Source organism: Microbacterium sp. TS-1 (assembly GCF_000509385.1).
GTDB lineage: Bacteria > Actinomycetota > Actinomycetes > Actinomycetales > Microbacteriaceae > Microbacterium > Microbacterium arborescens.
Genome location: NZ_BASQ01000002.1, coordinates 279,765 through 337,435, shown reverse-complemented (window position 1 = coordinate 337,435; position 57,671 = coordinate 279,765). Strand labels below are relative to the sequence as shown.

Genomic DNA, 57,671 nt, shown 5'->3' with positions numbered 1-57,671 from the left:
CGAGGAGACCGCCGCCGCCGAGGCCGATGACGTGAACCAGGAGCAGATCGTCAAGGGCCGCCGCGGCTGACGCGGAGGACGACACACTTATGGGCGCACAACTCCGGGTCTACAAGCAGAAGATCAGTTCTGCTCAGACGACCAAGAAGATCACGAAGGCGATGGAGCTCATCGCGGCTTCGCGCATTCAGAAGGCGATGGGACGCGTCCGCGCGTCCTCTCCCTTCGCGCGGGCTGTGACGCGTGCCGTCTCCGCGGTGGCGACCCACTCCGACGTCGAGCACCCGCTGACGACCGAGCGCGAAACGATCCGTCGTTCCGCCGTCGTCATCTTCGCCTCCGACCGCGGCCTCGCCGGCGCGTTCAACTCGCAGATCCTCCGTGAGGGTCTCGAGCTGGCCGAGCTGCTGCGGTCGCAGGGCAAGGAAGTGGACTACTACCTCATCGGTCGCAAGGCCGTCGGGTACTTCCAGTTCCGCCGGATGCGGGCTGCGGGGGAGTGGACGGGTGACACCGATACGCCGCACTTCAGCACGGCCGAGCAGGTCGCCGGGGCTCTCCTCGACGCCTACGCTCAGGGCGGCGAAGACGGCGGCGTCGACGAGATCCACCTCGTGTACAACCGTTTCGTCAGCATGATGACGCAGACGCCGGAAGCGGTCCGTCTGCTGCCCCTCGAGGTCGTCGAGGCCGATGCCGCGACGGCGGACCAGGCTCCGGTCTATCCGCTGTACGAGTTCGAGCCCGACCCCGAGACGGTGCTCGACGCGCTGCTGCCGGTCTACGTCCAGAGCCGCGTGTTCAACGCGCTGCTCCAGTCGTCCGCCGCGAAGCACGCCGCGACGCAGAAGGCGATGAAGTCGGCGAGCGACAACGCCGACAAGCTCATCACCGACTACACCCGCCTGCGCAACAACGCTCGCCAGGCCGAGATCACTCAGCAGATCGCCGAGATCGTCGGCGGCGCCGACGCTCTGGCGTCGGGCAAGTAAGACCAACCGAAAGAGACAGACATGACCACCGTCACTGCCGAAGCCACGTCGGTCGTCGGCCGCGTTGCGCGCGTCACCGGCCCCGTCGTCGACATCGAGTTCCCGCACGACTCGATCCCCGACATCTACAACGCGCTCAAGACCACGATCACGATCGACGGCGCGTCGACCGAGATCACCCTCGAGGTCGCTCAGCACCTCGGCGACGACCTCGTCCGCGCGATCTCGCTGAAGCCGACCGACGGCATGGTCCGCGGCCAGGAGGTGCGCGACACCGGTGGCCCCATCACGGTCCCCGTCGGCGACGTCACCAAGGGCAAGGTCTTCAACGTCACGGGCGACGTTCTCAACGCCGCCGAGGGCGAGACCATCGAGGTCACCGAGCGCTGGGGCATCCACCGCCAGGCGCCGAGCTTCGACCAGCTCGAGTCGAAGACCCAGATGTTCGAGACCGGCATCAAGGTCATCGACCTCCTCACGCCCTACGTCCAGGGTGGAAAGATCGGCCTCTTCGGTGGTGCCGGCGTCGGCAAGACCGTCCTCATCCAGGAGATGATCCAGCGCGTCGCGCAGGACCACGGTGGTGTGTCGGTGTTCGCCGGTGTCGGTGAGCGCACGCGTGAGGGCAACGACCTCATCCACGAGATGGAGGAGGCGGGCGTCTTCGACAAGACCGCCCTCGTCTTCGGCCAGATGGACGAGCCGCCGGGGACGCGTCTGCGCGTCGCCCTGTCGGCCCTGACGATGGCGGAGTACTTCCGCGACGTGCAGAAGCAGGACGTGCTGCTCTTCATCGACAACATCTTCCGCTTCACGCAGGCCGGCTCCGAGGTCTCCACGCTGCTGGGCCGCATGCCCTCGGCCGTGGGCTACCAGCCCAACCTCGCCGACGAGATGGGTGTGCTCCAGGAGCGCATCACCTCGACGCGCGGTCACTCGATCACCTCGCTGCAGGCGATCTACGTCCCCGCTGACGACTACACCGACCCCGCCCCGGCGACGACCTTCGCTCACCTCGACGCGACGACCGAGCTCTCGCGCGAGATCGCGTCGAAGGGTCTCTACCCGGCCGTCGACCCGCTGAGCTCGACGAGCCGCATCCTCGACCCGCGCTACATCGGTGAGGACCACTACCGCGTGGCCACCGCCGTGAAGCAGATCCTGCAGAAGAACAAGGAACTGCAGGAGATCATCGCGATCCTCGGTGTCGACGAGCTCTCCGAAGAGGACAAGATCGTCGTGTCGCGTGCACGTCGCATCCAGCAGTTCCTCTCGCAGAACACCTACATGGCGAAGAAGTTCACCGGTGTCGAGGGCTCCACGGTCCCGATCAAGGAGACCATCGAGTCGTTCGACGCGATCGTCAAGGGCGACTTCGACCACGTGGCCGAGCAGGCCTTCTTCAACGTCGGCGGTATCGGCGACGTCGAAGAGAAGTGGGCGAAGATCCAGAAGGAGAACAGCTGACATGGCTCTGACGGTCACGCTCGTCTCCGCCGAGGCGGAGGTCTGGTCGGGTGAGGCATCCCTCGTCGTGGCCAAGACCGTCGAGGGCGAGATCGGCTTCATGGCGGGGCACGAGCCGGTGCTCGCCATCCTCGCCGAGGGCCAGGTGCGCATCACGCAGCCGGGCGGCGAGAAGATCGTCGCCAACGCGCAGGACGGCTTCCTGTCGATGGAGGGTGACGAGCTCACTATCGTGGCTGGCAACGCCGCGCTGGCCTGACCCGTACCGCGTCTACGAGAGACCGCACCCTCCGGGGTGCGGTCTCTCGCGTTGAAGGGAGACAACGGATGCTGGTGCTGCTGCCACCCTCCGAGACCAAGCGTGCCGGCGGCACCGGCGCGCCGCTCGACATCGACGCGCTCGCGTTGCCGCAGCTGGCCCCCGAGCGACGGGCCGCGGTCGCTGCCCTCGTCGCACTGTCGGCGGACCCGGATGCCGCAGCGCGGGTGCTGAAGCTCAGCGCCCGTCAGCGGGGCGAGGTCGCGGTCAACGCCGAGCTGACGACGTCTCCGACGATGCCGGCCGTCGACCGCTACACGGGTGTGCTGTTCGATGCGCTGGGCTCGACGAATCTCGATTCCGCCGCACGAGACTGGCTCGGGGAGCACGTGCTCATCCAGTCGGCGCCGTTCGGTCCCGTCGCCGCACTCGACCCGATCCCCGCGTACCGTCTCGCGGCCGGGGCATCACTCCCCGGCATCCCGCCGCTCCGGCGTCACTGGGCTGCCGCAGGCTCCGCCGCCCTGGGGCAGACGAATGCGCCTTTCGTCTTGGATCTGCGATCCGAGGCCTATGTGGCGCTCGCTCCGGTGCCTGCGGCGATGTCGTCGGCCTTCGTACGCGTCGTCTCCGCCGGCGCCGATGGGACGGTACGCGCGCTGAACCATTTCAACAAGCACGCGAAGGGCGAGCTGACCCGCGCGCTCGCGCTTTCGGCGCCGGCGGTGGCGTCGCGAGCCGATCTCGTCGCCTGGGCGGATGCGAACGGGTGGGTGCTGCGCGAGGCAGCGGTATCCGGCGAACTCGAGCTCGTCGTCTGAGTCAGCGGGGACCGGCCGTCACCGTCTCACGCGACAGCCCGTGGTTCGCTAGCATGAGCGGCGACCGACGACGCGAGCGCGTCGTCCAGGTCACGACTGAGGAGGTCGTTCATGTCGGGTTACTACGACGATGGTGCGGGGGCGGGCGCGGTTCTCGCCCTTCTCCTGCTGATCCTTCCCATCATCCTGATCCTCGCGCTCGCGGGCTACATCATCAGCTCGTTCTTCTACATGAAGATCTTCGAGAAGGCCGGTGTGCAGGGCAAGTGGCGAGCGTGGGTCCCGTTCTACCGCGAGATGGTGTTCGCCAAGCTCGGCGACATCTCCCCGTGGGTCATGCTGGGCGCGATCATCGCCACGGGCGTGCTGAGCAACATCCCGGGCATCGGCTTCATCTTCGGCTACCTCGCGATCATCGCTCTCGCTCTGGCGAGCGTTCGCGTGGGCCAGAAGCTCGGCAAGGACTGGCCGCTCGTGCTGCTCTACATTCTTCCGGGCATCGGCGGCTTGATCTGGCTGGGTATCGCAGCCTTCTCGAGCTCGCCGTGGAACCCCAACGTGCAGCCTTCGCCGTGGCGCACCTCGTTCCTTCGCGACACGACCGTCTGGCAGGGGATCCCCGTTCAGCCCGATGGCGGAGCAGCTCCTGCAGCCGGCGCCTACGGTGCCCCCGGCGCCGGATACGCTCCGCCCGCGGCCCCCAGCACCCCGCCGGCCGGCTCGTACCCGCCGCCCGCTGCTCCGCCGGCACCTCCGGCCGGTGCCTACCCGCCGCCGGCAGCACAGCCGCCCGTCACGCCGCCGACCACCGAGCCTCCCGCTCCGGACGCCCCGCGGCAGTGAACACCCGAGGAGCCCTCGTCGAAAGACGGGGGCTCCTCCTCGTCTCGGCCGTGCACACCGTGCCCCGGGTCTACGGTGGAAGGATGGACGACGCAGTGCAGACCCGGCGACTCGGAACCTCCGGCCTTCTCGTCTCGGCCGTCGGGCTGGGATGCAACAACTTCGGTCGGCGGGGGACGCCCACACAGACGCTGGACGGCACGGTCGCCGTGCTGGATGCCGCCTTCGACGCCGGCATCACCTTCTTCGACACCGCCGACATCTACGGCGGGGAGCCCGGCCTGTCCGAGACTCTGATGGGCGAAGCGCTGCGCGGGCGCCGTGACCGCGTCGTCGTGGCCACGAAGTTCGGCCACAGTGCGGTGGACCTCGGTCTGCCCGGCGCCAAGGGGTCGCGCGTCTACATCCGTCGAGCGGTTGAGGCGTCGCTCGAGCGTCTGCAGACGGACTGGATCGATCTCTATCAGCTGCACACGCCCGACCCCGAGACGCCCATCGAGGAGACGCTCGACGCGCTGTCGGAACTCGTTCGCGAAGGGAAGATCCGTTACATCGGCCATTCCAATTTCGCGGGGTGGCAGATCGCCGAGGCGGAGGCGGTCGCACGCGCCCGCGGGGATGTGCCGTTCGTCTCCGCGCAGAATCACTACAGCCTGCTCGCGCGCGCCGCCGAGCGAGAGGTGCTGCCGGCCGTCCGGCACTTCGGCCGTGGCTTCCTGCCGTACTTCCCGCTGCACAACGGCCTGCTGACCGGGAAGTTCACGCGGGATCACATTCCCGCCGACACGCGTGTCGCTCGGGAGCGGCGTCACCTGTGGGAGAACGCGCCGTGGGATGCCATCGAGGCCTACCGCTCGTTCTGCGATGAGCGGGGTATCACGATGGTGCAGGCGACCTTCGGCTGGCTCCTGGCGCAGCCCGCGCTGAGCAGCATGATCGCCGGCGCGACCTCTCCCGAGCAGGTGCGCTCGAACGCCGCGGCGGCCTCGGCGTGGCAGCCCAGCGCCGATGAGTTGGCGACGATCGACTCGCTCTTCCCGCTTCCGTCGGACCCCGCCGCGGGCTGACGGAATCCCGCACCACGGGTGCGTCCACTAGAGTGTGACACGCCCATCCGTCGACGAAAGAAGAGTGACAGCGTGCCCGACCCCACGACCCAATCCCGGATCGTGGACGTCCCGTCCGGTGCGATCGAACTCCGGTGGGCCGCCGCGACCGATACCGGACGTCGACGCGACAGCAACCAGGATGCCGTTCTCGCGCAGTATCCGCTGTTCATCGTCGCCGACGGCATGGGCGGACACATCGGCGGCGAGATCGCCAGCGCGAGTGCCGTCGATCGTCTCCGTGGTGTCGCCGATCGCGGCGTCGTCACTCCCGAAGACATCGAAGAGGCTCTCGAGCGGGCTGTCGGCGACATCGCCGATCACCCCGAGACGACCGACGACGGAACCGGCACCACCGTCACCGGCGTGTACCTCGACATCGTCGACGGCGAACCGCAGTGGACGACTTTGAACATCGGCGACTCGCGGGTCTACCTCCTGCGCGACCAGGCGATCGCTCAGGTCACGACCGACCATTCCGTCGTCCAGGAGCTCGTCGCCGCGGGGCGGCTCAGCCCCGAGGAGGCGGAGCAGCACCCGTACGGGAACGTCATCACGCGCGCCGTCGGGCCGAGCGACGGTGTCACTCCTGATTACGTGCGTCTGGATGTCGTCGACGGCGACCGGTTCGTCATCTGCAGCGACGGGCTCACGAAGGAGCTGACGGACTACGGAATCCTGCATTTCCTGCTCGAGAACCCCGATCCCGCTGCGGCGGTCTCGGCGATGATGACCGCCGCGCTCGAGAACGGCGGTCGCGACAACGTGACGATCATCGTGCTCGACGCGCACTTCCGCAGCGCCGACGACGCCTCCTCCCCGAACGCGGACTGAACCCGGCTCTCCACCTCCTGCGCCATCAGGATGGTGGCACCACGAGTGCGTTGCTTGACTCGGACGCGTGCATCCGACCGTCCCCTTCGACGACCCGATCCGGCTGCCGCCGCCGCGGCCTGAGACACGGCGTCCGCCGCTCCCGGTGTGGGCGCTGGCGGTCCCGGTGGCGGGTGCCGTCCTCCTCTGGCAGATGACGGGGTCGCCGACGGTGCTGTGGTTCGCGGCGCTCGGGCCCCTCGTCGCGGTCGCGTCGCTGCTCGACGGGATGCGCGTGGCGCGTCGAGAGCGGCGCAGCTCCGCGGGGAGCGCCGCTGCCGGCCTGCGGTCCGCTCACGCCGAGCTGGACGAGCGCCACGCACACGAGCGCGCCGACCGCTGGTGCACGACGCCGGATGTCGCCCGACTCCTCGCCGCCCCCGACGATCTGTGGCGTCCGAGGCCCGCCCGCGACCTGGTGGTCGTGGGATCGGGCGACGCGCCGTCGCGCACGCGTGTCGATGGTGACGCGCCGCCGGAGTTCCGGCAGGCCGCCGCCACCGTGCGCGACGCGCCGGTCACGGTCCCGCTCACGGCGGGGATCGCGGTCGTCGGGCCCGCAGCGCCCGCGGCGTCGATCGCGCGAGCTCTCGTGCTGCAGATCTGCCTCGTCCACGGGCCGGGCGAAGTCTCGCTCGTCGCCGCGGCCGAGGACTGGGCCCGAGAGCTCCCGCACGCGTCGGTGCTCGGAGGATTGCGGCTCTGGTGGGGGTCAGGGGCGCCACCCGCGGATGCCGACATCGCGATCGTGTGCGTCGACTCGGTTGCCCCGCCCCCGCAATGCGCCGCCGTCGTGCGAGTCTCCGGCGTCGACGAAGCGGTGCTGGGGTATGGCGGTTCCTCCTCGGTGCTGCGTCCGGAGACGATCGGCCGGGCTCAGGCGACGACGATCGTCGCGCTGCTCCGCGAACGGGCCACCGCGGTGGGCGGCGACGACGTGACGCCACTGTCGTTCGACGATCTTCCTCGCCCCGGCGGCGCGGGGCTCACCGCGGTTCTCGGAGCCGGCCGCGGCGGTCCTGTGATCGTCGATCTCGTCGACGACGGGCCGCACGCGGTCGTGGTGGGGGCTACCGGCAGCGGGAAGAGCGAGCTGCTCGTGACCTGGATCGCGTCGCTCGCGCGGGCCTCGCCGCCGTCGCGCGTGAACTTCCTGCTCATCGACTTCAAGGGCGGTCGGGCTTTCGACGCGTTGACGTCGTTGCCGCACGTGGCAGGCGTGGTGACGGATCTCGACGATCGGAACGCTGTGCGTGCGATCGAGAGCCTCGCCGCCGAGGTGCGGCGCCGGGAACGCGTCCTGGCCGAGCTCGGGGCACGTGACATCGCCGAGGCGTCCGATGCGCTGCCGCGGCTGGTGGTCGTCGTCGACGAATACGCCGCGCTCACGGCCGCTCACCCCGCGATGCACGACGTGTTCGCCGACATCGCCGCACGCGGCCGCGCGCTCGGGATGCATCTCGTGCTGGCGACGCAGCGTGCGGCGGGGTACCGCGAAGCGGTGCTCGCCAATGCGCCGCTACGGATCGCCCTGCGTGTGGCCGATGGCGCGGAGTCGCGCGCCGTGCTCGGGTCGGCGGAGGCTGCGGCACTGCCCGGTGGACGCGCGGACCGCGGTGCCGCGCTGGTGAAGCGTCCGGCGGACGCGCAGCCGCACCTGCTGCGGGTGAGTCTGTGTCCTCCCGAGGCCATTGCGGACATCGCTCGAGCCGCCGCGGGAGCGACTCCGGCCCGTCGCCCCTGGCTGCCGCCGCTGCCCGCTCACATCGCGCTGGCCGACGTGCGGCGGGAGGGCGCCCTCGTTCTGGGTGTGGCCGACGAGCCGGCAGAGCAGCGTCGGCGCGTCGTGGTCCTCGACGGACGTGCGCCAGGAGCAGGGGTGCTCGGACGCGCGGGGTCGGGGCGCACGACGCTCCTGCGAACCATCGCGGCACAGGTGCCCGCCGACCGGCTGTGCTGGGTACCCGGCGACCTCGAGGCGGCGTGGGACGTCGTCACCGCGCTCGACGACGTTCCAGAGGGCTGGGTGGTCGTCGTCGACGATCTCGACCGCCTGCTCGCGGCGTTGCCCGACGACTACAGCGCCGCCGCGGCGGCGATCCTGGAACGCGTCGCGCGCGACGCTCGAGCCCGCGGCATCCAGTTCATCTGCGCGGCGCAGCGGATAACGGGAGCCGTCGGGAGGATCATCGACCTTCTGCCCGATCGTGCGGTGCTCACAGCGGTCTCGCGGTCGGAGCACGTCTCGTTCGGCGGTGACCCATCGCACCACGACCCGTCGGCGCCGGCGGGGCGGGGGAGATGGGGTGGTGCGCTCGTCCAGTTCGCCGATCCCGGCGACGTTCCTCCGCCGCGCGGCGAGGCAGCGCTCCCCGGTGTGTTCGAGCCGAGCTTCGCCACAGCGTTCGTGGCACCGCCCACGGGCGCCACGCAGGCGGTGCTCGACCACTGGCGCAGTCGCGGCCTCGAGGTCACTTCTGTGGAGCAGACGACGTCCCTGCGCCCGGGGAGGGTCGTGTGGGGCACCCCGGAGGCATGGATCGGTCGCTGGCGCGGCGCGGCGGCAGGTGCGCAGACGCGGGTTCAGCTCGTGGTCGACGCCGCCTGCGGGTCCGAGCTGCGGCTCGTGACGGGCAGCCGGCGGTTGTCGCCCTACGCCGTGCCGGGCCGCGGGCGCGCGTGGGTCATCGACACGCGGACGGATCGTGTCCGCCGGGTCGTCCTGCCTCTCAGCCCAGCGCGTCGGCCAGCGAGCCTGCCGTGAGATCGTGCGCTGCTGCCACGCCCTCGTTCACGACCTGGCCCGCGGCGGTGTTGAGTCCGGCCGCGAGCGCCGGGTCGGAACTCAGCGCCCGGCGCCAGCCGTGGCGGGCGATCTGCCGCACGTAGGGGAGTGTCGCGTTCGTGAGAGCTGAGGTCGAGGTGTTCGGCACGGCGCCGGGCATGTTCGCGACGCAGTAGAACACCGTGTCGTGCACGCGGAAGGTGGGATCGGCGTGGGTCGTCGGCCGGGTGTCCTCGAAGCAGCCGCCCTGGTCGACGGCGATGTCGACCAGCACCGAACCCGGTCGCATGCGTGCGACGGTCTCGTTGCGCACGAGCTTGGGGGCTTTGGCGCCGGGGATCAGCACCGATCCGATCACGAGATCGGAAGCCACGACCGCGCGTTCGAGATCGAGCGGGTTGGAGGCGGCGGTCTTGACCCGCCCCTGGAAGTGGTCGTCGAGGAAGCGGAGGCGCTGGATGTTGGTGTCGAAGATCGTCACGTCCGCGCCGAGGCCGGCCGCGATGTATGCGGCGTTCGCGCCGGCCACTCCGCCTCCGATGACCGTGACCGCGGCGGGCCGGGTGCCGGGGACACCGGACATGAGCAGGCCGAGACCGCCGGCCGAGCGGAGCAGCGTGGAGGCGCCCACCATCGGGGCGAGGCGGCCGGCGACCTCGCTCATCGGTGCGAGGAGCGGCAGGCCCCCGCCGGGGAGCTGCACGGTCTCATAGGCGATGGCGGTGATGCCGCTCTCGACGAGCCGTTCGGTGAGCGGGCGGTCGGCCGCGAGGTGCAGGTAGGTGAACAGGACCAGGTCATCGCGGAAGCGGTGGTACTCGCTCGCGATCGGCTCCTTGACCTTCAGCAACAGCTCGGCGCGCGCCCAGACCTCGTCGGCGTCGTCGAGCAGCACTGCTCCGGCGTCGGCGTACTCCGAATCGGGCAGCGACGAGCCCTCGCCGGCACCGCGCTGGACGAACACGTCGTGGCCGTTGACGACGAGGTCGTGCACACCCGATGGTGTGAGCGCAACGCGGTACTCGTTGTTCTTGACCTCGCTGGGAACGCTGATGCGCATGGCAGTCCTTTCTGCGCTCCCTCGTGAGGAGCCGCTACACCGTCGGCCGGATGATGCCGACGTTCTGTCCGCCGCCGAGCACTGTCAGCGGAAGATGAGAGATCACGCGGGCCACGGGTGCGGCCTCGAGGGCGCCTGCCCGCACCAGCAGGGTGAGGGCGATCGCCGACGCGGCGCGGCCGTTGCCGTCGAGCACCTTGAGGGCCACCGTGGTCCCGTCGGGGGCCACCATGACGAGCACGCCCTCGGCGCCCGTCTTCGCGAAGACTCCGAGTCGCTCGATCGCGACGGTGTCGGGTCGCCCGGGACCATCGATCGTCCAGGGATTCTCGCGAACGGCCCGGACGAGGGCACCAGCCATGCGGTGCAGTGCGAACGGCGAACGCTCGCTCGCGGTGCCGATGCGCTGGATCGCGCGCCCGAGCGCGATGAGGCTCATCGCGTAGACGGGGGCGCCGCATCCGTCGATCGCCATCGCCGAGGCCTTCGTGCCGGTCAGTCGTTCGATGACCTCCCGCGTGTGCACCTGAAGCGGATGCTCAGGGTCGAGATACGTGGCGGTGTCCCAGCCGCTCGCGACGCACGCAGCCAGCATCGCGGCGTGCTTGCCCGAGCAGTTCATGCGGATGCGGGTGGGGGTGCCGAGTTCCCGCACGATCTCGTCGCGCGTGGCGGTGTCGCCGGGCCAGGCCGGTGGGCAGCCGAGATCGTCCTCGCCGAGGCCTGCGTCGTTCAGGATGCCGCGGACGACCGCGACGTGCCGATCGGTGCCGGAGTGGCTGGCGGTGGCCAGGCCGAGCCGTTCCCCCTCGAGCGAGGCTCCGGCGGTCATGCTGGCGAGTGCCTGCAGGGGCTTGAGGGTCGAGCGCGGCAGGATCGGTGCGTCTACGTCGCCGAGGGTGCGGATCGGGCTGCCGTCGGCTCCCAGGACGACCGCTGCGCCGGCGTGACGGGACTCGATGAAACCGCTGCGCTCGACGACCGCGAGCTCGACGGCGGCGGGAACGGCGAAGGTCTGCGGCACCCCGACAGCCTACCGTCGCGGGCCGCGCCGTGCCGCGTGTCAGACTGTCTGCATGTTGGGTGAGCACCGCTATTCCGTCCGGGCCGAGTGGACCGGGAATCGCGGCACCGGAACGAGCGGCTACCGAGACTACGACCGGGCCGTCACGCTGAGCATCGACGGAAAGCCGTCGCTCGCGGCGTCGAGCGACAAGCCGTTCCGCGGAGACCCGACCCGGTGGAACCCGGAGGATCTGCTGCTCTCGGCGCTCTCCGAATGCCACCTGCTGTCGTACCTTCACGCGTGCGTGACGGCGGGGGTCGTCGTCGTCTCGTACACCGATGACGCGACGGGAACGATGCGTGAGGACGGGCGGGGTGGCGGCGCGTTCGCGGAGGTCGTCCTGCGACCCCGGGTCGTCGTCGCGGAGGCCTCGATGCGAGAGGCGGCGCTCGAGGCGCACGCTCAGGCGAATGCCTGGTGCTTCATCGCGAACTCGGTGAACTTCCCGGTGCGCCACGAGCCGACGATCCTCGTCTCGGGCGAGGAGTGACCTGTCTGGTCAGCGGCGTTCGTGCGGCAGAGCCTGCTTGATCCGCTCGACGGTGTTCTGCGGCGGGGCTTCGTTGTAAGCGCCTGCCAGCTCCTGACCTGACAGGGCGTGGATGGCAGCCATGATCTCGTCGGTGGCGTTGCGGCGGGCTCGACCGGAGTCCGCCGAACCGTGGTGGCTGAGGTCGAGTGGCTCGCCGAAGCGGACGGTCACCCGCGGACGGAGCCGCGGGAACTTCGCCCCGACGGGCATGATGTCGCTCGTCCCGATGAGTCCGACGGGGATCACCGGTGCGCCGGTCTGCAGCGCGAGGAAGGCGACACCGGTGCGCCCCTTGTAGAGGCGGCCGTCGAGAGAGCGCGTGCCCTCGGGGTAGAGCGCCGTCGACCATCCGGCGTCGAGCATCTTCTTCTGCTGGTCCAGGGCATCGAGCGCGGCTTGGCCTGCTCCGCGGCGTACCGGGAACGCGCCTGCAGCGTAGAAGAACTCGCGCGACAGCCACCCGCGGAATCCGGTCCCGTCGAAGTAGCTCGACTTCGCGAGGAACCGCACCGGGCGTGGCGACGCCATGGGGATCACGAAGGAGTCGATGAAGGAGAGGTGGTTGCTCGCCAGGATGACGGCGCCCTTCCGGGGGAAGTGCTCGCGTCCTTCGATGCGCGGCCGGTAGATCATGCGAGCCAGCGGTGCGAGCACCCACCGGCCGATCACGTAGGTGAGACCGATTCCGGGGACTGCTTCGACGGCGGCTGCGGCTTCGTCGTGCTCGCCGGGCTCGCCGGACTGCGGCTCGGTTGCGTCAGCGTTCACCAGACGAGGCTACTGCGGAACGCATAACTACGCGGACATGTTGTGCGAGCGCACACGACCGACGTGGGCGGGCGAGGCCGTATCGAGTACGGATCGTCAGAACGGTGGAGCTCCCGGTCCGGGTGGACCCGCGGTCGTGAATGCCACCAATGGTGGTGGTGCGTCTTCGCGGTAGATCCGTCCGGTGGGTGAGGTCCAGACGAGCAGGCCGCCGGGGAGCTGTCGGACTCGCCAGCGGGTGTGGTGTTTGACGTCGTGGTGTCTCTTGCAGAGGTTGGCGAGGTTGCACACGTGCGTCGCACCGCCGTCGGAGGCAGCGATTGTGTGGTCGAGCTCGCAGCGGATCGCCGGTTGCCGGCATCCGGGGAATCGGCAGTGCCGGTCGCGTGCCCGCAGCAGTCGCGCCATGGCGGCGGTGGGCCGGTAGGTGTCGCATTCGAGCACGGTCCCGGTGACGGGGTGGGTGAGGAGCCGGTCCCACGAGGTGGCGTTGCCCGCCAGCTCCCGTGCGGTTGCGGCATCGATGGGGGAGCGGCCAGCGAGATCCGCGGGCCCGTCGTCTTGCCCCATGAGGGTGAGCGCGGAGACCGCGACCTGCACGTGCGCGCGGATCGCGCCGAGGGTTCCGTCGCCGTCACCGGTCGCGGTGGGGTCGAGGCCGGGCGTCCCGGCGAGGAGGAGGTCACTGAGCACGTCGGCGCGGACCTGATCGATGCTTCGCGCATCGTCGACGAACGACGACCCGTCGCAAATCGTCGCATCGGCATCGCGACCGCCACCATTGGCGTCGGCTCGCGCGCCACGCGCGTCGGCTCGAGCGCCAGCGCCACCGGACGCCGCGTCGGCTCGAGCGCCAAGCGCGTCGGCTCGAGCGTCAGCCCCGCTCGCGTCAACGCCCGCCGCGTCGGCCTGATGCCGCACGTTGATGATCTCCCGCGCCTGCCGCGTCAGCCGGTCGACAATCCCATCCGCGATCACCGTCGGCAGGGTCGCGATCAGGTCCGACATCCCATCCGCGCCGGCCTGCACCCGCACGCACCGCCCCGCCGCGGCCTCTTCATGCCGCTCCGTGAAACTCCGCGGGTGCATCCGCTCCGCGATCACCCGCAACGCGTCCCGCACCCGGTTCGGGGTCTCGCCCTCACACCGCTCGACCGCGACGCGTTCGAACTCCGCCCGCTCCTCCGCAGGCACCAGGCATCCCGTCTCCTGGATGACCCGCACATGCCCGCGGACTATCCGCCCCGCCTCCCACGCCGCCATCGTCACCGGATAGTTCTCCACCAGGTCCCGCGCCTCATCGATGCGGCGCTGCACGGTCCGGTCGGTCGCCACGAACACCCCAGCCAGCTCCGCGGCGATTCCACGCAGCGCCATCTCCCGCGCCTTGACCCTCTCCGACGCCCCAGCGGCCTGCTTCTCCGCGAGAACCCCAGCGGCGGCGAGCACCCGAACCTCACGCACCTGGCCAGCCCGAACCACGTCCGCCGCCCCCTCGGCATCCGCGACCAGCATCGCGAGCTCAGCGACATCAGCGTCGCTGCCCATCCCGCCGCTCATCCCGCCATTCGAATGCATGTTCTAATATTGCCACGGGCCTCCGACATCGCCCCGTCGCAATCCACAACGCTGACGGAGGGCGCCCCGGGTTCTCAGCGCGCACTGATGCTGGTGCGAGAGGATGACAGTTCCGTCTCCCCGATCGAAGAGGTTCTCCGTGCGTCTGCGCCCGTTCGCCGCTCTGTCCGTCGTCGCCGTCTCGGCGCTTGCGCTCGCCGGTTGCGCGGGCGGTGACACGGCTACCGAGTCGCCCAGCCCCAACGCTTCCGGCGGGTCGGAGCAGTGCCTCGTCGACGCCCAGCCGGGGGAGTCCTCCGACAGCATCGAGGTGTCGGGCGCGGCGCCCGAGCTGACGGCGACGGTCGACCCGGGCCTCGAGCCCGCCGAGATCGAGCGGACGCTCACGACCCGCGGCGACGGCGAGGACCTCCACTCGGGCGACCTGGTGTCGGGGTCCTACGCGATCTACGACGGCGCGACGGGCGAACTGCTCGAGCAGTCGCGCGACACCTCGCCCGACGACTCCGGGCTGGTTCCGGTCCTGCTCGACACCCAGCAGTACTCGGTGTTCGTCGCGGCGCTCGAGTGCGCCCCGCTCGGCTCGACGGCGGCTCTGGCGATTCCCGGGTCGGCGTTCGGCGAGGGCCGGACGGCCGTGGTGGTCGTCGCGGAGGGCGTCGAGAAGCTCCCGACTCGGGCGACCGGCGCCGACCAGGCGCCCGTCGACGGCATGCCGACGGTCGAGCTCGCCGACGACGGCGCCCCCACCATCACCCTCCCCGGCACCGACGCGCCGACCGAGGTGAAGCTGGCGAACCTGAAGACCGGCGACGGCGCCACGATCCAGCCCGGCGACACCGCATTCGTGCAGTACACCGGCGTGAAGTGGTCGGACGGCTCGGTGTTCGACTCGAGCTGGGACCGCGGCCAGCCTGCGGCGTTCCCGACGAACGGGGTCGTCGCCGGCTTCCAGCAGGCCCTGGAGGGACAGCAGGTCGGCTCGCAGGTGCTCGTCGTCATCCCGCCGGCCGCGGGTTACGGCGCGCAGGAGGGCAGCGAGCTCCAGAACGAGACGCTCGTCTTCGTCGTCGACATCCTCGGCGTCCAGCGCACGCCCGCGCCGGCCGCAGGCTGAGGTCGCCCGCCGCCGCGCCAATCAACCCGGCACCCCCGCAGCACCTAGGCTGACGGGATGCGTCGCGTCGTCATCCTCGGCTCCACCGGTTCGATCGGGACGCAGGCGCTCGACGTCATCGACTCCCGGCGCGACCGGTTCGAGGTCGTCGGGCTTGCCGCCGGGTCGAACGCGCGGATGCTGGAAGAGCAGGCAGCTCGCTTCGGGGTGACCCGCACCGCACTCGGCGCGGCTGATGCGGAACGTCTCGTCCGTGATGTCGACGCCGACGTGGTGCTCAACGGCATCACCGGGTCGGTCGGGCTGGGGCCCACTCTCGCCGCGCTCGAGTCGGGTCGAACACTGGCGCTCGCGAACAAGGAGTCGCTGATCGTCGGCGGCGAGCTCGTCACCTCTCTCGCCGCGCCCGGTCAGATCGTCCCGGTCGACTCCGAGCATTCCGCCATCGCGCAGGCCCTGCGGTCGGGCGAATCCGACGAGGTGCGCCGGCTCGTGCTCACGGCATCCGGCGGGCCGTTCCGCGGCCGCCGGCGCGACGAGCTGGCCACCGTGACCCCCGCGCAGGCGCTCGCTCACCCCACCTGGGATATGGGACGCGTCGTGACGACCAACTCCGCGACGCTCGTCAACAAGGGGCTCGAGGTCATCGAGGCCCACCTGCTGTTCGGCGTGGACTACGACCGCATCGACGTCGTCGTGCATCCCCAGTCGGTGGTGCACTCGATGGTCGAGTTCATCGACGGCTCCACCATCGCCCAAGCCTCGCCGCCCGACATGCGCCTGCCGATCTCGCTCGGCCTCGACTGGCCGCGCCGAGTCGCGGGCGTCGGCGCTCCGCTCGACTGGACACGTGCGGGCGAGTGGACCTTCGAGCCGCTCGACGACGCAGCGTTCCCGGCTGTCGCCCTCGCCAAGCGCGTGGGCGCAGAGGGGGGAACCTACCCGGCGGTGTTCAACGCCGCGAACGAGCAGGCCGTCGAGGCGTTCCACGCCGGGGCGCTGAGCTTCCTCGGGATCGTCGAGACCGTCGAGCGCGTCGTCGACGCGCACCGTCCGCCGAGCGAGCTCACACGGGAGTCGCTCGCGGAGGCCGAGTCGTGGGCGCGGAACGCCGCTGACCGCGCGATCGGTGCGACGCGATGACGGCCGCCGTCAGTAGACGGTGAGGCCTCGCGCCGCGAACTGACCGCGGACCCGCGCGAGCAGCTCGGCATCCGGCGTCGGTCGCCCGGCGAGCGGGTAGGGGATGCCGAGTCGCTCCCACTTCGACGTACCCATCTGATGGAACGGCAGGACCTCGACGCGGTGCACGTTCTGCCATCGGGCGACGATGTCGGCGACGGCGTCGACGTTCTCCACGGCATCCGTGAGTCCGGGCACGAGCACGAACCTGATCCACACGGGCGTGCCACGAGCGGCCAGGCGGTCGCCGAAGTCGATCGTCGGCTGCAGGTCGCGCCCGGTGACCTCGCGATAGGTGTCGGGCAGGCCCGACTTCACGTCGAGCAGGACGAGCGAGACGTCGTCGAGCAGCGCATCGGATGCCGCGCGGCCGAGGTTCCCCGAGGTGTCGATGGCGACGTGGACGCCGAGCTCGGCGGCGGCCCGGGCCAGGCGCGTGACGAAGGCCGCCTGCTGCAGCGGCTCACCGCCGGAGATCGTCAGTCCTCCTCCCGTCGCCCGGAAGACCGGCAGGTACCGGCGCAGACGGGCGACGATGTCATCGAGCTCGGTGAGCTCGCCGTCACGCTGACGCCACGTGTCGGGGTTGTGGCAGTACTGGCAGCGCAGCGGGCATCCCGCGAGGAAGAGGGTCATCCTGGTGCCGGGGCCGTCCACGGAAGTGACGAGCTCCCAGGAGTGCACGCTCGCGACATGCCCGGACCGTCGTGCGGCGAGACGGTCGTGACGGGGGTCGCTCAGATCGGCGGTGCAGGCCGCGCCCGGCACCAGGATGGCGGACACGGGACTCAGACTCCCGTGTGGAAGGTGCGGCTGAGGACGTCGAGCTGCTGCTCTCGGGTCAGTCGCACGAAGTTGACCGCGTAGCCGGAGACCCGGATGGTCAGCTGCGGGTACTTGTCGGGGTTGACCATCGCGTCCTCCAGCGTCTCGCGCGTGAGCACGTTGACGTTGAGGTGGTAGCCGTCCGAGGCCATCTGCGCGTCGAGGAGTCCCACGAGGTTGCGGACCCGCTCGTCCGGCGTGCGCCCGAGCCCGCTCGGCGTCACGGTCGTGGTCAGCGAGATGCCGTCCTGGGCCTGGTCGAAGGGCAGTTTCGCGACCGACAGCGCGGCCGCCAGCATCCCGTGCGTATCGCGCCCGTTCATGGGGTTCGCGCCCGGGGCGAAGGGCTGGCCGGCACGGCGTCCGTCGGGGGTGTTGCCCGTGGCCTTGCCGTACACGACGTTCGACGTGATCGTCAGCACCGACTGGGTGTGGACCGCGTCGCGGTATGTCTGGTGCTTGCGGATCATCGACATGAAGTCCGACACCAGCTCGCGGGCGATCTCGTCGACGCGGTCGTCGTCGTTGCCGAAGGTGGGGAAGTCGCCGTGGACGAGGTAGTCGACGACGAGACCCGACGCATCGCGCACCGGCTCGACCTTCGCGTACTTGATGGCCGAGAGCGAGTCGGCGGCGACCGAGAGGCCGGCGATGCCGCATGCCATGGTGCGCAGGACGTTCCCGTCGTGCAGCGCCATCTCCAGACGCTCGTAGGCGTACTTGTCGTGCATGAAGTGGATGCAGTTGAGCGCGTCGACGTACGTCTCGGCGAGCCACTCCATCATCACTCGGAAGCGCTCGCGCACGTCGTCGTACCCGAGCACGTCTCCCGAGACGGGGGCGGCGGCCGGCGCGATCTGCTTGCCGCTCACCTCGTCGCGTCCGCCGTTGATGGCGTACAGGAGAGTCTTGGCGAGGTTGACCCGAGCCCCGAAGAACTGCATCTGCTTGCCGACCGTCATCGGCGAGACGCAGCATGCGATCGCCGCGTCGTCACCGCACAGCGCGCGGATGTGGTCGTCGGACTCGTACTGGATCGACGAGGTGTCGATCGAGACCTGCGCGCAGAACTCCTTGAAGCCGTCGGGCAGCGCGTCGGTCCACAGCACTGTCAGGTTGGGCTCGGGTGCCGGGCCGAGGTTGTAGAGCGTCTGCAGGAATCGGAAGGCGGTCTTGGTCACGAGCGTGCGTCCGTCCTCGCCGACACCGCCGATCGACTCCGTCACCCAGGTCGGGTCGCCGGAGAACAGCGCGTCGTACTCGGGCGTGCGGAGGAACCGCACGATGCGCAGCTTGATGACGAGGTCGTCGACGAGCTCCTGCGCCTCGACCTCGGTGAGGATGCCGCGCGCCATGTCGCGCTGGATGTAGGCGTCGAGGAACGCGGTGTTGCGCCCGAAGCTCATCGCGGCGCCGTTCTGCTCCTTCACCGCCCCGAGGTAGGCGAAGTACAGCCACTGGATCGCCTCGCGGGCGGTGGCGGCGGGCCGGGTGATGTCGAAGCCGTACGAGGCGGCCATCTCGGCGAGTTCGTGCAGGGCGCGGATCTGCTCGGCGTTCTCCTCACGCGAGCGCAGGATGTTCTCCGTCGAGGGGTGCATGTCGAGCTCCGCCCGCTCGACGTTCTTCGCCGCCACGAGCGCGTCGGTGCCGTACAGGGCGACGCGCCGGTAGTCGCCGATGATCCGGCCGCGACCGTAGGCGTCGGGAAGGCCCGTGATGATGTGGCTGCTGCGGGCGCGGCGGACGGCCGGCGGGTACACGTCGAAGACGCCGTCGTTGTGGGTCTTGCGGTAGCGCGTGAAGATCGTCTCGAGGGTCGGGTCGACCGGATAGCCGTACGTCTCGAGGGCTCCCTTGACCATGCGCCAGCCGCCGTTCGGCATGATCGCGCGACGCAGCGGCGCGTCGGTCTGCAGACCGACGATCAGCTCGTCCTCGCGCCGGATGTAGCCCGGAGCGTGCGACGTGATCGTCGAGGGGGTGAGGGCGTCGACGTCGTACACGCCGCGCTCGCGCTCTGCCGGGAACATCTCGCTGAGCGTCTGCCAGAGCCCGGTCGTGCGGGCCGTCGGTCCCACGAGGAACGACGCGTCGCCGGTGTAGGGCTCGTAGTTGCGCTGGATGAAGTCGCGGACGTCGATGTCGTCCTGCCACGGGCCCGGGGCGAAGCCCTCCCACGCGGCGGGGACCGCGTCGTCGTCGTGTGCTGTCGTGGTCGGGATGACTGTGCTCATCGTGGGTCCTTCGTCCTGTCGGAAGGCCCGCCGGGGAGCGGGGAAGGCGCTGGTCGTGCCTGCCGCGGCGTGCCTGCGGCCGACGTTACGCCCGGGCCGCAGAGGGTGCGGCGATCGTGCACGGGAGCGACAGGACGGCGGGGGACCGCCGATTTTTCACAGTGGTCCGACCACAAACGCGCTCAGTCGGCGTAGGGCACGGCCCAACTGGGCTCGGGCACCGGCCAGCCGGCATCCCGAAGCGCTCGACGAGCGAGCTCGCGAGCCGAGTAGGGCGTGCGGACTCCGCGGATGTCGCGGTAGTCCTGGTGTCCCGGGCCGGCCCACAGGATCGCGTCGCCCTCTCCGACGAGCGAGACGGCTTCGATGATCGCCTTCTCCGGCGGCGACGACTCGCGGATGTCGGCATCCGGTCGCGCTCGCCGAGCGCCCTCGAGCAGGGTGGCCCGAATCGCGTCGGGATCCTCGAAGCGCGGGTGGTGGTCGGTCACGATCAGGATGTCGCTGCCGAGGACAGCCGTCGCCCCCATGTCGTGCCGCTTGGTCTTGTCGCGATCGCCGTCGGCGCCGAACACCATCACGACGGTCCCGGGGGTCACGCGCCGCACGGCGGCGAGGGTCTTCTCGAACGCGTCGGGGGAGTGCCCGAAATCGACGTACACGGCCGGCCCGCGGTCGCCCGAGACGCGTTGCGTGCGGCCGGGCAGGTGCGCATCGATGCGGTGCCCGTCGAGCACGCGCACGAGCTCGTCCCACGCGTATCCGCCCTCGAGGAGCATGACGATCGCGAGACCGGCGTTCGCGGCCATGTGCCGTCCGATCACCGGAACCGTCGTCGTGAGCTGTCGGCCACCGGGCCCGACCAGCCGGAACTCGGTGCCGTCCTGCCGCTCTTCGACGATCTCGACGGTCCAGTCCGCTGTCGCTGCGGGGGTCTCGGCGATCGCCGGAGTGATGATCGTCGTCACGGGGATTCCCGCGCGCGCCACGATGTGCGCGCCGGCGTCGGAGTCGAGGCACACCACCCCGCGTCGCGCCCGGTCCGCGAGGAAGAGCGGCAGCTTCGCCTCGAAGTACTCCGCCATGTCTCGGTAGTCGTCGAGGTGGTCGTGGGTGAGGTTGGTGAACCCGGCGACGTCGAAGACCACTCCGTCGACGCGGTGCCGGGTCAGCGCTTGCGCGCTCACCTCGACGGCGACCGCGTCGACGCCGCGCTCGCGCATGAGGGCGAGCAGCGCGTGGAACTCCGAGGCCTCGGGGGTCGTGAGCCGCGACACGATGACGTCGCCCGCGATGTGGCGCTCCGCCGTCGAGGACAGGCCCGTGACGACTCCGAGCTGACCGAGGATCCCCTCGATGAGGTGAGAGACGCTGGTCTTGCCGTTCGTCCCGGTCGTGCCGAACAGCAGGGGGAGACGGTCCTCGCGGCCGGTTCCGTAGACCCAGGCCGAGAGCTCGCCCAGTCGGGCCCGCGGATCGTCGACGACGACGATGGGCAGACCGGCGTCGGCGGCGAGCTCGGCCCCGCGAGTGTCGGTGACGATGGCCGCTGCGCCCGTCGCGGCGGCCTGCGCTGCGAAGTCGGCACCGTGCCGGACGGCACCCTGGATCGCGACGAAAGCCTCGCCCGGGCGTAGATCTGCCGTCGCGAGGGTGATGCCCGTCACGGTGACGTCGGTGGCGGCGCCGACAATCCGCCCGCCGACGTGCGCCGCGAGCTCTGTCAGGGAGCGGCGCGGCGGACTCTCGGGGCGGAGGACGGGAGGGAGGTTCGGGGCGTCGGTAGGCATTGCGACCATTGTCTCACCCCGGTTCCGGGGCGGCCGCGTCGATTGACGCGCCCGCCCCGGCTGTGCTCAGGCGCGTCGGCGGGTGATGGCCAGGACGAGCGCTGCGGCCGCGACGACGAGAGCCCCGGCCGAGAGCCAGATGGGCAGAGGATCGGCCGCGGACGAGGATGCCGCGGTCGTCTCCGCGTCGGCCGCATCGGCCGTGTCGCCGGACGAGTGGCCGCCTTCGGAGTGTCCGCCGTGCGCGTCGGCCGCCGCTGCTCCGACGACCACGACGGGAGCCGGGTATTCGAGGTCGTCCGGGTCCTGACCGTCTTCAGCGACCTGCACCCAGGCGGCCTCGCCGGTCTCGCACTGCTGCGTGACGGGGAAGGCGAAGCTCTCGCCCTCGGCCGAGCCGGGGAAGATCACGTTCATGCCGGCAGAGGCGGCGTACGCGTCGGGGATGGGCGCGACCGCCGTGTACGTCACGCGTGTGGGGATGCCGTTCTCGCCCGCCTCGGTCGTGATAGTCCACGCGCCGTCGATGACGGGGGTCGCGCCCTGTGCCTCGGCGGGGATGTCGACGACGAGTGCCGTCGTGGGCGACCCGTCGCAGCCGTGGCTGAACGAGAAGTCGATACGGGTCGAGCCGTTGGCGGCGACCTCCTCCGGCGTCACGTGCACGTGTGCCGAAGCGGCGAGCGGGAGGGCGAGGGCGAGGGCGGCACCGGCGGTCACGCCGACGGCCAGGCGCGCACGGCGGCGCGCGGTCATGGTGCGGGTCATTGTCATCTCTCAGAACATGCGGGCGGCGTCATGCGGCCCGCTACGGGAAGGGGAGGTCACACGGTGGCGACCGGCGGACCCCGCAGTGACAGAGAGAAACGGAGGCGACGTGCCGCCGCGACGCGTTCGCGGCGCGGGACGGGACGGAGCATCGGAGTCCGCGCACGAACCGACGGCGACATCAATCGCACGAACCGCAGGATGCCGCGATGGATGGCGCGCACCAGGCGTTCCCCGGCGACGAGCGTCGCGACGGTCACGGCGGCGGCGAGAACATGCGTCGCCGTCATTCCCGAGCTCACGGCGTGCGTATGCGCGAGAGGCGCGAGGGCGGGGAGCCCTCCGCCGTGGGTGTGCGGGACCGGCGCCGTCGGATCAGCGGCACCCGCGATCGAGAAGAAGGTGTGGAACAGGCCCTGACTGGCGAGGACGACCAGGCCGGTGCGCCATGCCGAGGGTGCGCGGCCGACGAGCCAGACGGCCGCGGGCGCCGCGAGCAGCGTCGCGACGACGATGAGCCAGAGCGGCGCCAGCCCGCCCGAGATGGTGTGGGCCGTGGCGGCGAAGACGGTGGCGATCGCGGCGGAGGCGGTTCCCCGCAGCGCGCGAGCACGCCGCACTGCCGCACTCTGCGCCCGCTCCATGGTGGGAGTTTACGGCCTGGGCCGATTCAAAGACTCGGCGGGTACTCTGAGCGGTCGTGACCGTCCTCGCTTTCGTCATCGGCGTCGTGCTGCTCGTCGTCGGGCTCGCCGTCTCGATCGCGCTGCACGAGGTCGGGCACCTCGTCCCCGCCAAGCTGTTCGGCGTGCGTGTCGGCCGCTACATGATCGGCCTGGGGCCGACCCTCTGGTCGCGGCGCTTCGGCGAGACCGAGTACGGCGTGAAGGCCCTGCCTCTCGGTGGCTACATCTCGATGTCGGGCATGTATCCGCCGGCACCCGAGGGTCCCGAGGCCGCCACCCGGCGCAGCGGTCGCTTCTTCGGGGCGATGGTGCAGGACGCCCGCCTCGCCAACGCCGAGACCCTCGTCGAGAACGACACGCGACCGGCGTTCTACCAGCTGTCGGTGTGGAAGCGCATCGTCATCATGGTCGGCGGGCCGCTCATGAACTTCGTACTCGCGATGGTGCTCTTCGGCATCGCGCTGAGCGCCATCGGACTGCCGAGCGTTTCGACGACGATCGCCGGCGTCAACGAGTGCGTCGTCCCGGCCGGCGTCGAGCGCACGACGTGCGAGCCCGGTGATCCCGTCTCACCGGCCGCGGCAGGCGGCATACGCCCCGGCGACATCATCGTCGCCGTCGACGGCACCGAGGTGACGGGCTACGTCGAGGCGACCGCGATCATCCAGGCGTCGCCGGGGCGCACGATCCCGATCGTCGTCGAGCGGGACGGCGATCGCGTCACGCTGGAGGTCACTCCGATCGCCGCCGAACGCCCCGTGATGGCCGCGGACGGGACGACCGAGGTGAAGGAGGTCGGCTTCGTCGGTATGACGGGAACGCGTATCAACGTGCCGCAGCCGATCTGGACCGGACCGCAGGCGGCGGTCGAGCGGCTCGGCGCCGTCGCGAGCGTCATCTGGCAGCTGCCCGTCAAGGTCTATGAAACCGGAGTCGCCCTCGTCACCGGTGCGGAACGCGATCCCAATGGGCCGCTGTCGGTCGTCGGTGCCGGGCGCATCGCGGGGGAGGTCGCCGCGACCGAAGCGCCCATTCAGGACCGCGTCGTCGACCTGCTGAGCCTGCTCGGCTCGCTCAACATCGCGCTGTTCATCTTCAACCTGCTGCCCCTGCTGCCCCTCGACGGCGGACACGTCGTGGTGGCCCTGTGGGACGGGATCAAGCGCGCCTGGGCGAAGCTCTTCCGCCGCCCGCGTCCGCGACCGGTCGACGCCACGAAGCTCGTGCCCGTCACCTTCGTCGTCGTGATCGCGCTCATCGTCATGGGCGGGACCCTGATCCTTGCCGACGTCTTCAACCCGATCTCGATCCTCGGCTGACGCCCTCGCCGCCGGTGCGGCGGCGATCAGGCTGGGACGGGCTCAAGCGCGAACCCGATGAGCCGCTCGAGGGTCGGCAGGCCATCTCGAGACAGGATCGACTCGAGGTGCCCCTGCACCGACGCATACGCGGGACCGCGTAGCGCGTACACGTCACCCGACGACGGGTCGGCCGCGATCTCGGTGTCGCCGAGGCGGTCGGTGCCGGGAGCGACGCGCGCCGTGAACGTGTTGTAGAACCCGATGGATGCCGGCTGCCCGAACACATCCACGCTCTTCTGCAGGCCCTGATGGGGCGACGCGAGAGGGGCCAGCGCGATGCCGAGCCGGTCGGCCAGGATCTGGTGGCTGAGGCAGACCGCGAGCAGCGGAGTGCCCGCGTCGGCGCGCCGGCCGACGAGCTCTCGCATGCGGGCGATGCGAGGGCTCGCGCCGTCGCGCGGATCGCCCGGGCCGGGACCGAAGACGACGAGGCCGGCCTCGTCGACCGCGGCATCCGTCACCTCGTGCCAGGGAGCGATGCGAACGGTGAACCCGAGGTGGTGCAGCTGGTGTCCGAGCATCGTGGTGAAGCGGTCCTCGGCGTCGACGACCAGCACCTCGCGGCCCGCGTACGGCCCGCCCTCGGCGGCCTGCGGGTCGAGCCAGAACTGCGCGAGACGCGCGTTGCGCGAGGAGAGCAGGGCCGCGATGGTCGGATCGTCGCCGAGCCGCGGGCGGTGCGCGGCCGGCGCGTCCTCGTCGACGGCCGTCGTGTCGGCGATCGCCGCGGGCGCTTCGTCGCGGTCGACGGCGCCGATCGCGCCCAGGACGCCGGCCGCCTTGCCGTGGGTCTCGCCCACTTCGCCCGCCGGGTCGGAGTGCCGCACGAGCGTCGCGCCGACCGGCACGCGCAGCCGGCCGTCGACGAGGTAGGCCGTGCGGATCAAGATGGGCGCATCGAGGTCGTGGCCGCCGCCGGCCGCGGGCGTGAACAGGGCCGCGACGCCGGAGTAGTACCCGCGGGGCGTGCGCTCGTGCCGCGCGATCACGGTGCACGCGTTCTGCATGGGCGAGCCCGTGACGGTGGGGGCGAACATGGTCTCACGGAGGATGTCGCGGGGATCCATCGTGCTCGAGCCGCGCAACATGTACTCGGTGTGGGTGAGGCGCGACATCTCCTTCAGATGCGGCCCCGTGATGCGACCCCCGTCCGAGCAGACGGCCGACATCATCTTCAGCTCCTCGTCGACGACCATGAACAGTTCCTCGGTCTCCTTGGTCGAGGAGAGGAACTCCGTCAGGGTCTCGGCCGTCGCGCCGCCGCGAGGGTGCCGGAAGGTGCCGGAGATCGGGTTCATCGTGACGATGCTGGTGCCGGGCTCGGCGGGCGCGCCGCTGCGCGCGCTGACGTGCGCCTCCGGGCTGGCGCCGACCGCGACATGGCCGTCGGTCACCACGAGGAAGGTCCAGTAGGCGCCGCGCTCATGCTGAAGCAGTGCGCGGAACCAGGTCAGGCCGGCGGTGACGGCATCCGTCTCGACCGTCGCGGCGAAATCACGGCGGATGACGAAGTTGGCGCCCTCGCCGCGGCCGATCTCGTCGGCGATGACGCGGCGGACGATGTCGGCGTAGTCGTCGTCGGAGATGTCGAACCCGGCGTCCTCGAGCGGCACCCGCTCCGACGGCAGCTGGCGCAGTGCCTCGGCCAGGGGCAGGGAATCGTGGTCAGCGACGCGCAGGCAGCGCAGTGGTGCCCGGTCGTCGTGGCACACGAAGCCGCGTTCGACCACCTGACGGAACGGCACGAGGGCGAGCACCTCGCGCGGAGTGCCGTCGGGATCGTCCAGCGGGATGTCGGCGAGCCGGTCGACGTCGACGACGTCGCCGCGGAGCACCTCGACGCTCGCCCCGTCGCGCGCGATGAGCGCGAACGGCTCACCGCTCGCGGCGAGATCGGTCAGGGTCGGGAGGGAACCGGTCATCGTCGTCTTTCTTCGTCGGAGCGCCCGCCCCACGAAGAAGACCGCCGGGCCTTCAACGCCGGGCGGTCTGAAACGTGTGCACGTCGAACACACCGCCTAGGCGGTGTGCCACCAGGAGAGGCGCGTGCGCATGGGGCGAAATTATCACACCCGCACGAGGGATGCGGTGTCGCGCGGCTCCCAGCCCGTCTGCGGCCCTGCCGCGTAGGCTGTGCCCGTGCCAGCTGTCAATCTCGGGATGCCCCAGGTTCCGGACGTCCTCGCCCCCCGCCGCAAGAGCCGGCAGATCCGTGTCGGAAAGGTGCTCGTCGGGGGAGGAGCCCCCGTCAGCGTGCAGTCGATGACGACGACACCCACCACCGACATCAACGCGACGCTGCAGCAGATCGCCGAGCTCACGGCGTCCGGCTGCGAGATCGTGCGCGTCGCCGTACCCTCGCAGGACGACGCGGACGTGCTGCACATCATCGCCAAGAAGAGCCAGATCCCCGTCATCGCCGACATCCACTTCCAGCCCAAGTACGTCTTCCAGGCGATCGACGCCGGATGCGCCGCGGTGCGCGTGAACCCGGGCAATATCCGGAAGTTCGACGACCAGGTCGGAGCGATCGCGAACGCGGCGAAGGCCGCGGGCGTCTCGCTGCGCATCGGCGTCAACGCCGGTTCTCTCGACCGTCGTCTGCTGGAGAAGTACGGCAAGGCGACCCCGGAGGCCCTCGTCGAGAGCGCGGTCTGGGAGGCCTCGCTCTTCGAGGAGCACGACTTCCACGACTTCAAGATCTCGGTCAAGCACAACGACCCGATCGTCATGGTCAAGGCCTATCGGCAGCTCGCCGAGCGCGGTGACTGGCCCCTGCACCTCGGGGTGACCGAGGCCGGCCCGGCTTTCCAAGGGACGATCAAGAGCGCCACCGCGTTCGGCATCCTGCTGGGAGAGGGGATCGGAGACACGATCCGCGTCTCGCTGTCGGCGCCGCCGGCCGAAGAGGTCAAGGTCGGACACCAGATCCTGCAGTCGCTCAACCTGCGGGAGCGCAAGCTCGAGATCGTCTCGTGCCCGTCATGCGGGCGCGCGCAGGTCGACGTCTATACGCTCGCCGACGACGTCACGGCGGGTCTGAAGGATGTCACCGTGCCGCTGCGCGTCGCGGTCATGGGCTGCGTGGTGAACGGGCCGGGCGAGGCTCGCGAGGCCGACCTCGGCGTCGCGTCGGGCAACGGCAAGGGCCAGATCTTCGTCAAGGGCGAGGTCATCAAGACCGTGCCCGAGTCGGAGATCGTCGCGACGCTCATCGAAGAGGCCCGCCGTATCGCCGACGAGCTCGGCCCCGACGCGCCCCTCGGCACGGCGCAGGTCGTCACCGCCTGAGATCGGTTCCATAACGCTTCGACGGCGGATGCCGCGGCCGGCGTGCCGGTCCTGCCAGGCTGAAGGCGTGCTCCGTCGTCCCGTCGCGTTCCTGCCCCTCGCGATCGCCGCCGTTCTCGCGGTGGGATGCACCCCCGTCGAACGTGCGGCGGAGACCCCGTCGCCGGTCAGCCCGTCGTCTGCCGCCCCCACCCCGACACCCACCCCGACGCCGAACCTCGAGCCCGTCCGGGCGTTCGACGCCGATTGCGACCAGATGCTCACGGTCGAGCAGCGCGATGAGCTTCTCGGCGCGGGCTCGATCACCGTCGCCGAGCAGATCGCGTTGTGGGAGCCGGAGCGTCCCGTGCCCGTGGAGGCCGACCCCGTCGGCACCGTGGGGGGTCTCACCTGTACCTGGTTTGCGGCGGAGGGCGTCGAGCCCGCCGCGGGTGTCAGGAACCTCACCACGATGGTGCTACCCGCCGCGGCGGTGACCAACGAGATCGCTGCCGCCTACTCGGTCGCGTTCTGCGAACCGAATTATGATTCGAGCGCCTGTCGTTTCGGCGTCCGCGTGGGAGACGACTGGGTCAGCGCAACCGTCGGCTCCGAGGTCTATGAGGCGCCGGAAGAGCTTCTGAGCGCAGCCGTCGAGGCGGTGTCGCGGAACCTCGCGTCGGCGACGAAGCCACGCCCCGTCGACCGCATCGACCAGACCTGGTCCATCCCCGACTGCGTCGAGCTCGGGGAGGCCATCGGTCTCGAAGACATCGTCGGCCCCTACCGACATGGCTACTGGGAGGGGGCGGAGCAACCCGAGGACGTCCTGTTCGCCTCGGCCGGTATCGCGCTAACCTGCCCGATGTTCTCCGACGGTGAGCGGCTCCACTACGACACGCACGAGTTCCGCATCCTCGCCCCTCTCGCTGCCCCCGGTCTCGGCTGGCAATGGAAGCAACTTCGTACGGGTAACGCCGAGGCAGCGGTCGCCGTTGAGGTGGCAGGCGCCGCGGACTCGTTCGGCGTCGATCGGGGTTACGGGTCGGTGCTCGTCTACGCGACAGACGGCACGAACGTCGTCAGCATGTGGTCTCAGGACGCCGAGGTCGCAGCTCAGGTCCTGTCTCGGATGCTCACCGCGCTCTCCAGCTGAAGCGAAATCGCATCAGGCGATCGTGCCCGCGGCGTAGGACGCGTCGACGTCGGTGTCGAGCGATGTACGGATGGCGATGCGCATCGCCCGCGCGATCTCCACGAGAGCAAGCGACGGCTGACCGACGGGAGCGTCCGTGCTCGCGTAGGGCACATGGATGAAGCCCGCCCGGCGGAGCCCGGAGTCGTCGACGTCGAGCACGGTGAACATCGCGTGGTTGCAGATGAAAGTGCCGGCCGAGTGCGAGACGGTGGCGGGGATGCCGGCATCCATGATCGCGGCGGTGATCGCCTTGACGGGCAGGGTCGCGAAGCGGGCGGCCGGCCCTCCGGGTGACGACGGGACGTCGACCGGCTGGTCACCGGCGTTGTCGGGGATGCGCGCGTCGAGAAGATTGATCGCGACGCGCTCGATCGTGATGCCTGCGCGTCCGCCCGCGAGGCCCGTTGCGACCACGACATCCGGGTCGTGCGTCGCGATGAGCTGGCGGAGCCTGCGCCGAGCGCCGTCGAACTCGACGGGAAGAACCGCGGTGACGAGCTGTTCCGGCCCGTCCCACTGATCGGCGACAAGGCGGACGGCATCCCCAGACGGGTTGGTCGCGTCTCCCGCGAACGGCTCGAACCCGGTCAGCAGCACGGTCGTCATCCGCTCAGATTAGTTCGCACGACCGCGAACCTTCGCGGCAGTGCCGGACACTACAGGGTGTGGGAGATGATGAGGCCGCTGCATGGCAGCGACTGCGGGCGGGCGACGAGTCCGCGCTGGGAGACCTGTTCGACAGATACGAGTCGCGGCTGTTCCGGCACGCGAGCCGCCTGCTGACCGATCGCGAGGACGCGAAGGACGCGGTCGCCATCGCCTTCTTCGAGCTCTGGCGCAAGCGCGCGAGTGTGCGCCTCGTCGACGGGTCGCCGCTGCCGTGGCTGCTGACGACCGTTGCGAACACGGCGCGCAATCTCGAGCGATCGGGGCGGCGCTACCGAGCGCTGTTGGCGAAGACCCCCGCGGCGTCCGCATCCGCGGCGCCGTCGGCCCACGACGAGAGCGGTGTGCTCGCGGCACTCAAGCAGCTGCCGGCCGGTGAGCAGAGCGTCGTCGTCCTCAGCGTGCTCGAGGGCTACCCCGAGCGCGATGTCGCTCAGACCCTGGGGATCCCCGTCGGCACGGTCAAGTCACGCCTCTCACGGGCGAAGAGCCGGCTACGAGACGAGATGACGGCGTTGGAGGCATCGTGGACCTGAACGATCAGCTCACCCCGAATGAGCACGGCGATCTGCGCGATCGCATCATCGCAGGAGCGGGGCGTATGAGCGCGACCCGCGCTCGGCGCTCGCACCTGGTCGCCGGCGCCGCCGCCGTCGTACTCGTCGGGGGTGTCATCTCGGGTGTCGCCTTCGCCACGGCACGGTCGGATCACCGCATCGCCACCCCGGTTGAGACAGCGACGCCTGTGCCCCCGTCTCCGACCCCGCCGTCGACACCGACGCCGACGCCGACCTCGCCGCCCACGACGCCGTCACCCCCTGCACCGTCCCCGCCTGCGGCTGCGCTGCAGGTGGCTAATGGAGACTGCGAGGCAGTCCTGCCCGCTGACAGCCTCTCGGATGCCGTCGAATCCGACGCGCAGTTCATGGCAGATGATTCGGCTGCGGGCGACGTCACGCTAGCCACATTGGGCGGCCTGTACTGCCGCTACGCCGTGAACAGCGGCATGATGGAGCTCGTGGTGCTGCCCGCGGAGGCCGCAGCAGATGGCGTCGTCGACGAGTTTGGCGCTGACGACTGCCACGACCGCGAGATGGGGAGGTTCTGCTACCGGGTCAGCGCGGGCGAACGCTTCTGGGCGATCGTCGCCAGCTCTTCGCCGCAGGATTCTGGCTCCGACTCATCGGACCTGCTCCCCATTCTCGAGCGAGTCGACGGCTCGCTCGCCATGCTCCCGAGCGCCCACGCTGTTCCTCCCACACGACAGTGGCGGACGCCGATCGCGTGCTCGGATGCCGACACGGCTGAGCTGGCCCAGGTTGTCGGGGCGAGTCTGACGGTCGAACCTGGAACGGGATGGCCCGCGAACCTGCACACAGCCATCGCCAACGCTGCGCACCGAGAAGCGAGTTGCCTCTGGTACACCGCTGACGGCCTCACGGCTTTCAGCATCACCGTGCGCCCAGGCGCCGGGCCCGTATGGGCAGACGCTGCGAGTTCGGCGGGGGCGGGAACCCCGGTCGAGGTCGCGGGCGCGACGGACGCCCGCGTCGGTGCGAGCGCATCGGGCGATGAGGCAGTGGTCGCCACGGACGGCGTGAACCTCATCGAGGTCCGAGGGCGAGGTGCGGATCTGGCATCTGTGGCTTCGGCCTACCTGATGCGACTGGGATGACCCGCCGTGCGCACATCGCGGCCCCGCGGCATCCGTAGACTCGACTCGTGGTCACCCGTATGTCGCACCTGTTCCTCCGCACGCTCCGTGAAGACCCCGCGGGCGCCGAGGTCGCCAGTCACAAGCTGCTGATCCGCGCCGGCTACATCCGACCTCAGGCGGCGGGCATCTTCGCGTGGCTGCCGCTCGGCCTGCGCGTCAAGGCCAAGATCGAGCGCGTCGTGCGCGAGGAGATGGCCGCGGCCGGTGCCCAGGAGGTGCACTTCCCGGCCCTGATGCCGCGCGAGGCGTACGAGGCGACGGGGCGCTGGGAGGAGTACGGCGACCTGCTGTTCCGCCTGCAGGACCGCAAGGGCGGCGACTACCTGCTCGCGCCTACGCATGAAGAGGCGTTCACGCTCCTGGTGAAGGACCTGTACTCGTCGTACAAGGACCTGCCGCTGACGATCTACCAGATCCAGGACAAGTACCGCGACGAGGCGCGCCCCCGCGCCGGTCTGCTGCGCGGCCGCGAGTTCACGATGAAGGACGCCTACTCGTTCGACGCGAACGACGCGGGGCTCGAGGCGAGCTACCAGGCCCAGCGCGACGCGTACGAGCGCATCTTCCAGCGCCTCGGTCTCGAGTACGTCATCGTCCAGGCGGATGCCGGCGCCATGGGCGGGTCGCGGTCGGAGGAGTTCCTGCACCCCACGCCCGTCGGCGAGGACTCGTTCGTGCGCTCGGCGGGCGGCTACGCCGCGAACGTCGAGGCGTTCACCACGGTCGTCCCCGAGGCGGGGCCGATCGACGGGCTGCCGGAGCCGGTCGTCTTCGACTCGCCCGACACCCCCACGATCGAGACGCTCGTGGCACACGTCAACGCGAACCTCGAGGGCGAGTACACCGCGGCGCACACGCTCAAGAACGTCGTGCTCGCCCTCACGCACCTCGACGGAACGCGCGAGCTCGTCGTCGTGGGCCTGCCCGGCGACCGCGACGTCGACGACAAGCGCGTGGAGGTCGCCTTCGCGCCGGCCGAGGTGGAGCCGGCGACGGCCGAGGACTTCGCCGAGAACCCGCTGCTGGTCAAGGGGTACATCGGCCCCTGGTCGCCCGAGGGCCCGGTGCTCGGCGAGGAGTCGGCCACCGGCATCCGCTACGTCCTCGACCCCCGCGTCGTCGACGGCACCTCGTGGATCACGGGCGCGAACATCGACCAGAAGCACGTCCACTCCCTCGTCGCGGGTCGTGACTTCACGGCCGACGCGTTCGTCGAGGTCGCCACCGTGCGCGAGGGCGACCCGGCCCCCGACGGCTCGGGTCCGGTCTCGATCGCGCGTGGCATGGAGATCGGCCACGTCTTCCAGCTCGGCCGCAAGTACGCCGAGGCGCTGGGGCTGAAGGTCCTCGACGAGAACGGCAAGCTCGTCACGGTCACGATGGGGTCGTACGGCATCGGCGTGACCCGCATCCTCGCGATCATCGCCGAGCTCAACAACGACGAGCGCGGACTCATCTGGCCCGCATCGGTCGCGCCATTCGACGTCCACGTCGTGGCGACGGGCCGGGATGCCGCGGCCTTCGAGCTGGCCGAGCAGCTCTCGGGCGAGCTCGAGGCGGCGGGCCTGGAGGTCGTCTACGACGACCGCCCGAAGGTGTCGCCCGGCGTGAAGTTCGGCGACGCCGAGCTGGTGGGTGTGCCGCGCATCGTCATCGTCGGGCGCGGCGCGGCCGACGGCCAGGTCGAGCTGTGGGACCGCCGCACGGGGGAGCGCGAGACCGTCGCGGTCGCCGACGCCGTCGCACGACTCACCGCCCGCTGATCTCAGCCTCCGGTCGCCGGATGCCGCGCCGGTCGCGGCATCCGGCGCACTTCTTGCTGCGGATTCAGAGGTCGGCGTAGCGCGCGCGGAATACGGTGAACACGCCGTAGGCGATGAGCCCGGCTCCCACGACGACCACGATCTCGGGGCCGAACGTCAGGTCGAGCAGCGCTCGGATCGCGGCATCCAGGCTGCCGGCCTCCTCGGCGCGGGACCTCACGGCGGCGACGATGAGCACTCCGCCCAGCGACCCCAGAGCGATGCCTTTGGCGATGAAGCCGAGAATCCCGAGGCCCTCGACGGCGCGACCGACGGCGCCATCGGGGATCGTCATCTTCGTGTGGAACGAACGGCGCACGCCCATGACGACGAAGACCACCCCGGCGATCGCGACACCGAACCCGACGAGCACGATCGCGAAGACCTCGCCGGGAAGCGCGAGGATGCCGCGGCTCGCGTCGCGCGCGGCCTCGTCGGCCTGCGGACGTGCACCGAGCGCCACCGCGGCGGACAACCCGCCGAAGAACAGGAACACGACCGCCTGTCCCCACTCCGAGACTCGCAGCGCCCAGACGGCCGCGCCGCGCCGCCGCCGCGAGGCGAGCATGCCCTCGGCGAGATGCCACACGCCCAGCGCCGCCAGGAGCGCGGCCGCAGCCCACAGCGCGACGAAACCGAGCGGAAGCTCCGCGACCGCGCGGAAGGCCCCCGTCTGATCGGCGTCGCGCTCGCCGCCGAAGGCCACCGCGACGATGAGCGACCCGATCAGCAGGTGCACGAAGCCGTTCGCGACGTAACCGCCTCGGGCCAGCACACGTGCCGCGGGATGCCGTTCGACGGCGCTCGCCGCGTCGTGCACCCCGTGTTCGGCCATCCCGCGAGCCTACGGCCTCCCGCGCCCGACCAGACGGATCGGGCCGGAGCGCGCACCGATGTGCATGCTCCGGCCCGATCGGCGTATCCGGACCGTCAGTCCATGACGAGGACGGCCTTGACCGCCTTGCCCGACTGCGTGTCGGCGATGGCCTGCTCGATCTCCGAGAACGGGTACTTCGTGATGAGCTGGTCGAACGGGAAGCGTCCGGCCTCGTGCAGCGCGAGCATCTCGGGAATGAACTTCTGCGGCACCGCGTCGCCCTCGATCGCGCCCACGAAGGTCTTGCCCGAGCCCGAGATCGAGGCGAGCGCGATCTCGGTGCCCGGCTTCGGCACACCGACCAGCGCGATCTTGGCACCGAATGCGGTGGCGGCGACGATCGTGTCGACGACGGCGGGAACGGCGGTGGTGTCGACGGCGTAGTCCGCGCCGACCCCGCCGGTGATCTCGTGGATGCGTGCGACCGCGTCCTCGTCCTTGCTGTTGACCGTGTGCGTGGCGCCGAGCTTCGCCGCGAACTCGAGCCGCTCCGGGATGATGTCGACTGCGATGATCGTCGTGGCGCCGGCGACCTTCGCGCCCATGATCGACGACAGGCCCACGGCGCCGGTGCCGGTCACGATGACCGATGCGCCGGCGGGGACGTCGAGCGAGTTGAGCACGGTGCCGGCTCCGGTCTGCACGCCGCAGCCGAGGGGTCCGGCGATCTCGACGTCGGCGGTCGCGGGCAGCTTCACCGCGTTGCGGGCCTCGACGATGACGTGGCTGGCGAACGAGGACTGTCCGAAGAACGACCCGTGCACGGCGGAGCCGTCGGCGGCGGTCATGGTGGCCGAGCCGTCCTCACGGGCTCCGCCGAAGTTGAGCGCCATGAAGTTGCGGCAGTAGGCCTCGCGTCCCGTGAGGCAGTTGGTGCAGTGGCCGCACGAGGCGAACGACACCGCGACCTTGTCGCCGACGGCGTAGCCGACGACGGCGTCGCCGACCTGTTCGACGGTGCCCGCGCCCTCGTGCCCCAGGACGAACGGGAACGCCGCGGGGATGTGACCGTGCTGGACGGCGAGGTCGGTGTGGCACAGGCCGGTGGCGGCGACCTTCACGAGCAGTTCGTTCGGACGGATGTCGTCGAGGACGATCTCCTCGAAGGTGAACGGGGCGTCCTGGCCGTGGAGGACGGCGGCGTGCGCGTTGGTGGTCATGTGAGGTTCCTTTCGCGTTGCGGTCGCGGCGGCAGAGCCGTCGTCGCGACCGATGTCACGATCGGGCGTCGTCTCCCGCAGCGCGGGCCGCCCGGTCCTCAAACAGTATGCGCCTGAATCGATACAGGTGAGGCGGGCCGGAACCACGCGGGGCCCAGAGGCAGGATGCTGCGACCCAGCGTTCGCGTGTAGAACTTCTCGAGAAGCATGTACGCCGCGAGTGCCGACGCGACCAGCAGCGCGACCGAGCCTGCTGCCCCCACGGCCGCCGGCCCGCCGAACGCCGTGATCGTCTGCAGTCCGAGGCCGACCGCGACCGCGAGCAGCGTGACGGGCAGCACGGTGTTGCGCGATGCCGCCGAGAGGGCGAACACGAGCGCCAGGATCGAGAACATCAGCGTGAACACGCCGCGTGCGGGTCCTTCGACCTCGAAGAACCCGAGCTCGCCGCCGAGCAGGAAGCCGGGCATGCAGATCCAGTACCACCCGAAGGCGTTGTAGACGATGAAGTGGAAGTCGTCGCCCGCGAAGTAGGAGAGCATCCCCGCGGTGACCTGGACCACGCCGCCGAAGACGGCGCCGACCCAGAACACCGGGCTCTCGTTCTGCAGCCCGAGATGCTCCAGCTGCGCCGTGAGGGTGGCGATGACGAAACCGAGCAGTCCGATCAGTCCGGGGTCTGCGAGGCGGGGAGCGCGTTCGGTCATGCCCCCAGTATCGCGAGATCATCCGCCGGTCGCGGTCTCCTCGGGGCCGGGCAAACACGTTCACAGCCCCATCGGGTAACGTGGGATGGATGCCGGGAGCGCGAAACGCGCCCGGACAAGAGCTGAATATGGAGGGCCCCCATGGACATCGATCTCTCACTGCTGCGCACCGTCGAGCGAGAGAAGGAGATCCCCTTCGACGAACTCGTCCGCATCATCGAGCAGGCGGTCCTCACGGCGTACGCCAAGCACACCTCGCCCGACGGCGAGCTGCCCGAGGGGGCTCGTGCGGAGCTCGACCGCAAGACCGGTCACGTCGCCATCTACGTGCCGCTGCGCGATGAGGACGGCGCCGTCATCGGCGAGGAGGAGTCGACTCCCGACGACTTCGGCCGCATCGCCGCGTTCGCCGCGAAGCAGGTCATCAGCCAGCGCCTGCGCGACATCGCCGACGACGCCGTGCTGGGAGAGTTCCGGGGCAAGGAGGGCGACATCGTCGCCGGTGTCATCCAGCAGGGGCCGAACCCGCGCATGGTGCACGTCGACCTCGGCACGATCGAGGCCATCCTCCCGCCCGAGGAGCAGGTCGCGGGCGAGGAGTACCGTCACGGTTCGCGCCTGCGCGTGTACGTGACCTCGGTCTCCAAGGGCACCAAGGGTCCCTCGATCACGGTGTCGCGCACCCACCCCGGACTCGTCCGCAAGCTCTTCGCCATGGAGGTGCCCGAGATCGCCAACGGTCTCGTGGAGATCACCTCGCTGGCCCGTGAGGCCGGTCACCGCACGAAGATCGCGGTCAAGGCCAACGACCCCTCGATCAACGCCAAGGGCGCCTGCATCGGCGAGCTGGGCCGCCGCGTCCGCGCCGTCACGGAAGAGCTCGGCGGCGAGAAGATCGACATCATCGACTACAACGCCGACCTGCCGACCTTCGTGGCCAACGCGCTGTCGCCGGCCAAGGTGACCTCGAGCTTCGTGCTCGATGCGGCTACCAAGGCCGTCCGGGCGCTCGTCCCCGACTACCAGCTGTCGCTCGCCATCGGCAAGGAGGGCCAGAACGCCCGCCTCGCCGCGAAGCTCACCGGCGCCAAGATCGACATCCAGCCCGACTCGATCCTGGAGTCCTGACGAAACCGGGAACTCGGTCGAGGGGGTAGAATGGAACCTGTTCGAACGTGCGTGGGCTGCCGCGCGCGTGCCTCCCGGTCCTCACTCCTGCGAGTCGTGGCCCGCGACGGCGTCTTGATCGCAGATCGAGCCGCGTCGCTGCCGGGCAGGGGCGCGTGGGTGCACGAGACGCGCGAATGCATGGATGCCGCACTGCGGCGCCGCGCGTTCGGACGAGCCCTGCGGGTGTCCGGCCCACTGGACACGCAGGATTTCCCGATTGATCACCAGCGCAAAGGCTGAACGGCTATGGACACGAAGTGAACGGCTCGAAATGAGACCCGTCCGCGCTTAAGCGGTCCGCCCTGTCCGAGGGTGGGCCTTCAGACAGGAGAATTGTGGCAAAACCACGCGTACACGAGATCGCTTCCGAACTCGGCGTCGACAGCAAAGTCGCGCTCGCGAAGCTGAAGGAGCTCGGCGAGTTCGTCAAGAGCCCCTCATCCACCATCGAGCCCCCCGTGGCTCGCAAGCTGCGGGCTGCGCTCGAGGCTGAGGGCGGCTCCGCTGCCGCGGCCCCCGCTCCCGCGGCATCCGGCGGTGCCAAGCCCGGTGCTGCGCGCCCGGGCGCCGGCAAGCCCGGTCCCGCCGGCGCCAAGCCCGGTCCGGCCGCCAAGCCCGGTCCGGCCAAGCCCGCCGCTCCGGCTGCGCCGGCCGCTCCCGCTGCACCTGCGGCGTCCGCCCCGGCGGCCCCTGCCGCACCGTCGGCGACCCCCGCCGCGCCTTCGGCTCCGTCGGCTCCGACGCCCGGGGCCGGCAAGCCCGGTCCGGCCAAGCCCGCCGGTCCCACGCCCGGTGGCTCGCAGCCGCCGCGTCCCGGCGGCGCGCGCCCCGGCAACAACCCCTTCGCCCCCTCGCAGGGCATGGGTCAGCGTCCCGCCGGTCCGCGTCCGGGCAACAACCCCTTCGCGTCGGCGCAGGGCATGGGTCAGCGGCCCACGCCTGGAAACATCCCGCGTCCGCAGGCTCCGCGTCCCGGTTCGCCGCGCCCCGGTGCTCCGCGTCCCGGTGGCGCCGGTCGCCCCGGTGGCGGCGGTCGTCCCGGCGCGCCCTTCCAGCAGCGTCCCGGCGGTCCCGGTCGTCCCGGCGGTGCCGGCGGCGGCTTCCAGCGTCCGGGTGCTCCCGGCGGCGGCTTCGCCGGTCGTCCCGGCGGCGGCGGTGGTCGCGGTCGCGGCCCCGGCGGCGGAACCGCGGGTGCGTTCGGAAAGGGTGGCGGCAAGTCCAAGCAGCGCAAGTCGCGTCGGGCGAAGCGGCAGGAGTTCGAGATGCGGTCGGCGCCGGTCGTCGGCGGCGTCAACGTTCAGAAGGGCAACGGCGAGATCATCCGCCTGCGCCGCGGCGCATCGATCGCCGACTTCGCCGACAAGCTCGAGGCGCTGCGCGGCTACACCGTGCAGCCCGGCACGCTCGTGACGATCCTGTTCAACCTGGGCGAGATGGCCACGGCCACCGAGTCGCTCGACGAGGCCACCTTCGAGGTGCTCGGCGAGGAGCTCGGCTACAAGATCCAGATGGTCTCGCCCGAGGACGAGGACAAAGAGCTCCTCGAGGGCTTCGGTCTCGACCTCGACGCCGAGCTGGAGGCCGAGAGCGACGAAGACCTCGAGATCCGTCCTCCGGTGGTCACCGTCATGGGCCACGTCGACCACGGTAAGACGCGACTGCTCGACGCGATCCGTCAGACCAACGTGGTCGCGGGCGAGGCCGGCGGCATCACGCAGCACATCGGTGCGTACCAGGTCTGGACCGAGCACGAGGGCATCGAGCGTGCGATCACCTTCATCGACACCCCGGGTCACGAGGCGTTCACCGCCATGCGTGCCCGTGGTGCGCAGGTGACCGACATCGCGATCCTCGTGGTCGCGGCCGACGACGGCATCATGCCGCAGACGGTCGAGGCCCTGAACCACGCGCAGGCCGCCAACGTGCCGATCGTGGTCGCGGTGAACAAGGTCGACAAGCCCGACGCCAACCCGGCCAAGGTCCGTCAGCAGCTCACCGAGTACGGTCTGGTCGCCGAGGAGTACGGCGGGGACGTCATGTTCGTCGACGTGTCGGCGCGACAGGGCACCAACATCCAGGAGCTCCTGGACGCCGTGCTGCTCACCGCCGATGCCGGTCTCGACCTCACGGCGAACCCGAACAAGGCTGCACGCGGTGTCGCGATCGAGGCGAAGCTCGATAAGGGCCGCGGTTCGGTCGCCACGGTGCTCATCCAGTCCGGAACGCTCCGTGTCGGCGACGCGATCGTCGCGGGAACGGCCTACGGCCGCGTCCGCGCCATGATCGACGAGAACGGCGACCCGGTCGAAGAGGCCTACCCCTCGCGTCCGGTGCAGGTGCAGGGTCTGAACTCGGTGCCCCGAGCCGGCGACGTGTTCATCGTCACCGAGGAGGACCGCACCGCGCGTCAGATCGCCGAGAAGCGCGAGGCCGCCGAGCGCAACGCCCAGCTGGCCAAGGCCCGCAAGCGCATCTCGCTCGAGGACTTCACCCGCGCTCTCGAAGAGGGCAAGGTCGAGTCGCTCAACCTCATCATCAAGGGTGACGTCTCGGGTGCCGTGGAGGCCCTCGAAGAGTCGCTGCTCAAGATCGAGGTCGACGACTCCGTGCAGCTGCGGATCATCCACCGCGGCGTCGGCGCCATCACCGAGTCGGACATCAACCTGGCGACGATCGACAACGCGATCGTCATCGGCTTCAACGTCCGTCCCGACACGAAGGCTCGCGAGCGCGCCGCCCGCGAGGGTGTGGACGTCCGGTTCTACTCGGTCATCTACAACGCGATCGACGACGTCGAGCAGTCGCTCAAGGGCATGCTCAAGCCGGAGTACGAAGAGGTCCAGTCGGGTGTGGCCGAGATCCGCGAGGTGTTCCGTTCTTCGAAGTTCGGCAACATCGCGGGTGTCATCGTCCGCTCGGGCACGATCACGCGCAACGCCAAGGCGCGCGTCATCCGCGACGGTGTCGTGATCGCCGATGGCCTGGCCATCGAGTCGCTCCGCCGGTTCAAGGACGACGTCACCGAGGTCCGTACGGACTTCGAAGCGGGTATCGGCCTCGGCAAGTACAACGACATCCAGATCGGCGACGAGATCGAGACGACCGAGATGGTGGAGAAGCCGCGCGGCTGACCCATTGTTGGTTGCTACGGCGATGGATGTCGCTCGGATAACAGGACCCCCAAGACCCTGACTATCCGAGCGACATCCATCGCCTCCGCAATCGCCGGTCCGCCGACGAGCGGGCCTGAGTAGGGAGAAGAAGGTATGTCCAGCGAACGTCAGTCGCGTCTGGCCGATCGCATCCGCGTGCTCGTCGCGGAGCGGCTGGAGAAGGGGCTGCGTGATCCGCGCCTCGGCTTCGTGACCATCACCGACGTGCGGGTCACGGGTGACCTGCAGCACGCGTCGGTGTTCTACACCGTGTACGGCTCCGACCAGGAGCGTGCCGACTCCGCCGATGCGCTGCGCGCGGCGACGGGCATGCTCCGCAGCGAGGTCGGCCGAAAGCTCGGCGTCCGGGTCACCCCGACGCTCGAGTTCATCCTCGACGCCATTCCCGAGAACGCGGGCCACATCGAGCACCTGCTCCGCGAGGCGCGCGAGCGGGATGCCGCTACCGCCGCCACCGCGACCGGCGCCACCTACGCGGGGGAGCCCGACCCGTACGTCAAGCCTCGAGAGGTCGACGAGGACGAGGACTGAGGAAGAGGGATGCCGCGGCACAGCGGCATCCCTCTTCTGTCCGGTCAGCGCGGCAGACGCAGCCGACCGTCGACGGCTTCGACGAGGCCGTCGACCACGAGTGAATCGATCGCACGGTCGCGCTGAGCCGCATCGGGCCAGTCGCCGATGACGTCCTCCGCGGCGACGTCGTGGGTCGTCGCTGCGCGCAGGACCTGCAGGATCGCGCCTCGCGCCTGCCGGTCGCTGCCCTCGTAGCGCGCCTGCTTCACGCGGGTGTCGCCGGTGTCGGGATAGCCCGCGGCACGCCACGCGCAGCGGTCGGCCAGCGGGCACGCGTCGCACCGCGGTACGCGCGCCGTGCACACCAGCGCACCCAGCTCCATCGCCGCCGCGTTCACGACAGTCGACGCGGCGATGTCGTCGGGCAGGATCTCGGCCATGTCGACGAGGTCGCGTTTGGCCGCCGGACCCGGCTGTGAACGGCCCTGGACGGCCCGCGCCAGAACCCGCCGGGTGTTGGTGTCGACGACGGGGTGCCGGTCGCCGTAGGCGAAGACCGCGACTGCACGTGCCGTGTAGTCGCCGATGCCGGTGAGCGCGAGCAGATCGTCGACGTCACGGGGGACGACGCCGGCGTGGCGGTCGCGGATCTCGACGGCGGCGCGGTGGAGCCAGAGCGCACGTCGTGGGTACCCCAGGTTCGCCCATTGCCGGACGGCGTCGGCGGGGGCCGCGGCGGCGAGATCCGCCGGTGTCGGCCATCGCTCGAGCCAGGCCTCCAGCAGCGGGATCACACGAGCCACGGGCGTCTGCTGCAGCATGAACTCGCTGACCAGCGTGCCCCAGGCGCCGAATCCGGGCCGTCGCCAGGGAAGGTCGCGCGCGTTGTCGCGGTACCACGCGATGAGCGGCGAGGCGAGGTCCGGCATCCGTTCAGCCTACGATGTCACGGCTGGGCTCCTCCGTTCCGGGCTGCTGCCGCCGCATTCTCAGGGTGACGGGCTCATCGCGCAGCTCGACGACTTGCGCGCTGCCGTCCGCGTCGCCCTGCTCGTTCCGCCACGTGAACCCCGAGCCGGCATGCACCATCGTGGTTCCCGCCGGACACAGCCACGAAGCTGCGGGAAGCCTGCGCAACTCGACCGTCGCCGACGCCTCGTCCCACGACAGTCGGTCGATCACGATGCCGCCACGCGCGCGGAGCCCCGTGATGCGGCCACGGGGCCACCGCGCAGGGAGCGCGGGCAGCAGGTGGAGCGAGTCCACGGTGGACCGGCTGAGCATCGACGCGACGGCGGCGGGCAGTGCGCCGCTGGCATCGAGGTTGAAGATGCTGTCGGCGTCGTGGGTCGTTGTGAGCGACGGCCGCCAATGCAGGAGCGAGAGCCATTCGACGCACTGCACCGCCGTCTCGGCGTCACCGAGCGCGGCCGCGGCCAGACCGATCTGCGCGAGCCCGAACGCCATCTCCATGCGGCCGGGCGGGGGAGCGGGATCGTCAGCACGCCACGCGACCTTCGCGTCGATCGTGCGCTGCGCAGCCTGTCGCAGCGCGGCGGCCGGTGGCGCGTCGGCTCCGAACATCTCGTCGGTCTCGTACCAGAGCGGATACAGCTGCGAGACGTGCCGGTGCGCGGCGTTCTCCTGCGCGGCGGGGTCGAGCCACTCGGCCAGCGTCCCGTCGGGAGCCACGGCGAAGTCGGGCACGCTGCTCGCGAGCGCCTGCCAGCGGTCGTCGAGCGAGTCGTCGCCCCGGGCGCGCCCGAGCAGACGGGCCGCGCGGGCGGCGTCGCGATAGGCGGCGACATCGATCGCGGCGTCTATCGCGAGCGGCGTCGCCGAGCCGTCGGGGGTGTTCTCGGGCGAGTAGCTCGGTGAGAAGTGGCGGATGCCGTCGACCACGACCGTCGCGGTCTCACCGAACGCCAGCACGCCCTCGACGAGCTCCCAGAGCCGGTCGTCGACGACCGAACGGTCGCCCGTGAGGGCCACGGTGTCGGCCGCGATGCGCAGCACCCACGGGCCGGCGCCGGTCCAGAACACATGCGGAAAGGACCGGTCGACGTGATTGGCGATCCCGTGGGTCGACATGCGCGAGGGGAGCAGCATCCCGTCGGCACCGTAGACCCGGCGCGCGTTCTCTCGATAGTCGTCGAGGTGCGGGAGGACGAGGCCGAGGAGCGAGAGCGCGAGCTCGGGCGTTCCCGTCACCCCCACTCCCGCGAGAGCCCCGTTCTGCACGTTTCCGTTCATGGTGTAATCGGCCGACCACGCCGGCCTCCAGGTGCCCTGCCAAACACCCTGCAGGGTCGGGGGTAGCTCGCCCGTCGACGAGATGATGTTCGACCTGCCCGAGATGTACGCGATCTCGATCGCGCGGCGGACGGCCTCGGGGTTCCCGGAGCGGGCTTCGCGCCACAGCCGCTCCGTCGTCGTGGCGACCGTGTCGGATGCGCCGTCGAGGTCGAGCAGTGATGTCGTGACCAGCGAGCCATGAGCGCGCTCCTGCGAGTCGAGACGCTCGCCCCAGTCGGCGGCGGGTGCGGGAACGAACGGGTGCCCGATGACCGACAGATCGACGCGCACCGTCCGTCTCGCGCCCGCGGGCACGAGGACGCGCGCCTCGAGCCCGTCGGCATCCCGCCGCCAGACGACGCCGGACTCGGCGGTCGTCGCGGTCGCGGCGGCGAGGATCCGACCGGCGACGTCGACGATCTCGAGGCGCCCGGTGTCGCCGGCGCGCACGCGGCCCGTGACGGTGCCGGTGTAGTCGGGCGCGAACGATGCGGCGGGGGTGTCGTCGACTGTGTCGAGCGCCAGGCGGATGCGCATCTCGGTGTCGGCCCCGGCTTCGAGGGCGAGCTCGATCGTGTCGGTTGCGCGCGGGGCGACGACGCTGACCCGACGCAACGTGTCGGAGTGGTCGCGCCAGGTCACGCTCGCCACGCCACGGACGAGGTCGATCTCCCGCGTCGTCGCGGCGCACCCACCCGGGGTCGTCACCGTCAGTGAGCCGCAGAGCGCGAGCGGGTCGGTCCAGACGAGATCGGTGAACCCGGCATCGCTCAGCGCCGCACCCAGGAGCTCGTCCGCCGACCCCGAGTCTCCGGCCGCGAGCGCCGCCCGCAGTCGCGGGAGCACCGGGTGCAGCAGCGGCGCCGGGGGACGGGGATTCGCCGGGAGGAAGAACCGCTCGTGCGCTATCGAGATGCGCAGCTCGTCGCCGGGCCCGTGAACGACGGCGCCGACCCTCCCGCTTCCGACGATGAGGCCGTCCTCCCACGAGTCGGCGGGCTCTGTGCTGCGGAAGACCAGCTCCGGGCGGGCGCTCACATCGAGGCCGAGGTCACAGCGATTCGCGGTGGACGAGCGAGGTGGGAAGCACCTGCACGCGTTCGACGTCGTCTCCCCGGATCGCGCCGAGCAGCGTGTCGGCGGCGGCCCGACCCATCTCCTCGAGCGGCTGGCGCACGGTCGTCAGCGGGGGGTCGTTCGCCGCGGCCAGCAGGATGTCGTCGAAGCCGACGAGCGAGACATCCGTGGGGACGCGGCGTCCGGCCGCCTGCAGCACGCGCATGGCGCCCGCGGCCATGAGATCCGAGCAGGCGAACACCCCGTCGAGGGTCGGGACGCGCTGGAGCAGCCGCGCCATCGCGGCCGTGCCGCTGTCGAGGGTGAAGTCGCCGTGGACGATGGGGCCGGGTTCGATGCCGTGGCGCGCCAGCTCGTCGGTCCATCCGCGGGTGCGCTCACGGGCCTGCTCCATGTCGAGAGGGCCCGTGATGATGCCGATGTTCCGGCGCCCGTGCTCGACGAGCGCCCGTGCGGCGAGGACTCCGCCGCCGTAGTTGTCGGAGTCGATCACGATCGGGTCGGGGCCGATCTCGCCGCGGGGGCGGCCCACCCACGCGATCGGCACGGGCGAGTCGGCGAGTCGGTCGACGAGGTGCGTGATCTCGTGCTGGAGCACCACGATGGCGCCGTCGATCGCCCCCGATCGCAGGAACCGCGGGATCCGATCGAGGTCCTCGTGATCGGCGGGCAGCAGGACGGGCTGCACCTCGCCGGCGGAGAGCCCCTTGGCTGCGCCCTTCATGACCGCGGTGAAGAATGTGCCGCTCAAGCCGCCCAGCTCGTCGAAGGCGATGACGAGGCCGATCGCCCCGGCGCGCCCGCCGCGCAGCACGCGCGCGGCGAAGTTCGTTTCGTAGCCCAGGCGTGCGGCCTCCCGGCCGACGGCGGCGGCCATCGCCGGGTCGACGTTCGTCGCTCCGGCCAGGACGCGTGCGGCCGTCGCGCGCGAGACGCCGGCCGCGCGGGCGACGTCGACGATGGTCGGTCGAGACATGGCTCCCTCTTCCTCAGTCAGGGTCATCGAGCGAAAGATCGTTCTCTGACGCGACGATCTTTGCACGACAGCAGCCGCTGCGCGCAACCCATCGTCTGCCGGTCGTGGTCTTACGGTTCCGGTGACGAAACTGGCGGATGCCGCGGCTTGCCAGCCCTTCGATCTCGGGATACTGTGTCCCGGCATGAGAGAACGATCTCTCAGCGGGGTCTCTCAACGCCCCGCGCACATCACATGTCCCCAAAGAAGAGGAGCAGTTGTGAATCGTCGCAGACTGGCCCTGCCCGTCGCAGCTCTCGGCGTCGTCGCGATCGCGATGACCGCGTGCACATCCGGTGGGTCCGGCGGCGGGTCTGACGACCCCAACGCCGAGTTCGAGTTCTGGTCTTTCACCGGCATCGGGCAGCAGGACTCCGTCAACCAGTACCTGGAGCAGAACCCGGACGCCAAGGTGAAGCTGTCGGAGGTCGGCAGCACCGCCGAGACTGCCACCGCGCTCACCGCGGCTCTCGCCGGCGGGCGCGTTCCCGACCTCGTCATGATCCAGAACGACGAGCTTCCGAAGTTCATCGAGAACCCCGGGAACTTCGTCGACCTCCGCACCCTCGGGGGCGATGAGCTTGGGGAGGGCTACCTCGACTGGGCCATCGCCGAGGCGACCGGTGAGGACGGCTCGATCATCGGCATCCCGACCGACATCGGCGGCCTGGGCTTCGCCTACCGGGCCGACCTGTTCGAGGCCGCCGGGCTCCCGACCGATCCGGACGAAGTGGCCGAGATGTGGTCGACGTGGGACGGATTCATCGAGATGGGCAAGAAGTACACGGCCGCGACCGGAGAGCCCTTCGTCGACAACGTCGAGACGAGTGTCTTCTTCTCGACAGTGAACCAGGTCACCGAGAAGTACTACACCCCCGACGGTGAGCTCATCTTCGACACCAACCCGCAGGTCGAGGAAGCATTCGACGTCGCTGTGCGCACCTACGAGGCGGGCATCAGCGCCGGCATCGCCGCGTGGTCGTCGGGCTGGGCTCCCGGCAAGGTGAACGGTGCGTTCGCCGTGAGCACCGCGCCGTCGTGGATGCTGTCGGGCTACAAGAACGACGCCCCCGACACCGAGGGGCTGTGGCGGGTGACCTCGATCCCCGGCGTCGGCGGCAACTGGGGTGGCAGTGTCATCGCGATCCCGGCCCGTGCGAAGAACCCGCAGGCGGCGTGGAAGTACATCGAGACGATGCTGTCGCCGGAGGGGCAGACGGCGCATTTCGCCCGGACCGGGACGTTCCCGGCCGCCAAGAGCGCTCTCGAGAGCTCCGAGGTCACCAGCTACACCGACCCCTTCTTCGGCGATTCCCGCATCGGCGAGGTCATCAGCAACTCGGTGCTGCAGTTCCAGTCCTTCCACAACGGGCCCGACATGAGCGCGATCGGGGCAGCGCTTCTGAACGCCCTCGTCGACATGGAAGCGGGCAACGTCGCGCCGCGCGACGCGTGGCAGACCGGCGTCGACAGCGCCCGGGCCGCGATCGGCGGTTGACCTTACCCGTTCGGTGGTGGTCCGTCTGCGGGCGGACCACCACCCTCATCGAGGACGCATCATGACTGCGACAGCCACCGCCACCGCCATCACCATCGACAAGAAGGCCGCCCGGCGCGAGCGCCCGCCGAAGCGCGCCATCCGACAGCCGCTCGCCGAGCGCATCGCGCCTTACGTCTACATCGCCCCGTTCTTCGTGATCTTCCTGATCTTCGGGCTGTTCCCCCTGCTGTTCACGTTCTACGTGGCCCTGTTCGACTGGAACCCGATCGGCGAGCAGACGTTCGTCGGCCTGGCGAACTTCGAACGGCTCGTCCAAGACGCCCGATTCTGGAACGCGTTCGTGAACACCTTCGGGATCTTCCTCATCTCCACCATCCCGCAGCTGCTCCTGGCGCTCGGGCTCGCGCACCTGCTGAACCACGCCACCCTGAAGATGGCGAACTTCTTCCGCATGGCGCTCCTGGTGCCCTACATCACCTCCGTCGCGGCGACCGCCCTCGTCTTCGCGCAGATCTTCGACAAGAACTTCGGACTCATCAACTGGGTGCTCGACCTGTTCGGCATCCCGGCGGTGAACTTCCTGTCGTCGCAGGTCGGATCGTGGATCGTCATCTCGTCGATGGTGATGTGGCGGTGGTTCGGCTACAACACGCTGCTCTACCTCGCGGGGCTCCAGGCGCTTCCGCGCGAGATGTACGAAGCGGCCTCGGTCGACGGCGCATCCGGCTGGCAGCAGTTCATCCACCTGACGATCCCGTCGCTGCGGCCCATCATCATCTTCACCGTCATCATGTCGACCATCGGCGGGCTGCAGATCTTCACGGAGCCCCTGCTGGTGGCTCCCGAGTCGGGGCTGACCTGCGGTGGTGGGCGCCAGTGCCAGACCCTCGCACTGTTCCTCTACGAGCAGGGCTTCGGCCAGTTCGAGTTCGGCTACGGCTCCGCGATCGGGGTCGCCCTCTTCGTCGTGGTCGTCGTGGTCTCGGCGATCAACTTCTTCCTGACCACCCGCACACGAAAGGCCCGATGATGTCCGACGCCGTCGACACAGCTGTGCCGCGTCCCCTCGACCCGACCGCGCTGAGCGCGCCCCGCAAGCGTCCGCGGCGCGGCGGTGGGCGCGTCGGCCGAGTGCCCTGGCCGGTCTACGTCCTGCTCGGGATCGCTGTCGTGATCAGCGTGTTCCCGCTGTACTACATGTTCGTGATCGCCTCGGTGGGTGCCTCCGCCGTCACCTCGATCCCGCCGCGCTTCTACCCGGGGCTCAACTTCTTCGACATCGCGACGAAGGTGTTCGACACGGTCCCGTTCTTCCAGTCGCTGCTGAACAGCGCGATCGTGTCGCTCTCGATCGCGGTCATCGCGTCACTGCTGTGCGCGCTCGCGGGATTCGCCTTCGCGAAGCTGCAGTTCCGGGGCCGGGGCGCCCTGTTCGTCATCGTGCTGCTCACCATGACGGTGCCCGCTCAGCTGAGCGTCATCCCGCAGTACCTGATCATCTCGTGGCTGGACTGGGTCGACACCCTGCAGGCGATCATCGTTCCGGGGCTCGCCAGCGCGTTCGGCATCTTCTGGATGCGGCAGCACATGGCGACCACGCTCAATGACGAGCTCATGCACGCGGCGCGCATCGACGGCGCGAACAGCTGGCAGATCTTCTGGCGCATCGGATTCCCGGTCGTGCGGCCGGCGGCTTTCGTGCTCGGACTCATCACGTTCACCTCGGTGTGGAACGACTTCATGTGGCCCTTCATCGTGCTCAAGTCGCCCGAGCTGTTCACGGTGCAGATCGCCCTGAAGCAGCTGCAGGCCAACCGTTCGATCGACCTCGCGCTGACGATGGGCGGATCGTTCCTCGCGACACTGCCGCTGCTGATCGTGTTCTTCGTCGTCGGGCGCCGCATGGTCGCGGGCATCATGGACGGAGCGTTCAAGGGGTGACCGGCACGGCATCCGCCCCCATCCGCGTGCTGGTGTGGGGCGAGAACCATCACGAGAAGCACCACGACATCCCGCGCGCCCTCTATCCCGACACGATGCACGGGACCATCGCGGCGGGCCTGCGGCGACTTCTCGGCGACGCCGCCGTCGTCGAGACGGCGACACTCGACGATCCCGAGCACGGGCTGAGCGAGGAACGGCTCGCGCAGACGGATGTGCTGTTCTGGTGGGGGCACCTCCTGCACGACGAGGTCGACGAGGTCGTGGTCGAGCGGGTCCACCGGCACGTGCTCGGCGGACTCGGGTTCGTCGCGCTGCATTCGGCGCACTTCTCGAGGATCTTCATCCGTCTCATGGGGACGACCTGCGCGCTGCGCTGGCGGCAGGCGCAGGACCGCGAGCTCGTGTGGACGGTCTCGCCGACGCATCCGATCGCCGCCGGCGTGCCGCAGCCGATCGTCATCCCCGAGCAGGAGATGTACGGCGAGTTCTTCGACGTGCCGCAGCCGGACGAGCTGGTCTTCGTCTCGAACTTCTCGGGCGGTGAGGTGTTCCGATCGGGGATGACGTTCTTCCGCGGTCACGGGCGGGTGTTCTACTTCTCGCCGGGTGACCAGGACTATCCCGTCTACCATCAGCCCGAGATCCAGCTCGTCCTCGCGAACGCGGCACGATGGGCTCGGAGCGACCGCCCCCGCCGCGCGGCCCGTTTGGCGATGCATCGCACGGGGGAGTGGGACGTTCCGCGGGAGTGGGACGGCGAGGAGCAGTCGTGACGGAGCGCGTCCGTCGTGTGGTCGTCGTCGGGGCGGGAGCGATGGGGAAGGCGTGGATCGACACGGTTGCTCGCCGTCCCGATCTCGAGATCGTCGGGCTCGTCGACATCGTCGCCGACGCCGCGCGGGCCGCGGCACTCGAACGGGGACTCGATGTCCCGAGCTTCGGCTCGGTCGGTGACGCGCTCGCCGCCCTCGACGTCGACCTGATCGTCAACGTCACGATCCCGCAGGCGCATCTCGAGGTGAGCGCCGCAGCGCTGCGGGCGGGCGTTCCCGTCCTGAGCGAGAAGCCGGTGACGCCGACCGTGGCCGAGGCCCTGCTGCTGTCCGCCGTCAGCGCATCGACCGGGACCCTGATGGCGACGAGTCAGTCGCGTCGGCACTCCCGCGGGATCCGGGCGTTCCGCGACGCCCTCGTCAGTCTCGGCGGCGCCGAGCAGCTCGACGTCCGCTTCTTCCAGAACCCCCGGTTCGGGGGTTTCCGAGACGAGATGCCGTCGCCGCTGCTCGTGGACATGGCGATCCATCAGTTCGACCAGGCGCGATATCTGCTCTCGAGCGAACCGGTCTCGGTCTTCTGCGAAGAGTTCTCGCCGAGCTGGAGCTGGTATCGGGGCGCCGCCGCGGCCGAGGCGATCTTCCGCTTCGCGGACGGGCGCCGGTTCTCATACTCCGGCAGCTGGTGCGCCGACGGTCTCACGACCTCGTGGAACGGCGACTGGCGGGGGAGCGCCCCCGGTGGATCCGCTGCCTGGGACGGAGAGACCGACGTCGTGGTCCAGCCCCGAGAGGGTAGCGCGCAGGCGGTCGCACTGGCGGGCGGCGCCGAGGGACTGGATGCCGCGCTCGCCGAGTTCGTCGCGGCCCTCGACGGCGGCCCGGAGCCGTCGGGCGAGATCTCGCGGAACATCGGCAGCCTCGCCATGGTCGAGGCGGCCGTGTCATCCGCGGCCGCCGGCGCACCGGTCAGGTTCGACGATCTGTTCGAGCGGGCATCGGCGCGTGCTGAGGAGCTCGCTCGCGCCGGGGGCTTCGATGACGCCGCCGGCAGACTCGGGATCGACCCACGCCGCGTACCCTGACGGTCGGCCCGACGCCGCCCCGACGCCACCCCGACGCCGACCCGACGTGAATGGTCGTGTGAGCGGCGAGTTGGCAGCCGTCTGCGTCGGCTCGCGTGCCGGAGGGGAGCGTGCGTCGTCGATGGTCGCCGACCCGACGTGAATGGTCGTGTCGGCGGCGAGATCACAGCCCTTTGCGTCGGCTCGCCTGTCGAGCGGGGCCGCGCATCCCGAGTGTCAGTCGAAGACGAGCAGACGCGTGCCGTGAGCCGGCACGGTCAGCATGACGTGTCCGTCGGCGATCTCGACGCTCTTCCCACTCCATACGTCCGCACACGCACCGGCCGCCCCCGTGCCCGCGAGCCCGAGATCGGCGAGGTGGAGGACGAGCTCCTGCTCGTCATCGCCGAGCCAGAACACCGCACGATACGCCCGAGCCCCCACACGCGCACTCCAGATGACGAGGTGTCCGTCGCGGACGATCTCGCGCGACTCCTCGCCGTCACGGAGCGCCAGGACCCCGCGATTGCGCAGCAGCGCGAGCGTCTCGGGCGGGGTGTCGGGCAGGTGACCGCCCATCATGAGCGGTGAGCGCATCATGCTCCACAGCGTCATGACGGTGCGCTGTTCCTCGACCGACAAGCGGCTGAGCCGGTCTTCGCCGACGTGTCCGCGCACACCGATGCGGCCGAAGGGGAGCATGTCGGCATCCGCCCACGCTCCGCGCATCTGGAACGGCGCCCAGCGGGCTGCGCGTTGGAACTGTTCGACCACCTGGCTCCAGTCGTCCCAGAAGTCGTCCGAGATCCGCCACATCTGGCCGTGCTCGCGGAGGGCGTCGAGGTGCGCGAGCGACAGTCGCTTGCCGGGCGAGAGGCTCAGGACCATGGGGCGTCCCGAGCGGTCGATCGCGCGCGAGATCGCCGCGATCTCCGCCGTCTCGACAGGCGGGTAGAGCACATCGTCGAGCTTCACGAAGTCGACTTCCCAGGCGGCCAGCTGTGCCATGACCGAGTCGTAGTACTCCTGCGCGCCGGGCGCGGTCATGTCGACGCCGTAGTTGTCGGGGTTCCACACGCAGACGTTCTCACGATCAGCGATCGAGTCGCACGTCGCGTCGGGGTGGCCCGAGACGGGCAGTCCCGCATCCGCGGCGGCGCGCGGGACGCCGCGCATGAGGTGGACCCCGAAGCGCAGGCCGAGTTCGTGGACGCGGTCGGCGAGCGGCCGGAAGCTGCCGCCGGCAGCGGAGGGGAAGCGTCCCGGCGCGGGGAGGGGCCGTCCCCAGGCGTCGAGCAGCGGACGAGAGACCTCTCGATAGTCGTGCGCACCCGGATCGGGTTCGTACCACTGGATGTCGACGACGATCGTGTCCCACCCGAACGCGAGCAGGTGTTCGGCGGCGTACTCCGCGTTCGCGAGCACCTCGGCCTCCGTCACGGACGACCCGAAGCAATCCCAGCTGTTCCACCCCATGGGGGGACGGGATGCGGCGGCCCGGCGCTCGCCGATCACGGGCCCGCCACCGCCGCGAGGTGAACGACCGCCGCGCGGTCGGGGTGGAACGTGGGGAAGTCCAGCCCGACGCGTGCGAGCACGGCCCCCGCGATCACCGGACCGCGGCCCTCGCGCTCGCCGTCGCCGTCACCGCCGAGATCGGGGCTCTCCCGAAGCCACGCCGGAACCTGCCACGGCGGTCCGAACGAGTCCGAGCCGCTCACCGACACCCGGTAGCTGCGGTCGGCGGCCAGGCCGGGGAACCGCACGCGGGCGATCGTGTCGGGCAAGGTCGTCGGAGTGACGATCGTGAAGAGCGCCTCCGAACGGTCGGCGGCGACCACGCCACGCACCTGCGGAGATGTGGCGTCGAGCTCACCCGCACCGACGGTGCGCCCCGTCGCGATGAGCTCGCGGTGCCGACGGTAGCGCGCGATCCAGTCGCTGAGGATGCGCCGGTCGGTGGCGTCGAGGTCGCGGATGTCCCATTCGATGCCGAAGTGCCCGAGGAATGCGACGGCGCACCGGAACTGCAGATCGTGTATGCGGCCCGTGACGCTCGAGACGGGGGAGGCGACGTGCGACCCCATCATCTCCGGGGGCACCAGCAGCCCCGTCCACCTCAGGATGCCGAAGCGATCGTGTGGATCGTGGCTGTCGGACGGATGGATCCGGTCGGTGCGCTCGAGGATGCCGAGGTCGACCCGCCCGCCGCCGGAGGCGCAACTCTCGATCTCGAGGTCGGGGTGGCGACGGCGGAGCTCGTCGATGAGGCGGTACACCGCGAGGGTCTGCTCGTGGACGGCGGGAGTGCCCGAACGGGGGTGCCCAGCCGCGATGAGGTCACGGTTGTGGTCCCACTTGAGGTAGCTCACGCCGATATCGTCGATGAGCCCGTCGAGGGCCGCGAGGATGTGGTCGAAGGCGCCCGGCTGCGTGAGGTCGAGCACCTGCTGGAACCGGTAGCGCGGAGGAAGCTCGGGTCCCGCGCGGAGGATCCACTCGGGGTGCTCACGGGCGAGGTCCGAGTCCTCGTTGATCATCTCCGGCTCGACCCAGAGCCCGAACTCCATACCGAGAGCGCGGACCTCGTCGGCCAGGGGGCGGAGGCCGGCGGGCCACGCGACCGGGTCGGGCGTCCAGTCGCCGAGTCCCGCACGGTCGTCGTTGCGCCCGCGGAACCAGCCGTCGTCGAGGACGTAGCGCTCGACGCCGAGCTCGGCGGCGCCGGCCGCCAGGTCGACGAGCACCCGGTGGTCGTGGTCGAAGTACACAGCCTCCCAGACGTTCATCGTCACGGGGCGGGGGCGGCGGGACGAACGAGAGCGCTCACGCAGGTAGGAGTGGAAGCGCGCCGCGGCGCCGTCGAGTCCGCATCCGTAGCTGCCGAACACCCACGGCCCGGAGTACTCCTCGCCGGGCGCCAACCGGATCTCGCCGGGGAGCAACGACTCGCCGCCCCGGAAGTGGAGGCGCCCGTCGGTCCGCTCGATCGTGTGCTCGTGGTTGCCGCTGAACCCGACGTGTCCGATCCACACCTCGCCGGTGCTCGCCGAGAAGCCCGGGGTCCCGACCGCCTGGACCAGCGTCGCGTCCAAGCCGGTACGGCCTCGGCGCGAGATGCGCGAATGATCGCCGCGGACGATCGGATGCCGCTGCGGAATGCGCTCGTGTCCCCACCGGCCGGTGAAGTCGAGCACCTCCTGCGCCCACGTCGGTATCGGAAGGGCGACAGCCAGGGCGTGGATCTCGAGCGGCACCGCTGCCATGTCGGCGTCGGCCGTGTTTCGGACTCGGGCGCGGGCGCGAATGAGCCCATCTGACGTGAGATCGATCTCTAGTCCGAGCTCGATCTCGGCGTACGCGTCGTGGAGCACGGCGCTGACGCGGCCCCCGTCCGCGTACGTCACCCCCGCTCCGACCTCCTCGCCGTCGAGGGCGAGAGAGCGCAGGGCGAAGCGGGGCGCCCACCCCGAGCCGCCGCGATGCGCCGACAGCCCTGGTGCTCCGAACCACCCGCGGCTGTGCTCGGGAAGCATGCTCGCGCGGTAGGGAACATCGGAATCACCGACCATCCCGGTTCTGTTCTCGGCTTCGACGAACGTGAGGAGATCGGGTTCTGCCGACGTCACGGCCGCGCCCCAATGGACGATCTCCGGCATCCCGTCGTTCGTCGTCGCGATGACGACGGAGACTCCCTCGGCGCTGAGGTGGATCACGCGCATGGAATCCATGCTCCTATTCTGCTGGCATCGCTCGGGCGGTACAGTCAGAGATCGATCTCAGCACATCGAAGGAGATGGCACAACCATGACCGCATCCGCTCTCGCGCCCGGTGCCGCCCGCTTGCTCGCAGGCACCTACGATCGCCGTCGCCGCGTCAACCGCGAGTACCTCGCGTCGCTCGACGAACGCGCTCTCGTGCAGAACCACCGCATCGAGGCGGGAATCGGCGACCAGGGATGGCACCTGAAGCCGTCGGCCACCCCGGGGGTCGAGAGCGGCTGGGGGCGCCATTGGGGCTGGGAGACACCGGGCGCGCTTCTGCGGGGCCACTTCGTCGGGCACTGGATGTCGGCTGCCGCGCGCGAGGTCGCCGTCACCGGAGACCCCGTGCTGCGGGGCAAGCTCGCGGTCGTCCTCGATGAGCTCGAGGCGTGCCAGGATGCCGGGGACGGCTGGGTGTTCGGCATTCCGCAGACATTCCTGCGCCGCCTCGCCGAGGGGCGCGAGGTGTGGGCGCCGCAGTACAACATCCATAAGACCCTCATGGGTCTGGTCGACGTCTACCGAGACCTCGGCGACCAGCGAGCTCTGCGCATCGCCCACCGGGCGGCCGGGGTGCTCGCGGAATGGGCGCGGGGATTCGAGCCCGAGGAGTTCCAGGCCATCCTCGAGGTCGAGACGGGCGGCATGCTCGAGGCGTGGGCAGACCTCCTCGACGCCACCGGCGACCACATGTATCGCGAGCTCCTCGACCGGTACGACCACCGGTCGCTCTTCGAAGGTCTGCTGGCGGGGGAGGACATGCTGACCAACATGCACGCCAACACCACGATCCCCGAGGTGCTGGGCGCTGCCCGCGCCTTCGAGGTCACCGGAGAGGAACGCTGGCGACGCGTCGTCGAGGCGTACTGGGACTGGGCCGTCACGCGACGCGGGACCTTCTGCACGGGCGGACAGACCTCGGGTGAGATCTGGACGCCGCCGTTCGCCTTCGCCGCGCGGCGGGGCACGAAGACGCAGGAGCACTGCGCCGTGTACAACATGATCCGGCTGGCGGACGTGCTCTACCGGTGGACCGGGGAGGCGTCGTACCTCGACTACATCGAGGCGAATCTGGTGAACGGCATCCTGGCGCAGCAGCATCCCGGCACCGGGATGGTGAGCTACTTCCTGCCCCTGCAGAGCGGTTCGCGCAAGGAATGGGGATCGCCCACCGAAGACTTCTGGTGCTGCCACGGCACGGTGGTGCAGGCGCACACGCGGCACTCTTCGCTCGCGGTCTACGCGGACGACGACGCCGTCACCGTCGCGCAGTACATCCCCGTCCGCGCCGATGCGCAGACCGCGGCGGGCCGCCTCGTTGTCGAGGTGCGCACCCTCGACGACGCGCTCTACGTCGGTCCGGACGCGAACGCGGGCCCCGGTGGCCCGGCGCATCGGCCGCACGCGCTGCGGGTGTCGGTCGTGATCGAGTCGCCGGCGAGCGTCGGGGGCCGCGTCCGGATGCGCGTGCCGGCCTGGACCATGGGCGAGGTGCACGTTCGGTCGGACCTCGCGGTGGTGCGTCGCGGGAGCTTCGTGGAGGTCGATCACCCCGGCGGGCGCACCGAGGTCGAGTTGGGTTTCGGATTCGAACTGCGAACGGTGCCGATTCCCGACGAGCCCGAGACCGTCGCCTTCGTCGAGGGCGCTGTCGTTCTCGCGGGCCTCGTCGACCGTGAGACGCCGCTCGTGGGCGACAGCTCCGACCCGGCGACGCTGCTGGCCGCCGACGATGAAAGGCAGTGGTCGCAGTGGCTCACGCGATACCGCAGTGTCGGGAACTCGGCCGGCATCCGATTCGTGCCGCTGAACGAGATCGTCGACGAGCGCTACGCCGTGTACTTCCCGGTCGTCGCGTCATCCTGAGCCGTCGCGGCGGTCGTCACCGAGGGCGGCCGGTCGAGCCGCGGGCGACGAGGACCGTGGGCAGCTCGACCACCTCGTCGCCGAGCTGGGCTCCGCCCGCCATCTGCGCGAGGAGGCCGACCGCTGCCGCGGCCATCTCGCGGATGGGCTGGCGGATCGTGGTGAGCGGGGGATGTAGCCACCGCGCACCACGCACGTCGTCGTATCCCACGACGAGAACGTGGCGCCCTACCGCGAGCCCGGCCTCGGCGGTCGCCCGGTAGGCGCCCGCGGCCATCTCGTCGGAGCAGGCGAAGAGTCCGATGGGGCCTTCGCCGCCGAGGTCGTCGAGCGCAGCGGCGCACGCGCGCCGCGCGTCCGCCGCGCCCCAGTCCGCCGTCGTCAGGATGCGGGGCGCGGCCGGTGCCGTCTCGTCGAGCGTCGAGAGGAAGCCCTCGATCCGCGCGCGGCCGTACCGGTAGGACGGAGCGCCGCCGATGACGATGAAGCGCCGCGCGCCCTGCGCGAGCAAGTGCTCCGCCGCCGCCGAGCCGCCCGCGTGATCGGTGTTCCGCACGCTCGGCACGCGCTGGGTGGTCCCCGACGGCGGCTCGAGCAGGACGACGGGGATGCCCGCGCTCTGCACGACCTCCAGTTGAGCGGCCGTGGGCAGAATGAGGCCGAGCACGACCCCTGCCGATCCCCGCGAGCGGATGCGAGCGGGCCAGTCGTCGCCCGGATCGTCGCGCTCGGCGGTGAGGACGAGATCGTAGCTCAGGCGCGATGCAGCGGTGTGGGCTCCCGCGACGACCTCGTCGGTGTAGGGATCGTGGAAGTGCCCCAGAACCAGATCGAAGATGCGGGACGTACCGCCGCGAGGCCGGCCTCGCGGTGTTCCGCCCCGCGTGTACCCGAGCCTTTCGGCCGTCTGCAGCACACGTGTGCGGGTCTCGGGCGACAGCTCGCCGCGCCCGCGGAGCGCGCGTGAGACTGTCGCGACGCTGACCCCGGCGGCCGCGGCGACGTCGGTGAGACTCGGTCGGTGAGACGGCATGCCCCTATTTTGCGCAAAGCGCAACGGCCGCGTCGAGAGGCTGTGACATCGTGGTCCGCGATCACACGCACCGGTGCGGAGGGAGACGAGGATGTCGAGACGATTGCGCATCGCAATCATCGGAACCGGGTTCATGGGACGGATGCACGCGCACGCCTGGCGCACTGCTCCGCGCTTCTTCGATCTGCCGTTCGAGCCCGAGGTCGTCGTGCTCGCGGGCAGCGATGCCCAGCGTGCGTCCGATGCCGCGTCGCGGTTCGGCATCGCCGAGTCGAGCGACGACTGGCGCGCCGTCATCGCACGCGACGACATCGACGCCGTCGACATCTGCACCCCCGGCGACACCCACGCCGAGATCGCGCTCGCCGCCCTCGACGCCGGCCGTCACGTGCTGTGCGAGAAGCCGCTGGCCAATGACGTCGCCGACGCCGACCGGATGACGGATGCCGCCGCCGCGGCGGCATCGGGCGGCGTCGTCGCGATGTGCGGGTTCAGCTACCGCCGCACGCCCGCCCTCGCTCTGGCGCGGCGCCTGATCGAGGAGGGCCGCGTCGGCCGCATCCGGCACGTCCGCGCCCAGTACCTGCAGGACTGGCTCACCGATCCGGAGGCTCCGTTCACGTGGCGCCTCGATCGTGACCGCGCGGGATCGGGCGCTCTCGGCGACATCGGAGCGCACAGCATCGATGCGGCCCAATGGCTCACGGGATCGCGCATCACGAGCGTCTCGGGCACGCTCCGCACCTTCGTCGACGAGCGTCCCGTCCTCGACGAGCGCGTCGGGCTCGGCGGCCGGGCCGGAGCCGGGGCCGGGGCCGAGCGCGTCACCGTCGACGACGCCGCGGCGTTCACGGCATCCTTCTCCGACGGCGCTCTCGGCGTCTTCGAGGCGACGCGCATGGCCACGGGCCACCGCAACGCCAACCGCATCGAGATCAGCGGCGACCGCGGGGCGGTCGCCTTCGACTT

At 70.3% G+C, this 57,671-nt stretch carries 49 protein-coding genes (2 of these 49 cut by a window edge); 29 read left to right on the top strand and 20 right to left on the bottom strand.

Annotation, left to right across the window (positions count from 1 at the left end; all coding sequences use genetic code 11):
* The 9 genes from atpA to MTS1_RS14190 form a co-directional block, all read left to right on the top strand.
* On the top strand, positions 1–70 hold the 3' end of the coding sequence (gene atpA / locus MTS1_RS14230) for a F0F1 ATP synthase subunit alpha (protein WP_023955198.1). Its footprint begins 1,571 nt before the window's first position; the window shows 70 of its 1,641 coding nt (coding positions 1,572–1,641); its start codon lies off the left edge, out of view; its stop codon occupies positions 68–70.
* 19 nt (positions 71–89) lie between these two features.
* On the top strand, positions 90–992 hold the full coding sequence (locus MTS1_RS14225) for a F0F1 ATP synthase subunit gamma (protein ID WP_023955196.1): 903 nt from the start codon (positions 90–92) through the stop codon (positions 990–992).
* Positions 993–1,013: 21 nt separating this feature from the next.
* Positions 1,014–2,459, top strand: coding sequence for a F0F1 ATP synthase subunit beta (gene atpD / locus MTS1_RS14220; protein WP_023955194.1), 1,446 nt, complete (start codon positions 1,014–1,016; stop codon positions 2,457–2,459).
* 1 nt (position 2,460) lies between these two features.
* Positions 2,461–2,718 carry a F0F1 ATP synthase subunit epsilon gene (locus tag MTS1_RS14215; protein WP_023955192.1) on the top strand — a complete coding sequence of 86 codons (258 nt, stop codon included), beginning with the start codon at positions 2,461–2,463 and terminating at the stop codon, positions 2,716–2,718.
* 68 nt (positions 2,719–2,786) lie between these two features.
* Positions 2,787–3,539, top strand: coding sequence for a YaaA family protein (locus MTS1_RS14210; protein WP_023955190.1), 753 nt, complete (start codon positions 2,787–2,789; stop codon positions 3,537–3,539).
* 111 nt (positions 3,540–3,650) lie between these two features.
* Positions 3,651–4,382 carry a hypothetical protein gene (locus MTS1_RS16735; protein WP_023955188.1) on the top strand — a complete coding sequence of 244 codons (732 nt, stop codon included), beginning with the start codon at positions 3,651–3,653 and terminating at the stop codon, positions 4,380–4,382.
* An 83-nt stretch (positions 4,383–4,465) separates the two neighbouring features.
* Positions 4,466–5,449, top strand: a complete 984-nt coding sequence (locus MTS1_RS14200; protein WP_036305913.1) for an aldo/keto reductase — start codon at positions 4,466–4,468, stop codon at positions 5,447–5,449.
* A 72-nt stretch (positions 5,450–5,521) separates the two neighbouring features.
* Complete coding sequence (locus MTS1_RS14195; protein ID WP_023955184.1) at positions 5,522–6,322, top strand: PP2C family serine/threonine-protein phosphatase; 801 nt, start codon at positions 5,522–5,524, stop codon at positions 6,320–6,322.
* A 67-nt stretch (positions 6,323–6,389) separates the two neighbouring features.
* On the top strand, positions 6,390–9,125 hold the full coding sequence (locus MTS1_RS14190; protein WP_023955181.1) for an FtsK/SpoIIIE domain-containing protein: 2,736 nt from the start codon (positions 6,390–6,392) through the stop codon (positions 9,123–9,125).
* On the opposite strand, the gene ald is transcribed toward MTS1_RS14190, so the two are convergent.
* Both ald and MTS1_RS14180 read right to left on the bottom strand, forming a co-directional pair.
* The gene (gene ald / locus MTS1_RS14185) at positions 9,091–10,206 is read right to left on the bottom strand and encodes an alanine dehydrogenase (RefSeq protein ID WP_023955179.1); all 1,116 of its coding nucleotides are present in this window, start codon (positions 10,204–10,206) and stop codon (positions 9,091–9,093) included. The two genes, MTS1_RS14190 and ald, sit on opposite strands and share 35 nt — an antisense overlap.
* 34 nt (positions 10,207–10,240) lie before the next feature.
* Entirely contained in the window at positions 10,241–11,230 is a 990-nt protein-coding gene (locus tag MTS1_RS14180; protein ID WP_023955177.1) for an asparaginase, read from the bottom strand.
* Between the two features lie 52 nt (positions 11,231–11,282).
* Between MTS1_RS14180 and MTS1_RS14175 the strand changes: the two genes are divergently transcribed.
* Positions 11,283–11,762, top strand: coding sequence for an OsmC family protein (locus tag MTS1_RS14175; RefSeq protein ID WP_023955175.1), 480 nt, complete (start codon positions 11,283–11,285; stop codon positions 11,760–11,762).
* Positions 11,763–11,771: 9 nt separating this feature from the next.
* Here the strand turns inward: MTS1_RS14175 and MTS1_RS14170 are convergent, their stop codons facing one another.
* Both MTS1_RS14170 and MTS1_RS14165 read right to left on the bottom strand, forming a co-directional pair.
* Positions 11,772–12,575, bottom strand: coding sequence for a 1-acyl-sn-glycerol-3-phosphate acyltransferase (locus tag MTS1_RS14170; RefSeq protein ID WP_036305910.1), 804 nt, complete (start codon positions 12,573–12,575; stop codon positions 11,772–11,774).
* Positions 12,576–12,668: 93 nt separating this feature from the next.
* Complete coding sequence (locus MTS1_RS14165) at positions 12,669–14,150, bottom strand: HNH endonuclease signature motif containing protein (RefSeq protein WP_233494954.1); 1,482 nt, start codon at positions 14,148–14,150, stop codon at positions 12,669–12,671.
* Between the two features lie 139 nt (positions 14,151–14,289).
* On the opposite strand from MTS1_RS14165, the gene MTS1_RS14160 reads away from it, so the two are divergent.
* Both MTS1_RS14160 and dxr read left to right on the top strand, forming a co-directional pair.
* A complete protein-coding gene (locus MTS1_RS14160; RefSeq protein WP_023955169.1) occupies positions 14,290–15,267 on the top strand; it encodes an FKBP-type peptidyl-prolyl cis-trans isomerase in 978 nt (325 codons plus the stop codon).
* Positions 15,268–15,324: 57 nt separating this feature from the next.
* Positions 15,325–16,410 carry a 1-deoxy-D-xylulose-5-phosphate reductoisomerase gene (dxr, locus tag MTS1_RS14155; protein WP_023955167.1) on the top strand — a complete coding sequence of 362 codons (1,086 nt, stop codon included), beginning with the start codon at positions 15,325–15,327 and terminating at the stop codon, positions 16,408–16,410.
* Positions 16,411–16,419: 9 nt separating this feature from the next.
* On the opposite strand, the gene pflA is transcribed toward dxr, so the two are convergent.
* From pflA to MTS1_RS14130, 5 genes are all read right to left on the bottom strand, one after another.
* Positions 16,420–17,223 (bottom strand): pyruvate formate-lyase-activating protein, encoded by an 804-nt coding sequence (gene pflA, locus MTS1_RS16560; RefSeq protein WP_233494960.1) that lies wholly within the window; start codon positions 17,221–17,223, stop codon positions 16,420–16,422.
* A 14-nt stretch (positions 17,224–17,237) separates the two neighbouring features.
* Positions 17,238–19,511, bottom strand: coding sequence for a formate C-acetyltransferase (gene pflB / locus MTS1_RS16555; RefSeq protein ID WP_023955163.1), 2,274 nt, complete (start codon positions 19,509–19,511; stop codon positions 17,238–17,240).
* A gap of 182 nt (positions 19,512–19,693) precedes the next feature.
* A complete protein-coding gene (locus MTS1_RS14140; protein WP_036305908.1) occupies positions 19,694–21,301 on the bottom strand; it encodes a Mur ligase family protein in 1,608 nt (535 codons plus the stop codon).
* Between the two features lie 66 nt (positions 21,302–21,367).
* Positions 21,368–22,069, bottom strand: a complete 702-nt coding sequence (locus tag MTS1_RS14135) for a DUF1775 domain-containing protein (protein WP_052007903.1) — start codon at positions 22,067–22,069, stop codon at positions 21,368–21,370.
* A gap of 56 nt (positions 22,070–22,125) precedes the next feature.
* Positions 22,126–22,713, bottom strand: a complete 588-nt coding sequence (locus tag MTS1_RS14130; RefSeq protein WP_023955157.1) for a hypothetical protein — start codon at positions 22,711–22,713, stop codon at positions 22,126–22,128.
* Positions 22,714–22,769: 56 nt separating this feature from the next.
* Here MTS1_RS14130 and MTS1_RS14125 point away from each other — a divergent pair, with 56 nt between their 5' ends.
* Positions 22,770–24,074, top strand: a complete 1,305-nt coding sequence (locus tag MTS1_RS14125) for an RIP metalloprotease (RefSeq protein WP_023955155.1) — start codon at positions 22,770–22,772, stop codon at positions 24,072–24,074.
* 26 nt (positions 24,075–24,100) lie between these two features.
* On the opposite strand, the gene MTS1_RS14120 is transcribed toward MTS1_RS14125, so the two are convergent.
* Positions 24,101–26,038 (bottom strand): anthranilate synthase family protein, encoded by a 1,938-nt coding sequence (locus tag MTS1_RS14120; RefSeq protein ID WP_023955153.1) that lies wholly within the window; start codon positions 26,036–26,038, stop codon positions 24,101–24,103.
* A 238-nt stretch (positions 26,039–26,276) separates the two neighbouring features.
* Between MTS1_RS14120 and ispG the strand changes: the two genes are divergently transcribed.
* A complete protein-coding gene (ispG, locus tag MTS1_RS14115; protein WP_023955151.1) occupies positions 26,277–27,407 on the top strand; it encodes a flavodoxin-dependent (E)-4-hydroxy-3-methylbut-2-enyl-diphosphate synthase in 1,131 nt (376 codons plus the stop codon).
* Between the two features lie 67 nt (positions 27,408–27,474).
* Complete coding sequence (locus tag MTS1_RS14110; RefSeq protein ID WP_023955149.1) at positions 27,475–28,542, top strand: hypothetical protein; 1,068 nt, start codon at positions 27,475–27,477, stop codon at positions 28,540–28,542.
* Positions 28,543–28,554: 12 nt separating this feature from the next.
* Here the strand turns inward: MTS1_RS14110 and pcp are convergent, their stop codons facing one another.
* Complete coding sequence (gene pcp, locus MTS1_RS14105) at positions 28,555–29,190, bottom strand: pyroglutamyl-peptidase I (protein WP_023955147.1); 636 nt, start codon at positions 29,188–29,190, stop codon at positions 28,555–28,557.
* Between the two features lie 59 nt (positions 29,191–29,249).
* Here pcp and MTS1_RS14100 point away from each other — a divergent pair, with 59 nt between their 5' ends.
* From MTS1_RS14100 to MTS1_RS14090, 3 genes are read left to right on the top strand one after another with little or no spacing between them, the layout of a single operon-like run.
* Positions 29,250–29,786, top strand: coding sequence for an RNA polymerase sigma factor (locus tag MTS1_RS14100; RefSeq protein WP_023955145.1), 537 nt, complete (start codon positions 29,250–29,252; stop codon positions 29,784–29,786).
* Complete coding sequence (locus MTS1_RS16730) at positions 29,777–30,925, top strand: hypothetical protein (protein ID WP_023955143.1); 1,149 nt, start codon at positions 29,777–29,779, stop codon at positions 30,923–30,925. The genes MTS1_RS14100 and MTS1_RS16730 overlap by 10 nt, the downstream gene beginning before the upstream one ends.
* A gap of 47 nt (positions 30,926–30,972) precedes the next feature.
* Positions 30,973–32,730 (top strand): proline--tRNA ligase, encoded by a 1,758-nt coding sequence (locus MTS1_RS14090; RefSeq protein ID WP_023955141.1) that lies wholly within the window; start codon positions 30,973–30,975, stop codon positions 32,728–32,730.
* Between the two features lie 64 nt (positions 32,731–32,794).
* Here MTS1_RS14090 and MTS1_RS14085 read toward each other — a convergent pair whose 3' ends face one another.
* The 3 genes from MTS1_RS14085 to MTS1_RS14075 form a co-directional block, all read right to left on the bottom strand.
* A complete protein-coding gene (locus MTS1_RS14085) occupies positions 32,795–33,604 on the bottom strand; it encodes a DUF1206 domain-containing protein (RefSeq protein WP_023955139.1) in 810 nt (269 codons plus the stop codon).
* Positions 33,605–33,699: 95 nt separating this feature from the next.
* Complete coding sequence (locus tag MTS1_RS14080) at positions 33,700–34,806, bottom strand: NAD(P)-dependent alcohol dehydrogenase (RefSeq protein WP_023955137.1); 1,107 nt, start codon at positions 34,804–34,806, stop codon at positions 33,700–33,702.
* Between the two features lie 98 nt (positions 34,807–34,904).
* On the bottom strand, positions 34,905–35,513 hold the full coding sequence (locus MTS1_RS14075; RefSeq protein ID WP_023955135.1) for an acetate uptake transporter family protein: 609 nt from the start codon (positions 35,511–35,513) through the stop codon (positions 34,905–34,907).
* 141 nt (positions 35,514–35,654) lie between these two features.
* On the opposite strand from MTS1_RS14075, the gene nusA reads away from it, so the two are divergent.
* From nusA to rbfA, 4 genes are all read left to right on the top strand, one after another.
* Positions 35,655–36,641, top strand: coding sequence for a transcription termination factor NusA (nusA, locus tag MTS1_RS14070; RefSeq protein WP_023955133.1), 987 nt, complete (start codon positions 35,655–35,657; stop codon positions 36,639–36,641).
* A gap of 30 nt (positions 36,642–36,671) precedes the next feature.
* Entirely contained in the window at positions 36,672–36,923 is a 252-nt protein-coding gene (locus MTS1_RS16370; RefSeq protein ID WP_023955131.1) for a YlxR family protein, read from the top strand.
* 95 nt (positions 36,924–37,018) lie between these two features.
* On the top strand, positions 37,019–39,814 hold the full coding sequence (gene infB, locus MTS1_RS14065) for a translation initiation factor IF-2 (protein WP_023955129.1): 2,796 nt from the start codon (positions 37,019–37,021) through the stop codon (positions 39,812–39,814).
* 135 nt (positions 39,815–39,949) lie between these two features.
* Positions 39,950–40,387: a 30S ribosome-binding factor RbfA gene (gene rbfA / locus MTS1_RS14060; protein ID WP_023955127.1), complete on the top strand. Its 438-nt coding sequence runs from the start codon at positions 39,950–39,952 to the stop codon at positions 40,385–40,387.
* A 44-nt stretch (positions 40,388–40,431) separates the two neighbouring features.
* Here rbfA and MTS1_RS14055 read toward each other — a convergent pair whose 3' ends face one another.
* The 3 genes from MTS1_RS14055 to MTS1_RS14045 are packed head-to-tail and all read right to left on the bottom strand — an operon-like array spanning position 40,432 to position 44,717.
* Positions 40,432–41,298, bottom strand: coding sequence for an A/G-specific adenine glycosylase (locus MTS1_RS14055; protein WP_023955125.1), 867 nt, complete (start codon positions 41,296–41,298; stop codon positions 40,432–40,434).
* Between the two features lie 4 nt (positions 41,299–41,302).
* On the bottom strand, positions 41,303–43,702 hold the full coding sequence (locus MTS1_RS14050) for a glycoside hydrolase N-terminal domain-containing protein (protein ID WP_023955123.1): 2,400 nt from the start codon (positions 43,700–43,702) through the stop codon (positions 41,303–41,305).
* Positions 43,703–43,715: 13 nt separating this feature from the next.
* A complete protein-coding gene (locus tag MTS1_RS14045; RefSeq protein ID WP_052007901.1) occupies positions 43,716–44,717 on the bottom strand; it encodes a LacI family DNA-binding transcriptional regulator in 1,002 nt (333 codons plus the stop codon).
* Between the two features lie 259 nt (positions 44,718–44,976).
* Between MTS1_RS14045 and MTS1_RS14040 the strand changes: the two genes are divergently transcribed.
* The 5 genes from MTS1_RS14040 to MTS1_RS14020 all read left to right on the top strand — a co-directional run bounded on the left by MTS1_RS14040 (position 44,977) and on the right by MTS1_RS14020 (position 50,059).
* Entirely contained in the window at positions 44,977–46,254 is a 1,278-nt protein-coding gene (locus tag MTS1_RS14040; RefSeq protein ID WP_023955119.1) for an ABC transporter substrate-binding protein, read from the top strand.
* A 61-nt stretch (positions 46,255–46,315) separates the two neighbouring features.
* Positions 46,316–47,287 carry a carbohydrate ABC transporter permease gene (locus tag MTS1_RS14035; RefSeq protein ID WP_023955117.1) on the top strand — a complete coding sequence of 324 codons (972 nt, stop codon included), beginning with the start codon at positions 46,316–46,318 and terminating at the stop codon, positions 47,285–47,287.
* Complete coding sequence (locus tag MTS1_RS14030; RefSeq protein WP_233494953.1) at positions 47,284–48,198, top strand: carbohydrate ABC transporter permease; 915 nt, start codon at positions 47,284–47,286, stop codon at positions 48,196–48,198. The genes MTS1_RS14035 and MTS1_RS14030 overlap by 4 nt, the downstream gene beginning before the upstream one ends.
* A complete protein-coding gene (locus MTS1_RS14025; protein WP_023955113.1) occupies positions 48,195–48,974 on the top strand; it encodes a ThuA domain-containing protein in 780 nt (259 codons plus the stop codon). The genes MTS1_RS14030 and MTS1_RS14025 overlap by 4 nt, the downstream gene beginning before the upstream one ends.
* Positions 48,971–50,059, top strand: a complete 1,089-nt coding sequence (locus MTS1_RS14020; RefSeq protein WP_023955111.1) for a Gfo/Idh/MocA family protein — start codon at positions 48,971–48,973, stop codon at positions 50,057–50,059. Before MTS1_RS14025 ends, MTS1_RS14020 begins: the two co-directional genes overlap by 4 nt.
* Positions 50,060–50,275: 216 nt before the next feature.
* Here MTS1_RS14020 and MTS1_RS14015 read toward each other — a convergent pair whose 3' ends face one another.
* Together MTS1_RS14015 and MTS1_RS14010 are read right to left on the bottom strand one after the other, a co-directional pair.
* Positions 50,276–51,514 (bottom strand): glycoside hydrolase family 27 protein, encoded by a 1,239-nt coding sequence (locus MTS1_RS14015; protein ID WP_036305901.1) that lies wholly within the window; start codon positions 51,512–51,514, stop codon positions 50,276–50,278.
* A 35-nt stretch (positions 51,515–51,549) separates the two neighbouring features.
* Positions 51,550–53,769, bottom strand: coding sequence for an alpha-galactosidase (locus MTS1_RS14010; RefSeq protein ID WP_036305899.1), 2,220 nt, complete (start codon positions 53,767–53,769; stop codon positions 51,550–51,552).
* 76 nt (positions 53,770–53,845) lie between these two features.
* On the opposite strand from MTS1_RS14010, the gene MTS1_RS14005 reads away from it, so the two are divergent.
* On the top strand, positions 53,846–55,669 hold the full coding sequence (locus tag MTS1_RS14005; protein WP_023955105.1) for a beta-L-arabinofuranosidase domain-containing protein: 1,824 nt from the start codon (positions 53,846–53,848) through the stop codon (positions 55,667–55,669).
* Positions 55,670–55,685: 16 nt separating this feature from the next.
* Here the strand turns inward: MTS1_RS14005 and MTS1_RS14000 are convergent, their stop codons facing one another.
* The gene (locus MTS1_RS14000; protein ID WP_036305897.1) at positions 55,686–56,702 is read right to left on the bottom strand and encodes a LacI family DNA-binding transcriptional regulator; all 1,017 of its coding nucleotides are present in this window, start codon (positions 56,700–56,702) and stop codon (positions 55,686–55,688) included.
* 91 nt (positions 56,703–56,793) lie between these two features.
* Here MTS1_RS14000 and MTS1_RS13995 point away from each other — a divergent pair, with 91 nt between their 5' ends.
* Positions 56,794–57,671, top strand: the 5' portion of a protein-coding gene (locus MTS1_RS13995; RefSeq protein ID WP_036305895.1) for a Gfo/Idh/MocA family protein. It continues 307 nt past the right edge of the window; the window shows 878 of its 1,185 coding nt (coding positions 1–878); the start codon lies at positions 56,794–56,796; its stop codon lies off the right edge, out of view.

What these genes read in the sequence shown, in the direction of transcription:
- MTS1_RS14225 (WP_023955196.1), top strand. Translation starts at nt 90, where the DNA reads ATGGGCGCACAACTCCGGGTCTACAAGCAGAAGATCAGTTCTGCTCAG.
- atpD (WP_023955194.1), top strand. Translation starts at nt 1,014, where the DNA reads ATGACCACCGTCACTGCCGAAGCCACGTCGGTCGTCGGCCGCGTTGCG.
- MTS1_RS14215 (WP_023955192.1), top strand. Translation starts at nt 2,461, where the DNA reads ATGGCTCTGACGGTCACGCTCGTCTCCGCCGAGGCGGAGGTCTGGTCG.
- MTS1_RS14210 (WP_023955190.1), top strand. Translation starts at nt 2,787, where the DNA reads ATGCTGGTGCTGCTGCCACCCTCCGAGACCAAGCGTGCCGGCGGCACC.
- MTS1_RS16735 (WP_023955188.1), top strand. Translation starts at nt 3,651, where the DNA reads ATGTCGGGTTACTACGACGATGGTGCGGGGGCGGGCGCGGTTCTCGCC.
- MTS1_RS14200 (WP_036305913.1), top strand. Translation starts at nt 4,466, where the DNA reads ATGGACGACGCAGTGCAGACCCGGCGACTCGGAACCTCCGGCCTTCTC.
- ald (WP_023955179.1), bottom strand. Translation starts at nt 10,206, where the DNA reads ATGCGCATCAGCGTTCCCAGCGAGGTCAAGAACAACGAGTACCGCGTT.
- MTS1_RS14175 (WP_023955175.1), top strand. Translation starts at nt 11,283, where the DNA reads ATGTTGGGTGAGCACCGCTATTCCGTCCGGGCCGAGTGGACCGGGAAT.
- MTS1_RS14165 (WP_233494954.1), bottom strand. Translation starts at nt 14,150, where the DNA reads ATGCATTCGAATGGCGGGATGAGCGGCGGGATGGGCAGCGACGCTGAT.
- dxr (WP_023955167.1), top strand. Translation starts at nt 15,325, where the DNA reads ATGCGTCGCGTCGTCATCCTCGGCTCCACCGGTTCGATCGGGACGCAG.
- pflB (WP_023955163.1), bottom strand. Translation starts at nt 19,511, where the DNA reads ATGAGCACAGTCATCCCGACCACGACAGCACACGACGACGACGCGGTC.
- MTS1_RS14140 (WP_036305908.1), bottom strand. Translation starts at nt 21,301, where the DNA reads ATGCCTACCGACGCCCCGAACCTCCCTCCCGTCCTCCGCCCCGAGAGT.
- MTS1_RS14135 (WP_052007903.1), bottom strand. Translation starts at nt 22,069, where the DNA reads ATGACCCGCACCATGACCGCGCGCCGCCGTGCGCGCCTGGCCGTCGGC.
- MTS1_RS14130 (WP_023955157.1), bottom strand. Translation starts at nt 22,713, where the DNA reads ATGGAGCGGGCGCAGAGTGCGGCAGTGCGGCGTGCTCGCGCGCTGCGG.
- MTS1_RS14120 (WP_023955153.1), bottom strand. Translation starts at nt 26,038, where the DNA reads ATGACCGGTTCCCTCCCGACCCTGACCGATCTCGCCGCGAGCGGTGAG.
- ispG (WP_023955151.1), top strand. Translation starts at nt 26,277, where the DNA reads ATGCCCCAGGTTCCGGACGTCCTCGCCCCCCGCCGCAAGAGCCGGCAG.
- pcp (WP_023955147.1), bottom strand. Translation starts at nt 29,190, where the DNA reads ATGACGACCGTGCTGCTGACCGGGTTCGAGCCGTTCGCGGGAGACGCG.
- MTS1_RS14085 (WP_023955139.1), bottom strand. Translation starts at nt 33,604, where the DNA reads ATGGCCGAACACGGGGTGCACGACGCGGCGAGCGCCGTCGAACGGCAT.
- MTS1_RS14080 (WP_023955137.1), bottom strand. Translation starts at nt 34,806, where the DNA reads ATGACCACCAACGCGCACGCCGCCGTCCTCCACGGCCAGGACGCCCCG.
- MTS1_RS14075 (WP_023955135.1), bottom strand. Translation starts at nt 35,513, where the DNA reads ATGACCGAACGCGCTCCCCGCCTCGCAGACCCCGGACTGATCGGACTG.
- nusA (WP_023955133.1), top strand. Translation starts at nt 35,655, where the DNA reads ATGGACATCGATCTCTCACTGCTGCGCACCGTCGAGCGAGAGAAGGAG.
- MTS1_RS16370 (WP_023955131.1), top strand. Translation starts at nt 36,672, where the DNA reads ATGGAACCTGTTCGAACGTGCGTGGGCTGCCGCGCGCGTGCCTCCCGG.
- rbfA (WP_023955127.1), top strand. Translation starts at nt 39,950, where the DNA reads ATGTCCAGCGAACGTCAGTCGCGTCTGGCCGATCGCATCCGCGTGCTC.
- MTS1_RS14055 (WP_023955125.1), bottom strand. Translation starts at nt 41,298, where the DNA reads ATGCCGGACCTCGCCTCGCCGCTCATCGCGTGGTACCGCGACAACGCG.
- MTS1_RS14045 (WP_052007901.1), bottom strand. Translation starts at nt 44,717, where the DNA reads ATGTCTCGACCGACCATCGTCGACGTCGCCCGCGCGGCCGGCGTCTCG.
- MTS1_RS14035 (WP_023955117.1), top strand. Translation starts at nt 46,316, where the DNA reads ATGACTGCGACAGCCACCGCCACCGCCATCACCATCGACAAGAAGGCC.
- MTS1_RS14030 (WP_233494953.1), top strand. Translation starts at nt 47,284, where the DNA reads ATGATGTCCGACGCCGTCGACACAGCTGTGCCGCGTCCCCTCGACCCG.
- MTS1_RS14015 (WP_036305901.1), bottom strand. Translation starts at nt 51,514, where the DNA reads ATGGGGTGGAACAGCTGGGATTGCTTCGGGTCGTCCGTGACGGAGGCC.
- MTS1_RS14010 (WP_036305899.1), bottom strand. Translation starts at nt 53,769, where the DNA reads ATGGATTCCATGCGCGTGATCCACCTCAGCGCCGAGGGAGTCTCCGTC.
- MTS1_RS14005 (WP_023955105.1), top strand. Translation starts at nt 53,846, where the DNA reads ATGACCGCATCCGCTCTCGCGCCCGGTGCCGCCCGCTTGCTCGCAGGC.
- MTS1_RS14000 (WP_036305897.1), bottom strand. Translation starts at nt 56,702, where the DNA reads ATGCCGTCTCACCGACCGAGTCTCACCGACGTCGCCGCGGCCGCCGGG.